This is a genomic window from Marinobacter halophilus (genome assembly GCF_003007685.1).
Taxonomy (GTDB): domain Bacteria; phylum Pseudomonadota; class Gammaproteobacteria; order Pseudomonadales; family Oleiphilaceae; genus Marinobacter; species Marinobacter halophilus.
On the sequence record NZ_PXNN01000016.1, the window covers coordinates 227403 to 275057 of the forward strand.

Annotated in this window: 48 protein-coding genes (1 of these 48 cut by a window edge); 29 read left to right on the forward strand and 19 right to left on the reverse strand. The window is 57.1% G+C overall.

What is annotated here, in order from left to right; all coding sequences use genetic code 11:
• From acs to C7H08_RS18425, 4 genes are all read left to right on the forward strand, one after another.
• Nucleotides 1–309, forward strand: partial view of an acetate--CoA ligase gene (acs, locus tag C7H08_RS13475; RefSeq protein WP_106672761.1) — the 3' end only. Its footprint begins 1641 nt before the window's first position; 309 of the gene's 1950 nt are visible here — the last part of the coding sequence; its start codon lies off the left edge, out of view; it ends in the stop codon at nt 307–309.
• 42 nt (nt 310–351) lie between these two features.
• Nucleotides 352–1017, forward strand: coding sequence for a response regulator (locus C7H08_RS13480; RefSeq protein ID WP_044386982.1), 666 nt, complete (start codon nt 352–354; stop codon nt 1015–1017).
• Nucleotides 1018–1445: 428 nt separating this feature from the next.
• Nucleotides 1446–2051 carry a fatty acid desaturase gene (locus C7H08_RS13485; protein ID WP_227663404.1) on the forward strand — a complete coding sequence of 202 codons (606 nt, stop codon included), beginning with the start codon at nt 1446–1448 and terminating at the stop codon, nt 2049–2051.
• Entirely contained in the window at nt 2048–2341 is a 294-nt protein-coding gene (locus C7H08_RS18425; protein WP_243411436.1) for a fatty acid desaturase, read from the forward strand. The genes C7H08_RS13485 and C7H08_RS18425 overlap by 4 nt, the downstream gene beginning before the upstream one ends.
• A 60-nt stretch (nt 2342–2401) precedes the next feature.
• Here C7H08_RS18425 and C7H08_RS13490 read toward each other — a convergent pair whose 3' ends face one another.
• Nucleotides 2402–3382 (reverse strand): D-2-hydroxyacid dehydrogenase, encoded by a 981-nt coding sequence (locus C7H08_RS13490; protein ID WP_106672762.1) that lies wholly within the window; start codon nt 3380–3382, stop codon nt 2402–2404.
• Between the two features lie 202 nt (nt 3383–3584).
• On the opposite strand from C7H08_RS13490, the gene C7H08_RS13495 reads away from it, so the two are divergent.
• The 3 genes from C7H08_RS13495 (at nt 3585) to C7H08_RS13505 (ending at nt 5668) form a co-directional block, all read left to right on the forward strand.
• On the forward strand, nt 3585–4811 hold the full coding sequence (locus tag C7H08_RS13495) for a pyridoxal phosphate-dependent aminotransferase (protein ID WP_106672763.1): 1227 nt from the start codon (nt 3585–3587) through the stop codon (nt 4809–4811).
• A gap of 7 nt (nt 4812–4818) precedes the next feature.
• Nucleotides 4819–5010 (forward strand): CPXCG motif-containing cysteine-rich protein, encoded by a 192-nt coding sequence (locus C7H08_RS13500; RefSeq protein ID WP_106672764.1) that lies wholly within the window; start codon nt 4819–4821, stop codon nt 5008–5010.
• An 85-nt stretch (nt 5011–5095) separates the two neighbouring features.
• Entirely contained in the window at nt 5096–5668 is a 573-nt protein-coding gene (locus C7H08_RS13505) for a YceB family lipoprotein (protein WP_106672845.1), read from the forward strand.
• A gap of 73 nt (nt 5669–5741) precedes the next feature.
• Here the strand turns inward: C7H08_RS13505 and C7H08_RS13510 are convergent, their stop codons facing one another.
• Nucleotides 5742–6896 carry an isocitrate/isopropylmalate dehydrogenase family protein gene (locus C7H08_RS13510; RefSeq protein ID WP_106672765.1) on the reverse strand — a complete coding sequence of 385 codons (1155 nt, stop codon included), beginning with the start codon at nt 6894–6896 and terminating at the stop codon, nt 5742–5744.
• A gap of 199 nt (nt 6897–7095) precedes the next feature.
• Here C7H08_RS13510 and C7H08_RS13515 point away from each other — a divergent pair, with 199 nt between their 5' ends.
• Nucleotides 7096–7860 carry an EAL domain-containing protein gene (locus tag C7H08_RS13515; RefSeq protein WP_188445301.1) on the forward strand — a complete coding sequence of 255 codons (765 nt, stop codon included), beginning with the start codon at nt 7096–7098 and terminating at the stop codon, nt 7858–7860.
• 25 nt (nt 7861–7885) lie between these two features.
• Nucleotides 7886–8242 carry a hypothetical protein gene (locus C7H08_RS13520; RefSeq protein ID WP_106672766.1) on the forward strand — a complete coding sequence of 119 codons (357 nt, stop codon included), beginning with the start codon at nt 7886–7888 and terminating at the stop codon, nt 8240–8242.
• Here C7H08_RS13520 and C7H08_RS13525 read toward each other — a convergent pair.
• Nucleotides 8236–9144 carry a LysR family transcriptional regulator gene (locus C7H08_RS13525; protein ID WP_106672767.1) on the reverse strand — a complete coding sequence of 303 codons (909 nt, stop codon included), beginning with the start codon at nt 9142–9144 and terminating at the stop codon, nt 8236–8238. The genes C7H08_RS13520 and C7H08_RS13525 overlap by 7 nt on opposite strands.
• Before the next feature lie 149 nt (nt 9145–9293).
• On the opposite strand from C7H08_RS13525, the gene C7H08_RS13530 reads away from it, so the two are divergent.
• From C7H08_RS13530 to C7H08_RS13550, 5 genes are all read left to right on the forward strand, one after another.
• Nucleotides 9294–10505 carry an acyl-CoA dehydrogenase family protein gene (locus C7H08_RS13530; RefSeq protein ID WP_106672768.1) on the forward strand — a complete coding sequence of 404 codons (1212 nt, stop codon included), beginning with the start codon at nt 9294–9296 and terminating at the stop codon, nt 10503–10505.
• A gap of 462 nt (nt 10506–10967) precedes the next feature.
• Nucleotides 10968–11789, forward strand: a complete 822-nt coding sequence (locus C7H08_RS13535) for an SDR family oxidoreductase (RefSeq protein WP_106672847.1) — start codon at nt 10968–10970, stop codon at nt 11787–11789.
• A 38-nt stretch (nt 11790–11827) separates the two neighbouring features.
• Nucleotides 11828–12892, forward strand: coding sequence for a phosphotransferase family protein (locus C7H08_RS13540; protein WP_106672769.1), 1065 nt, complete (start codon nt 11828–11830; stop codon nt 12890–12892).
• Nucleotides 12892–13581 (forward strand): histidine phosphatase family protein, encoded by a 690-nt coding sequence (locus C7H08_RS13545; RefSeq protein ID WP_106672848.1) that lies wholly within the window; start codon nt 12892–12894, stop codon nt 13579–13581. Before C7H08_RS13540 ends, C7H08_RS13545 begins: the two co-directional genes overlap by 1 nt.
• A gap of 30 nt (nt 13582–13611) precedes the next feature.
• Nucleotides 13612–14382 carry an SDR family oxidoreductase gene (locus C7H08_RS13550; protein ID WP_106672770.1) on the forward strand — a complete coding sequence of 257 codons (771 nt, stop codon included), beginning with the start codon at nt 13612–13614 and terminating at the stop codon, nt 14380–14382.
• A 71-nt stretch (nt 14383–14453) separates the two neighbouring features.
• On the opposite strand, the gene C7H08_RS13555 is transcribed toward C7H08_RS13550, so the two are convergent.
• Complete coding sequence (locus C7H08_RS13555) at nt 14454–15320, reverse strand: DUF6279 family lipoprotein (protein ID WP_106672771.1); 867 nt, start codon at nt 15318–15320, stop codon at nt 14454–14456.
• Nucleotides 15321–15878: 558 nt separating this feature from the next.
• Between C7H08_RS13555 and C7H08_RS13565 the strand changes: the two genes are divergently transcribed.
• The 6 genes from C7H08_RS13565 to C7H08_RS13590 are packed head-to-tail and all read left to right on the forward strand — an operon-like array spanning nt 15879 to nt 20443.
• Nucleotides 15879–16055, forward strand: coding sequence for a periplasmic nitrate reductase, NapE protein (locus tag C7H08_RS13565; protein WP_106672773.1), 177 nt, complete (start codon nt 15879–15881; stop codon nt 16053–16055).
• Between the two features lie 6 nt (nt 16056–16061).
• Entirely contained in the window at nt 16062–16559 is a 498-nt protein-coding gene (gene napF / locus C7H08_RS13570; protein ID WP_106672774.1) for a ferredoxin-type protein NapF, read from the forward strand.
• Nucleotides 16552–16875, forward strand: coding sequence for a chaperone NapD (locus C7H08_RS13575; RefSeq protein ID WP_165793966.1), 324 nt, complete (start codon nt 16552–16554; stop codon nt 16873–16875). Before napF ends, C7H08_RS13575 begins: the two co-directional genes overlap by 8 nt.
• Nucleotides 16872–19376 (forward strand): nitrate reductase catalytic subunit NapA, encoded by a 2505-nt coding sequence (gene napA / locus C7H08_RS13580; protein ID WP_106672776.1) that lies wholly within the window; start codon nt 16872–16874, stop codon nt 19374–19376. The genes C7H08_RS13575 and napA overlap by 4 nt, the downstream gene beginning before the upstream one ends.
• A 12-nt stretch (nt 19377–19388) precedes the next feature.
• A complete protein-coding gene (locus C7H08_RS13585; RefSeq protein ID WP_106672777.1) occupies nt 19389–19862 on the forward strand; it encodes a nitrate reductase cytochrome c-type subunit in 474 nt (157 codons plus the stop codon).
• Nucleotides 19859–20443, forward strand: coding sequence for a NapC/NirT family cytochrome c (locus C7H08_RS13590; RefSeq protein WP_106672778.1), 585 nt, complete (start codon nt 19859–19861; stop codon nt 20441–20443). The genes C7H08_RS13585 and C7H08_RS13590 overlap by 4 nt, the downstream gene beginning before the upstream one ends.
• Nucleotides 20444–20465: 22 nt before the next feature.
• On the opposite strand, the gene dacB is transcribed toward C7H08_RS13590, so the two are convergent.
• Nucleotides 20466–22040, reverse strand: coding sequence for a D-alanyl-D-alanine carboxypeptidase/D-alanyl-D-alanine endopeptidase (dacB, locus tag C7H08_RS13595; protein ID WP_106672849.1), 1575 nt, complete (start codon nt 22038–22040; stop codon nt 20466–20468).
• A 266-nt stretch (nt 22041–22306) separates the two neighbouring features.
• On the opposite strand from dacB, the gene C7H08_RS13600 reads away from it, so the two are divergent.
• Together C7H08_RS13600 and C7H08_RS13605 are read left to right on the forward strand one after the other, a co-directional pair.
• Nucleotides 22307–23077, forward strand: a complete 771-nt coding sequence (locus C7H08_RS13600) for a glutathione S-transferase N-terminal domain-containing protein (protein ID WP_106672779.1) — start codon at nt 22307–22309, stop codon at nt 23075–23077.
• A gap of 95 nt (nt 23078–23172) precedes the next feature.
• A complete protein-coding gene (locus C7H08_RS13605) occupies nt 23173–23586 on the forward strand; it encodes a GFA family protein (protein ID WP_106672780.1) in 414 nt (137 codons plus the stop codon).
• 4 nt (nt 23587–23590) lie between these two features.
• Here the strand turns inward: C7H08_RS13605 and C7H08_RS13610 are convergent, their stop codons facing one another.
• The 8 genes from C7H08_RS13610 to C7H08_RS13645 form a co-directional block, all read right to left on the reverse strand.
• Nucleotides 23591–24712 (reverse strand): PQQ-dependent sugar dehydrogenase, encoded by a 1122-nt coding sequence (locus C7H08_RS13610; protein ID WP_106672781.1) that lies wholly within the window; start codon nt 24710–24712, stop codon nt 23591–23593.
• Nucleotides 24713–24843: 131 nt separating this feature from the next.
• Nucleotides 24844–26979, reverse strand: coding sequence for a TonB-dependent siderophore receptor (locus C7H08_RS13615; RefSeq protein ID WP_106672782.1), 2136 nt, complete (start codon nt 26977–26979; stop codon nt 24844–24846).
• A 195-nt stretch (nt 26980–27174) separates the two neighbouring features.
• Complete coding sequence (locus C7H08_RS13620; RefSeq protein WP_106672783.1) at nt 27175–27978, reverse strand: (2Fe-2S)-binding protein; 804 nt, start codon at nt 27976–27978, stop codon at nt 27175–27177.
• Nucleotides 27965–29995: a Fe(3+)-hydroxamate ABC transporter permease FhuB gene (gene fhuB, locus C7H08_RS13625; protein ID WP_106672784.1), complete on the reverse strand. Its 2031-nt coding sequence runs from the start codon at nt 29993–29995 to the stop codon at nt 27965–27967. The genes C7H08_RS13620 and fhuB overlap by 14 nt, the downstream gene beginning before the upstream one ends.
• On the reverse strand, nt 29985–30923 hold the full coding sequence (locus C7H08_RS13630) for an ABC transporter substrate-binding protein (RefSeq protein ID WP_106672785.1): 939 nt from the start codon (nt 30921–30923) through the stop codon (nt 29985–29987). Before C7H08_RS13630 ends, fhuB begins: the two co-directional genes overlap by 11 nt.
• Nucleotides 30913–31686, reverse strand: coding sequence for an ABC transporter ATP-binding protein (locus tag C7H08_RS13635; protein WP_106672786.1), 774 nt, complete (start codon nt 31684–31686; stop codon nt 30913–30915). The genes C7H08_RS13630 and C7H08_RS13635 overlap by 11 nt, the downstream gene beginning before the upstream one ends.
• 69 nt (nt 31687–31755) lie before the next feature.
• Nucleotides 31756–33546, reverse strand: coding sequence for an ABC transporter ATP-binding protein (locus C7H08_RS13640; RefSeq protein ID WP_106672787.1), 1791 nt, complete (start codon nt 33544–33546; stop codon nt 31756–31758).
• Between the two features lie 82 nt (nt 33547–33628).
• Entirely contained in the window at nt 33629–34081 is a 453-nt protein-coding gene (locus C7H08_RS13645) for a YaiI/YqxD family protein (RefSeq protein WP_106672788.1), read from the reverse strand.
• Between the two features lie 278 nt (nt 34082–34359).
• On the opposite strand from C7H08_RS13645, the gene C7H08_RS13650 reads away from it, so the two are divergent.
• The 6 genes from C7H08_RS13650 (at nt 34360) to C7H08_RS13675 (ending at nt 39403) form a co-directional block, all read left to right on the forward strand.
• On the forward strand, nt 34360–34926 hold the full coding sequence (locus C7H08_RS13650; protein WP_106672789.1) for a histidine phosphatase family protein: 567 nt from the start codon (nt 34360–34362) through the stop codon (nt 34924–34926).
• 40 nt (nt 34927–34966) lie between these two features.
• Nucleotides 34967–35305: a zinc ribbon domain-containing protein YjdM gene (locus C7H08_RS13655; protein WP_106672790.1), complete on the forward strand. Its 339-nt coding sequence runs from the start codon at nt 34967–34969 to the stop codon at nt 35303–35305.
• Between the two features lie 194 nt (nt 35306–35499).
• Nucleotides 35500–36579, forward strand: coding sequence for a pyruvate dehydrogenase (acetyl-transferring) E1 component subunit alpha (gene pdhA, locus C7H08_RS13660; protein WP_106672791.1), 1080 nt, complete (start codon nt 35500–35502; stop codon nt 36577–36579).
• Entirely contained in the window at nt 36576–37580 is a 1005-nt protein-coding gene (locus tag C7H08_RS13665; RefSeq protein WP_106672792.1) for an alpha-ketoacid dehydrogenase subunit beta, read from the forward strand. Before pdhA ends, C7H08_RS13665 begins: the two co-directional genes overlap by 4 nt.
• Before the next feature lie 72 nt (nt 37581–37652).
• Entirely contained in the window at nt 37653–38771 is a 1119-nt protein-coding gene (locus tag C7H08_RS13670; protein WP_106672793.1) for a dihydrolipoamide acetyltransferase family protein, read from the forward strand.
• A gap of 110 nt (nt 38772–38881) precedes the next feature.
• A complete protein-coding gene (locus C7H08_RS13675) occupies nt 38882–39403 on the forward strand; it encodes a copper chaperone PCu(A)C (RefSeq protein ID WP_227663401.1) in 522 nt (173 codons plus the stop codon).
• 33 nt (nt 39404–39436) lie between these two features.
• On the opposite strand, the gene C7H08_RS13680 is transcribed toward C7H08_RS13675, so the two are convergent.
• From C7H08_RS13680 to C7H08_RS13705, 6 genes are all read right to left on the reverse strand, one after another.
• Nucleotides 39437–40180: a class I SAM-dependent DNA methyltransferase gene (locus C7H08_RS13680; RefSeq protein WP_106672794.1), complete on the reverse strand. Its 744-nt coding sequence runs from the start codon at nt 40178–40180 to the stop codon at nt 39437–39439.
• A gap of 339 nt (nt 40181–40519) precedes the next feature.
• Entirely contained in the window at nt 40520–40852 is a 333-nt protein-coding gene (locus tag C7H08_RS13685) for a hypothetical protein (RefSeq protein WP_106672795.1), read from the reverse strand.
• A gap of 8 nt (nt 40853–40860) precedes the next feature.
• Nucleotides 40861–41460, reverse strand: coding sequence for a helix-turn-helix transcriptional regulator (locus C7H08_RS13690; RefSeq protein ID WP_106672796.1), 600 nt, complete (start codon nt 41458–41460; stop codon nt 40861–40863).
• Between the two features lie 10 nt (nt 41461–41470).
• Entirely contained in the window at nt 41471–42904 is a 1434-nt protein-coding gene (locus C7H08_RS13695) for an HlyD family type I secretion periplasmic adaptor subunit (protein WP_106672797.1), read from the reverse strand.
• Nucleotides 42901–45003: a type I secretion system permease/ATPase gene (locus C7H08_RS13700; protein ID WP_106672798.1), complete on the reverse strand. Its 2103-nt coding sequence runs from the start codon at nt 45001–45003 to the stop codon at nt 42901–42903. The genes C7H08_RS13695 and C7H08_RS13700 overlap by 4 nt, the downstream gene beginning before the upstream one ends.
• A gap of 105 nt (nt 45004–45108) precedes the next feature.
• Nucleotides 45109–46938, reverse strand: a complete 1830-nt coding sequence (locus C7H08_RS13705; RefSeq protein WP_106672799.1) for a TolC family outer membrane protein — start codon at nt 46936–46938, stop codon at nt 45109–45111.
• Between the two features lie 147 nt (nt 46939–47085).
• Here C7H08_RS13705 and C7H08_RS18200 point away from each other — a divergent pair.
• On the forward strand, nt 47086–47655 hold a 570-nt coding region (locus C7H08_RS18200), incomplete at its 3' end, for a retention module-containing protein (protein ID WP_165793967.1).

The following is a 47655-nucleotide window of genomic DNA, read 5'->3' on the forward strand; positions in this document are numbered from 1 at the left end:
GTGGTGGGTTACCCGCATGAGATCAAAGGGCAGGGTATTTATGTCTACGTGACCCTGGTGCAAGGTGAAGAGCCCAGCGACGAGCTGAAGAAAGAGCTGGTGCAGTGGGTACGCAAGGAAATTGGTCCGATTGCCTCTCCGGATGTGATCCAATGGGCGCCTGGGCTGCCGAAAACGCGTTCGGGCAAGATTATGCGCCGGATTTTGCGTAAGATTGCCGCTAATGAGCACGATCAGCTTGGAGACACATCCACCTTGGCTGATCCGGGCGTAGTGGATGACCTGATCGACAGCCGCGAGTTCAAGTAACTGCGGCCGTTGACAGTCCTTAACCTGTGAGGAATCTGTTGAATGACACAAACAATTATCGTCGCTGATGATCACCCGCTGTTTCGGGCAGCATTGAAACAGGCGGTCAATCAGGCGGTGCCGGATGCCAAGACGGTTGAAGTTGACAGCATCAAGGCCCTGCAGGCGGCGGTAGAAGCCAACCCGGACGCTGACCTGATCCTGCTGGATCTGAACATGCCGGGTGCCCACGGTTATTCCGGACTGGTGTTTATGCGTGGCCAGTACCCGGGCTTGCCGGTGGTGGTTGTGTCTGGCTCTGAGGATATGCCGGTGATGCGTCGTTCGATCGACTATGGCGCGTCTGGCTTTATCCCCAAATCGGCACCTTTGCCGACCATTACCGAGGCCATTCAGGCGGTACTGGAAGGCGATGTGTGGCTGCCGGCAGGCGTCGCTGACAAGATCGAGCGGATGCAGTCCGAGCCTACGGATTTCTCGGAGCGCTTGGCGTCACTGACGCCGCAGCAATTCCGGGTGCTGGGTATGTTGGCCGAGGGTCTTCTGAACAAGCAGATCGCTTACGATCTGGATGTGTCGGAGGCAACCATCAAGGCCCACATCACGGCGGTGTTCCGCAAGCTCGGGGTTCGTAACCGGACGCAGGCGGTGATTGCCATTCAGCAGATGGAGTTGGACCCTTCGGAGCAGTCGTTGTCCGGGGGCTGATGGTCTGCTTTTACAGGTTGTATCAAAAATGGGAGCCCAAGGGCTCCCGTTTTTTTTGTTTGGGCGCAAGGTGGGAGTCGGGACGGACTTCTGAAACACGCTGTGAATACATCCCTGTACGCTCCGCTCCGCCCCTCAGTGCTTATTGCTCCTGCGTCGCACTGAGGGTCCTGGGCTGGCCATCCATGGCCAGCCCGTGAAGCGCTTCGCGCTTCACCCATGGCTCCGCAGGGTTTCAGAAGTCCGTCCCGACTCCCACCCCAAACTCTGAGTGGTTTTCGGCGAACATATGTATATAGGTTGGTTATATTCCTTCATTTTTTAACTGCACGGCCATTGTCTACTTGCATTTGTTGTTGTAGGTTCAGCGCACACTTGTACGCCGTAAAATTAATTTCTATGACAACGCAACCAACCAAAGGTGAAAAATGAACGCAGCAGTGAAACCGGAGTCGGCGGAGGCCGTCGTGTTTGGTAAGCCGGATGAGCGGGAGCTCCGCGACCGGATGAAGAAGGAACTTCCCACTGATACGTTCAAGACACAGACCTGGCGGGTGATCTGGTTTTTGCCGTTGCAGGCGATGATCTGGGGTGGGCTGGCGGCCATTCTGATGGCGGGGCTGCCGTGGTACGCCAATCTGGGGCTGGGTTTGGTGGTGGGCCACACTATTGGCTGCCAGGCGTTGCTGGCCCACGAGGTGCTGCACGGGGCGCTGGGCATGAGCCGGCGCTGGCAGAATGTGTTTGGCTGGCTGGGGTTTGGTCCGTTGCTGGTGCCACCGGAGTTCTGGCGCAAGTGGCATAACGTGGTGCACCACGGTAACACCAACGCCGGTGACACTGACCCAGACAGCTTTGGCACATTACGCCATTACGAAAAAGACCCGAAGCAGAAGCAATTCACCAAACTGGCCCCGGGGTCCGGTACCTGGTACAGCTATCTGTTCCTGACCTATTCGTTCAGCTTCCACGCCCAGCTGGTGTTGTGGCTGCAAGCCAAGCGCCGACCAACAATCCGTTGGATAACTCCGTGAGCCTGCGCAGTCATCCGGTTCTGGATCGTCTGCACTTCCGCTTCAGCCATCACATCGAGCACCACTTCTTCCCGAAGATGTCTCATAGCATGGCGCCGAGGGTTCGGCAGTGGCTGGAGCAAAACGAGCCAGACCGTTACATGGCCATGCCCCACAGCAAGGCCCTGAAGATGCTCTACACCACGCCACGGGTATACAAGTCGTCCACCGAACTGGTAGACCCAAATGACGAAACCCGGGTGTTCGATTTATTGCCGCTGCAGCGGCAGTTTTCAGCAGCTACCCGTTAGCCGCTCCGGACTCAGGCCAGAAGAAAGAAGCCCAAGCACCAGAGCGGCGAATTCTAAAACCTAACTGCCGGCGTAGCCGAGTTCCTTGTTAACGAGATTGAACAGCTCGCCACCCTTATGCCAGCGGTCGAAGTTCTCCAGGAACTGATCCGTCAACGCCCGTTTCCAGCCGATGAAGTCACCGGCCATGTGCGCCGTCATGATCACATTGTCCCGCTGCCACAGCGGATGATCCGCCGGTAACGGCTCCTCCTCGAACACATCCAGAGCGGCGCCGGCAATCTCGCCTTCGTCCAGCGCCTTGATCAGATCGTCGGTCTTCACAATTGGCCCGCGGCCAATGTTGATCAAGCGGGCGGAATTCTTCATGGCGGTAAACGCCTTCGTATCGAACAGGCCCTCCGTTTGCGGCGTCAACGGTGCCGCGATCACCACATAATCGGCGTGGGACAGCTGATCATAGATCTGCTCATTGCCGTGCACCGCGACAAAATCCGGATCATCGCGCCGGGGCGTTCGGGCAATGCCGTGGGGTTGCATGCCAGCGGCCTTCACCAACTTGCCGATTTGCCGCCCGATGGAGCCAGCACCCACCACCAGCACCTGCTTGCCCTCGGCCCGCTCGGTATCCCGGTGCTTCCACTCGCGCTTCAGTTGTAACCGGATGGATTGCGGAAAATCCTTGGCGAACATCAGGATCGAACACAGCACATATTCGGCAATGGTCCGGTCAAAGATGCCCCGGGCGTTGGTCACCACCACTTCGCCTTTGGTCAGGGCCGGGAACATCAGGGCATCCACGCCTGCACTGGTGGCGTGGATCCATCGCAACCGGTCTGCGGCAGGCCAGGCGGCTTCCAGGGCTTCGGTCCGGAAGTCGGTCACCATCATTACATCGGTGCCGGGCAGGGTATCTCTCAGGGTTGGCTCGTCGCAGGCAAAGCGAACTTCCGCCCGGGCCTGAATGGCTTCAATGCCTGGGGGAGGGGACTCTCCCGGCGCTGTGAGAACGGTGACAACCGGCTTGTTGGACTCTGTCATTTGACCTCCGCAGGGATAACAACGATTTGTTCAGTGCAATGCCTCAGTTTGGTAGCCGAGTGGGCAACGGTCAACCTGGCCCGGCACAATCGGCTTCCAGGTGGATTTGTCGATTCTTTAGTCCCAGTGTGCTTGTACGGCAGATTTTTACTGGCTAACCTGCAGGGGTAGGTTCTATTTACCCTGTTGTCAGGAGGTGTGTATGCCCGAGTCCGCGAACAAGGATACCGGCGAAACCAAACCGCGTAACGTGAAGTACCGGAAAGCAAAGGCTAGCTGGAACCCGGCCATGCAGGCCATTCCTGTTTCGGGGATTCGTCGCCTGGTAAATATGGCGTCCACTATGAAAGATGTGATTCATCTTTCGATCGGACAGCCGGATTTGCCGACGCCGAAACACATCATTGATGCCTATATCGACGCACTGAACGCCGGGCAAACCGGGTACACCATGGACGCCGGTTTGCCGGAATTGCTGGTGGCGCTGCGGGATTATTACGGCAAACGCTACAACCGCAAGCTGACCAGAGACAACATTCTGGTCACCAGTGGTGCTACCGAGGCCATGTACCTGGCTATTTCGGCAACCTCGGCCCCCGGCCGCCAGTTTATCGTGACTGACCCTTCGTTCCTGCTGTATGCGCCGTTGATCCGCATGACCGGTGGCGAGGTGAAGTACGTGCCAACCTATGCTGAAAACAACCATCAGCTGGACCCGGACGACGTAATTCGGGCCATGGGGCCGCGCACGTTTGCATTGATCCTGAACAACCCGAATAATCCCACCGGAGCGGTGTATCCGCGCAGTACCGTGGAGACCATTCTGGAAGAGTGTGCCTATCGTGGCATTCAGGTGTATGCCGATGAGGTGTACGACCATCTGATTTTTGATGATGATGACTTTGCCAGTGTTCTGAGCTGCTCCACGGATCTGGACAACATCATGTGTATCAGCAGTTTTTCCAAAACTTACAGCATGGCGGGACTGCGGGTTGGCTGGGTGATTGCCAGCCAGGCGGCAATCAAATCCCTGCGCCGGTACCATATGTTTACTACCTCGGTTGCCAATACGCCTTCCCAGTTTGCCGGCGTTGCGGCCCTGACCGGTGATCAGCAGTGTGTGCGGGATATGCTCGGCATTTACCGGGAGCGCCGGGACAAGATCGTCGAGTTGATTGACAAGACGCCCTACCTGACCGGCTACAAGCCGGGCGGCGCGTTCTTTGCGTTTCCCGATTTGCCGCGCCACGTCGACGGCTCGGATCTTGCGCTCAGGATGCTCAAGGAAACCGGGGTGTGCGTGGTACCGGGTGACGCCTTCGGCGAACAGTGCACCAACGCGCTTAGGTTCAGTTTCTCGACCACCTGTGAGCGGATGGAAGAGGCCTTTGACCGGATCATCCCCTGGATGGCCAAACAGCAACTCTGAGGCGCCGATGTCAGCCCTGGATTATGTGTCGATACAATGCCCTTATTGCTGGGAGACGCTGGAAGTCAGCGTCGACCCATCGGTGCCGGAGCAGGAATATGTGGAAGATTGTCAGGTATGCTGCCAGCCGATCCTGCTGACGGTGCACTTTGACGAGAGTCTGGTCCCCACGGTGGAGGCCAGGGCGGAGAACGACTGAATGACTAACCAAGACGTAATGCATGGGTATTGCGCTGTTCGTGCGACACCCCCACGATAAAGCCCGGTTTTCAGAGGAAGAAAGAATGAAGAGATTCAAGCAGGCCCGGGCCTGGTTTCCGGTGCTGGTTCTCGCGTTACTGGCAAGCGGCTGTGCCAGCATGTCGCCGTATTCCATTTCCGAAGGCGAGATTGAGCGGCATCTTAAGAAAGCAGTTGCAGATTATGACCGGCAGCAGCTGCAAAGCGGCTCTCCGTTGAGCCTCAGTTTGAGCGATGCCAATATTACTCTGGGCCCGGATGGCCGGGACGTGGCGGTGATTGATCTGAGAGGTCAGGTTGCGCTGAAGGCCTTGATCGCCAAATTGCCAGTGGATCTGGCGCTGAAAGTGGAAGGCGCGCCGGTGTACGACAGTCAGGAGAGGGCGGTGTACCTTCGTCGGCTGAAGTTGCTGGAGAGTTCGATTGATTCACCTTTCTTCAAAGGAGATCTGGCGCCAGTCACCAGCAGTGTGATGAGGGTCGTCGCGCAGATGCTGGAGACCATGCCGGTGTACCGACTGGACGACAGCAACCTGACCCAGCGCATGTTTGGTCTGGTACCCGTGGACATTCGGGTAGCGCCGGGGAGACTGGAATTTGTGATGGCGGACAAGTAAGAGCCCGGCGGAAGTCATACAAAAAAGCCAGATGACACTCATCATCTGGCTCTTTCCGTTTTACCAGTCGCGTTTACGCCTGCAGGCGTTCACGAATGGCTTCCCCGATCTGCCGGGTGGCCCGTTGTTCGCCGCCATTCGCCGCCAGGTCGGCGGCCACGGCATCGAACAGCTCTTTGCCGGCTTTGGCCAGCACCGGGTCTTTCCGGCCCAGCCAGTCCAGCATGCGTGCTGTAGTGAACAGCATGGCGGTCGGGTCTGCGATGCCCTGGCCGGCAATATCCGGGGCGCTGCCATGGGTGGGTTCAAACATGGAGGGCATGTCCGGATTGGTCGGGTTGAGGTTACAGGAGGGCGCAACGCCCATACCGCCCGACAGCACCGCCGCCAGATCGGTCAATATGTCACCCTGAAGGTTGCTGGCGACCACCACATCAAAGGCCCAGGGAGATTGCACGAACTTCATGCAGGCGGCATCCACCAGCTCGTGATGAGTGGCCACGTCTGGAAATTCCTGGCTGATTTCCTCGAACACTTCCGTGTACATATCGCCCCAATAGCGCAGGGCGTTGCGTTTGGTGATCACGCACACCTGGCTTTCGCAGCTGCGGCCATCAAGCGTTCTGAACGAGCGCGTGCGGCCTTCCTGAATGCGCTCACCGGCGCGCTGCCGGGCCTGTTCGAAGCCATACCGGATAATGCGTTCGGTGGCCCGCCGGGTAAAGACCTCCATCTGGGTAGCTACTTCGTCCGGTTTGCCCGGCCGCAGCCGTCCGCCCTGGCCAACATACTCGCCCTCGCTGTTCTCGCGAATCACCAACATGTCGATGTCTTTGGCTCGATCATCTTTCAGGTATTGCCGGGCGCCAGGCAGCAGGCGCGCCGGACGTTCACACACCCACTGGTCAAAGCCTTTACGCATATCCAGCAGTGGCGCCAGCGAAACACTGTCAGAGAGCAGGTAGCGGCTGTTGTCATCAATTGGGCCGGGATCACCCAAGGCGCCCAGCAGGATGGCGTCGTACTGTTGCAGTTGCTCCAGCGCATCTTCAGGCCAGGATACGCCATGGTCTTCATGCCAGGCATGAGAAGGCCAGGGAAACCGGGTCCATTCCAGAGCAAGCTCGTGCTTGGTGCGCAGCGTTTCCAGGCAGCGGACGGCTTCTGCCACCACTTCCGGGCCAATGCCGTCTCCGGGTGTCACTGCAATGCGGGTGGTCTGGGCCATTCCCGAACCTCCTTGGGGCCATGTGTGTGCGGGTTTCATTCAACACGTCCAGTGTAGTCCCGGGGAGCGCAGATGCCAGCGCCTATGGTGTTAATAAATACACGATGTTTTACCCCATTGCGGTTGATAGCTATAGTGGAAATCAATTGATTCTTTTAAGCTTCTAACTGAATCTCTTTCTCTATTCGCCGGAGTTCGTGTGGATAAACCTGAATTATTATTTGATGAGTCGCACTGTGAGCAGTGCGCTTGTGGGAACGGGCTGGATTTCTCGTTCACTTTTGCCTTTCAACCGATTGTGGATGCCGAGACCAAAACGGTCTTTGCCTATGAAGCCCTGGTGCGTGGCACCGAGGGTGAGGGCGCGATGAGCGTTCTGGCTAACGTCAACGAGACTAACCGTTATTCCTTTGACCAGATTTGCCGGGTCAAGGCCGTTAAACTGGCGGCCAGGCTGGACATGCAGCCGATGCTAAGCATCAACTTTATGCCGAACGCGGTGTACAAGGCGGAATACTGCATTCGCACCACTCTTGCGGCAGCAAAAACCTATAATTTTGATACCAGAAAAATCATTTTCGAAATGATCGAGAATGAAGATCTCAGCTCGGTTGAGCATCTGTCCTCGATTATCGAAGCCTACCAGTCGATGGGATTCAGCACCGCCATTGACGATTTCGGCGCCGGATTTTCCCGCTTCAACATCATGATCCTGAGTCCGCCAGACCTACTGAAAATAGATATGGGTCTGATACGGAACATTCATGCGGAACCAAACAAGCAAGCTGTGGTCGCAGGTATTATTACCATGATGCGCCAGCTCGGCGGCCGGATCATCGCGGAAGGCGTAGAGACCGAAGACGAGTATTACTGGCTGCGCGCCCAGGGTATTACGCTCTACCAAGGCTATCTGTTCGCCAAGCCGGGCTTTGAGTGCCTGCCAGAGCCGGTATTCCCGGACTGATCTTCAACCGAGAAGGGACTATTCTGTGTTGTACCGGATTGTAACGCTTGTGGGTGGCCTGGTGTTTGTGGCTGCCCTGTTTGCCCTGTTGTGGTTCTTCTGCAAGAAGTTTCTGGAGCATCATGGTGTGAAGGAGCAAAGTTCCGAGCGGGCTACGGAGCTGGCCACCTGGACTTTTGCCGGTATTGCGATTGGCCTGGTGTTTGCGGTGCTGGGCTCGTTCGTTCTTGGCCCTTGGGCGTTTTACCGCACCTTGCGAGGGCACGACGTACCCGTTTCAGATGCTGCCGCCATCTGGTGGGGCTTCGGGATCGTTTTGGTCGCTCTTGGCATTACCGCTGCCGGCTTCTTCGGTTTTCTGGCGCTGGTCGGCGCCTACTGATCACCGGGGAGGCAGCGGAGCTGGTCCCGGAACCACACCAGAGCCGGTTCCTTCTCATAGGCTTTATGCCAGTAGAGGTGCACGTCAATGGATGGCATCTGTGCTGGTGGGCTTACCACCTCGATGTCCGCGCGTTCGGCAATAATTCGAGCATAGGTTTCCGGCATCGTCAGCAGTAGATCAGAGCTTTCCACCACACGGCAGGCGGCATAATAGTGCTGACAACGCAGCCGAATGTCGCGTTGTACCCCATGGCGCGATAACTCGAAATCCTCAATACCCGGGCCCTCTGCGCGGGACGACACCAGCACATGCCTCGCCTCGAGATAGGCTGGCATATCCAGAATCAGACCCTTCTGAAGTGCCGGGTGATTTTTTCGCGCCAATACCACCAACCGGTCCTGCCGCAGCAGTTCGTGACTGGTCTGGTTGCTCACGGGCAGCAACACATCAATGGCAAAGTCCAGCTTGCCCGCCGCCAACCGGGTTTCCATATCCCGCCGTGGTACCCGCTGGCTGATAATCTCCATTTCCGGGTAGGGGGCCAGCTTGCTCATCAACTGCGGCAAAAACGTCGACTCCAGCACATCCCGCAATCCCAATGCGTAGGTCTTGCGCTGACTGGCGGGGTCAAAGGCGTGGAACTGATTGACCGCACTCTGCACCTGGGTCAGGCCCGGGCGCATCGATTCCAGAAATCGCCGGGCCAGGGGCGTGGGCACCATCTGGTTACCCTGGCGAGTGAACAGGGGATCGCTAAAGTGATCTCGCAGCCTGGCCAGGGAATGGCTCACCGCTGGCTGGGTCAGGTGCAGCGCCTTGGCGGCCCGAGTAAGGCTACCTTCCCGATAAATGGTGTCGAACACGTGCAGCAGGTTCAGGTCAAGGCGATTCAGGGCCATAATGAAAATCCGTTGTCTGTATAAGTACAGCTAATGATAAATGATAAGAACAATTCAGTCGCGTAATACGGAGTTGGCTCCTAGACTGATGGGCATCTAATCGAAAGTGCGCCCCTTATTGGGGGCAGGTAAGCGCGAGGAGCTGCACCATGGATTTCAATATTTCCGAGAAAGGCCAGGATTACCTCAAGCGTGTGAAAGAATTCATGCGTGAAGAGATCGCCCCCATTGAAGAGCAGTACCACAAAGAACTGGCGGCGCAGGACAACCGCTGGGTGGTTATGCCGATCATCAAAGAGCTGAAAGCAAAGGCCAAAGCCCAGGGCCTGTGGAACATGTTCTTCCCGGATGAAAAACACGGGTGCGGCCTGCTCAACTCCGACTACGCGTTGATTGCGGAAGAAACCGGTCGCAGCTTCATCGCCCCGGAAATCTTCAACTGCAACGCGCCAGATACCGGCAACATGGAAGTACTGATCCACTACGGCTCGGAAGAGCAGCAAGCCGAGTGGCTGCCCCGGATCATGAGTGGCGAAGTCCGCTCTGCTTTTTGTATGACCGAGCCAGCGGTGGCCTCGTCCGACGCCACGAACATGGAAGCGACCGCGGTGGTGGAAGGGGACGAAGTGGTCCTTAACGGCCGCAAATGGTGGAGCACCGGTGTTGGCCACCCGGACTGCAAAGTCGCCATCTTCATGGGCGTCACTGACCCGGACGCCCAGAAACACCGCCGCCACTCCATGGTACTGGTGCCGCTGGACAGCCCGGGCATCACCGTCGAGCGCATGATGCCGGTGTTCGGCGCATACGATGAGCCCTACGGTCACGGCCAGGTCTTGTTCGACAACGTGCGCCTGCCCAAGAGCGCCATCATCGCCGGCCCGGGCCGCGGTTTCGAGATCGCCCAAGGCCGTTTGGGGCCAGGTCGCGTGCACCACTGCATGCGCGCCATCGGTGCCGCCGAGCGCACCCTGGAACTTCTGGTCAAGCGTTCAATGTCTCGTGAGGCCTTTGGTCGCCCGCTGGCGAAACTGGGAGGCAATCCGGATGTCATTGCCAATGCCCGCATGAACATCGAGCAGGCTCGTTTGTTGACGCTTAAGTGTGCCTGGGCGCTGGATACCAAGGGTATTGCGGGGGCGCTGCAGGAGGTTTCGATGATCAAGGCGGTGGTGCCGGCGATGCTGCAGCAGATTGTCGATGATGCGATTCAGATGCACGGTGGGGCTGGTGTCAGCGACGATGATTTCCCGCTGACAGCATTGTTCGGTTACGCTCGGGTATTGCGGCTGGCGGATGGTCCGGATGAAGTGCATAGGGCGATGGTGGCCCGGTTGGAGCTTCGGAAGTACAAGTCCTGAATTCGGGCCTGGGTGCTTTGGCTCTCCGGGCCTCTTGGTTGGGAGTAAGATGTTCGCCTTGGCCGCCAGTATTGTGATGGGAGCGGGTGGGTTGGGGGTTCTGAAAACCGCTCCTTGCGGCACATCCCTGTGGCGCTTCTGCTCCGCCATCCATGGCTCCGCAAATTTTCAGAACCCCCAACCCACCCGCTCCTTCAGACTGCGGAGAGGGGTGGCCAGAAAAAAAACACTTTATGCCGCGAGGTATTGGGAATGTGCCAGCTAGGTTTGGTTTTTTGAACAGCTGACTGAAGAGTATGGGAGTTGGTGCTGGAAGGGCCTATCCAAAAATTTCGGAGGCCATGGATCGCCGGAGAGAAGCGCACATGGATGTGCTTGTAGCGGTTTTTGGATAGGCCCTTCCAGCACCAACTCTTACTCAACAAGAACATGAATTCAAACGTAAGAACGGTGAGCATGAACATGACACAGAGAGTATTCATTACCGGCGGGGCCAGTGGCCTGGGCCGGGCGATTGCATTGCGGTACGCCAAAGAAGGCGCGAAAGTCTGCATCGGGGACATTAACCCGGAGCAGGGCATCGCGGTTGAGAAGGAAATAAACAGCGCCGGTGGCGAAGGTTACTTTGTGGAGTGCGATGTGCGCCGCCTGGCGGACTTTGAAAAAGTCCGGGACGATCTGGTGCAGAAGTGGGGCGGGGTCGACGTGGTCGTCAACAATGCCGGCGTCGCCTCCGCAGGGTCTATTGAAGACACCACCATTGGTGACTGGGAGTGGATTCTCGACATCAACGTGCTGGGCGTGGTTCGTGGCTGCAAGGTGTTTACGCCCATGTTCAAACAGCAGGGTTCCGGTACCTTTGTTAATGTTGCCTCCATGGCCGGGCTGATGCTGGCGCCGTTGATGGACAGCTACAATGTGTCCAAGGCCGGGGTGATTGCCCTGTCGGAAACCCTCAGTCAGGAGCTGCGGGATGCCGGCATTCATGTCAGCTGCGTGTGCCCGGCGTTTTTCCAGACCAATCTGACCAGCACCATGCGGTCTGACATTCCCGGCATCCAGCAGAACGTCAACAAGCTGATGAAGCGCTCCAGCATTACCGCGGAAGATGTAGCTGAGGATGTTTTCCGTAGCGTGAAAGACAAAGACTTCTGGGTGCTGCCCCACGCCAAAGAGCGTCGCATGTGGATGCTCAAGCGCCACGCACCCTGGGCGTTTGACTGGCTGATGCACCAGGAAACCAAACGCTGGATGAGTAAGATGGGTGGTAAAGGCAACGCCTGAGCGGCCAGCCCCGTCCACAGGATCACAGGAGAGAATGAATGACACAGATCGACCAGGCCGTAGACATCCGTGAAGGCGAAGAGCTGGATATCGAGGTTGTTGACCAGTTCATGAAGCAGGCCATTCCCGGCCTGGAAGGGCAGCCGACCATCAAGCAGTATCCCGGCGGTGCTTCCAACCTGACCTATCAGGTGGACTACGGCGATCAGTCCTACGTGCTGCGCCGCCCGCCACTGGGCAAGATTGCCAAGTCCGCCCACGACATGCTGCGTGAGGCGCGGGTGATGGAAGCGCTGAAGCCGGTCTATCCCTATGTGCCCAACATCATCGCCATCTGCGAGGATCACAGCGTACTGGGCTGCGACTTCTACGTGATGGAACGGCTCAAGGGCATCATTCTGCGTCAGGATTTCCCCAAGGATCTTGAGTTGAGTGAAGCGGATACCCGCAAGCTGTGCCTGAACGTGATCGACAAACTGGTCGACCTGCACACCGTCGACGCACAGGCCGCCGGCCTGGACACGCTGGGCAAGGGTGCCGGTTACGTGCAGCGTCAGATTGGTGGCTGGAGCGATCGTTTCCGCAAGGCCCGCACCGACGATGTCGGTGATTTCGAAGACGTAATGGCCTGGCTGAATGACAAGATGCCAGACGACATCGCCCAGGTGGTCATCCACAACGACTTCCGCTTTGATAACGTGGTGCTCAATCCGGATAACCCGTTTGAAGTGATCGGCGTGCTGGACTGGGAAATGGCCACCATCGGCGATCCGCTGATGGATCTGGGCAACAGCCTGGCCTACTGGATCGAAGCCGACGACGAAGGTCCATTCCAGATCTTGCGCCGTCAGCCCACCCATCGCCCCGGTATGCTGACCCGCAAGCAAGTGGTGGACTACTACCTGGAGAAATCGGGCTTCCGGGCCGACAACTTCGATTTCTATGAAATCTACGGTCTGTTCCGGTTGGCGGTGATCATCCAGCAGATCTACTACCGCTTCTACCACGGCCAGACCAAAGATAAGCGCTTTGCCGCCTTCGGCCATGCCGCTAATTATCTGGAGAAGCGTTGCCAGCGGTTGATCAGCGCGAGCAGCCTGTAATGGCGACGATTTATCTGGTGCGGCACGGCCAGGCCAGTTTCGGCAAAGCGAATTATGATCAGCTTTCTCAAAGAGGCTGGGAGCAGGGCAAGATTCTCGGTCGCTGGCTGGCGGACAAGGTGCAGCCGGGCGCCATTTTCGGTGGCAACCTGCAGCGTCATCGGGAAACCGTGGAAGCGATCGCCACCGGTTATGGCTCAACTCTGCCCGACATGCAGGTGCTGGCAGGGCTGAACGAGTTTGATCATGTTCAGGTGGTAGAGCGTTTTCGGCCCGAGTGGGCCGACAAGCAGGTGATGGCCCGGGATCTCGGCAGCGTGCCGAAGCCGGCCCAAGCGTTTCAGCAAGCTTTCGAGCAAGCCGTAACCCGCTGGGTCAGTGGCGAGTACGACCACGAATACGCGGAATCCTGGCAGGGCTTCCGGCAGCGGGTGAGCCATGCTCTGGATCAGTTGATCGAGATGGCGGATGGCGCAGACATTATTGTCTCTACCTCCGGTGGTCCCATCGCGGTCATTGCTCAGAGCTTGCTGGAATTGTCAGACCGCAAGGCGCTGGAGATGAACAACGTGATTGCCAACACCAGCGTTTCCCGAATTCTGTATTCCGGCCCCCGGCGCAGCCTGGCCGTGTTTAATAACTATAGCCACCTGGAAGCGGAAAACCCCGCCCTGGTGACATTCCGATAATTCTCTACCCGAAAATCAAGAGGCAACTCCATGAGCAACCTGAATCTGTTTGATCTTACTGGCAAGGTAGCCCTGGTCACCGGCGCCAGCCGCGGTATCGGCGAAAGCATCGCTCGCACCCTGGCCCATTACGGCGCCCACGTGATTGTCAGCAGCCGCAAGATTGATGGCTGTGAAGCTGTCGCCAGCAGTATCCGTGAAGACGGCGGCAGTGCCGAAGCCTTTGCCTGCCATATTGGTGAAATGGACCAGATTGAAGCCGCGTGGGAACATATTGCCAACACCCATGGCAAACTGGATATCCTGGTCAACAACGCCGCCGCCAACCCGTACTTTGGCCCGGTTGAAGACACCGATCTGAATGCCTTCCAGAAAACGGTGGATGTGAACATTCGCGGCTATTTCTTCATGTGCGCCCGGGGTGCCCAATTGATGAAGAAGAACGGTGGTGGCGCCATCGTCAACGTCGCCTCGGTTAACGGCGTAAACCCCGGCCACTTTCAGGGTATCTACTCCGTCACCAAAGCCGCGGTGATCTCCATGACCAAATCCTTCGCCATGGAGTTGGGCCAGCAGAACGTGCGGGTTAATGCACTGCTGCCGGGTCTGACCGACACCAAGTTTGCCAGTGCCCTGACCAGCAATGAAGCTATCAAGAAACAGGCTATGGCGCACATTCCGATGAAACGAGTGGCCGATCCGGACGAAATGGCTGGCACCGTGCTGTACCTGGTGTCGAACGCCTCGAGCTACACCACCGGCGCCTGCATCAACGCCGACGGTGGTTATCTGACCATCTGATCGTTGGCGGATAAAAAAAAGGCCGGGTGATGTCACGTCACCCGGCCTTTTTGCGCTCTGCCCCAACTGGCTCAGGAGCAGGTCAGAGCGATAAAGTCACGGTTAAGCTTGTTGGCCCGGGCCTGAAGCTGCTCCTGGTGTTTGCTGTCGCCGGCCTGAAGCAAATCGTGCATCAGCGAGCTCAGGGCTTGCTGGCTTTCTTCCATCATCGCCTGGTATTCCGGGCCCCGCGCTTGTTCCGAGTTCACCACCAGTTCTCTGATTGAATCCGCAAAGCCTGGTTGGTCGCGATTTTTCAGCGCCTCCAGCAGAGCCTGTTGCCATTTCTTGCGGCCCTGCAACCAGATTTCGGTTTGCTGGCCGCGGTTGGCGGACCAGTGCTGCACCAGCGTTTGTTGACGGGTGTTCAGGTCGCCCAGCCAGCGCTCTACTCGTTCGGAGGTGCGTTCGGCTCGGGCCCTGGCCATATCATCGGCATTACCGGACAGCATCTCCTGTTCGAGTTCTGCCTGGTCTTTGGCCATGTTCCGGGCGAGTTCTGCTACTTGCTCATCGGAAAGACTTTGCAGCAGGTTGACGGCAATGGGCACGGCCTCCGTCAGTAAGCCGGGCACGAAATCCATCAGTTGCTGTTGATGGTAGTAAAGGGTGTCGATATCGGGTGGGCCACTGGCAACGTCGTCTTCGAATTCGTCCAGCCAGGCGCTGTAGCGGGGCAGTTCCGCTGCGCAATGCCACTGGCGCAGCGCATCCAGATCCTGATTCAGTTGCTGTTTCTGGTCCCGGTCGAGGCTGACGTAATCCTCTACCCACCAGACCACGCCCCAGTCGGCATAGCGGTAAGCCAGCCGAGTTGAACTGCATCCAGCCAGGACAAGCGAGGCAACAAGCATCAGGGCCACTATCTTGAGAGATTTTGAGCGAAGCCGCTGGGCCATTACTGCAGTCCCTCGGTAAAAGGCCGCATGGCAAAACATTGTATGCTTATTATCATGTTGCGGTCCCTTCACACAGAGATGGCGTTACAGATTGTAATTACGAACTGACCAGTCAATCAGATGTCAGTGCCGCCAGCGTCAGCCACGGAGTCCCAATGTCACAGTATAAGATTACACGTGTTCGCTGATTTGTATTTTCGCTCTACATGTCCGGCAGACCGGAACATCGAAAAATTCTCGGATGCTGATGACAACCGCTGTATTGCCACCTAGGCCAGGCTCCGGGTCATCCATGGCGCGGTAGAAGCTCAGGTTGTCGATGTCTTCCTGGTCCCGACTGCTGAAGCCGGCGCCACCCAAGGTAATGCCTCACCTGCGCTGGATGATTTCTTGGCAGTTCCCGCCACGTAAAGTGTTTGTGTTTATGCCTGATAAACAGCCCCGGCAAGCCGGGGCTGTTTCATTTTTGTACACCTACTTTTTAACTTCTAAACTTTGCTTTGCTAAAGCCCCCATTTTTTACTAGGGTATTGGTTACACATATAAAGAAGGTAGTTTATGAATGACCTGCAGGAGTTGGCGCCGGAACAGCGAAAGCGTCATGAGTTTAGGCTGTTCATTTTCATCATTGTGTTTCTTTTCCCCATTCTCGCGGTCGCTGTTGTCGGCAGTTATGGATTTCTGATCTGGATGTCGCAAGTCATAATGGGGCCCCCGGGGGCGCCTGGAGGTTAGGGGCTGATGTCTGTGTCCCAAAATCGCCGGTCGTTTCTGAGAGGTGGCCGGCCCACGGCTTCACAATGGCGCCCGCCCTGGACCACAACGACGATCACCGATGTCTGCACCCGCTGCGACCGTTGCCTTGAAGCCTGTCCGGAAAATATTCTTTTCCGTGGTGATGGCGGCTTTCCGCAAATCCGGTTTACCGGCGATGGCTGCACTCTGTGTGGCGAGTGTGCCGGAGCCTGTCCCGAACCAGTATTTGACTTGGCCCGTGAGCCTTTCCCTTGGCGCGCGGTGGTGCTCGACGGTTGCCTCGCCAAAGCCAATATTCACTGTTCGACCTGCCGGGACGCCTGTGAAACCTCGGCCATCCGTTTTACGCCTAAACTTGGGCATGTGGCAATACCTGAAGTGAAACTTGAGGACTGCACCGGTTGCGGTGCCTGCGTCGCCGTGTGTCCGGAAGATGCGATTAATCTGGAAGCCCTGCAAACAGAGAGCCCACATTATGCATGAGCAAGAACGAGATGAACTGCATGTGGCCAGTTTTCTGGTGCATGTACGCCCCGAACAACTTACCGCAGTCATAAGCTTGCTGGCCATCACTTCGGGGCTGGAAGAAGGAACCACAGACCCATCGGGCAAACTGGTGGTGCTGGCGGAGGGTGCCTGTCATCAGGATTTGTTGGCGGCCATGGAGTTGATTGAAAGCGTGCCCGGCGTGCTCGATTGCATTCTGGTATACCACGAAGTGATGTCGGTCGAAGAAGCCAAACAGCAGTTGATTCCCACAGGACAAGTGCAAACAGAACAACAGGAAGTATTGTCATGAACCTCACAAGACGAGATTTTGCCAAAGCCAACGCGCTGGCCATGGCTGCGTCAGCCGCTGGCCTTTCCATTCCGGCCGCAGCCAGCAACCTGATCACCAACGCCGATCTGACCGAGCTGAAATGGAGCAAGGCTCCTTGCCGATTCTGCGGCACTGGTTGCAGCGTGATGGTGGCCACCAAGGGCAACCACATTGTGGCGACTCACGGTGACACCCAGTCGGAAGTGAACCGTGGCCTCAACTGCGTGAAGGGCTACTTTCTCTCGAAGATTCTTTATGGCCGCGACCGGCTCACCAAACCTCTGCTGCGCAAGCGCGATGGTAAGTTTCACAAAGAGGGGGAGTTCGAGGAAATCAGCTGGGATGAAGCCCTGGATGTGATGGCGGAAAAATTCACCACCGCCATCAAAGAGCACGGCCCGGACAGTGTGGGCATGTTCGGCTCTGGGCAGTGGACCATCTGGGAAGGCTATGCAGCAAGCAAGCTGTTCAAGGCCGGTTTCCGTACCAACAACATTGACCCCAACGCCCGCCATTGTATGGCTTCGGCCGTTGCCGGATTTATGCGCACCTTCGGTGCCGACGAACCGATGGGCGTGTATGACGACATCGAAAGCGCTGACGCCTTCGTACTCTGGGGCGCCAACATGGCGGAGATGCACCCGATTCTCTGGACCCGGGTAACCGATCGCCGGCTGTCGAGCCCGAATACCGAAGTGGCGGTGCTCTCTACGTTCGAGCACCGCTGCTATGATCTGGCCGATCTGCCCATGATCATGCACCCCCATGCCGATGTGGCGATTCTCAACTACATCGCCAATTACATCATTCAGAACAATGCGGTAAACCAAGACTTTGTTGATAAACATACCCGGTTTGTTCGTGGTGTCGACGACATTGGTTACGGTTTGCGACCGGAAGATCCCAGAGAGCAGCGGGCAAAGAATGCGAACAACGCCAACAGCTGGGATGACATGTCGTTCGAAGACTTTGCCCGACATGTCAGTGAATACGATGTCAAAAAAGCCGCTGAAATCTCAGGGGTATCCGAAGATCGACTGGAGCGGCTGGCCAAACTGTACGCCGATCCGGACAAGCGGGTAACCACCTTCTGGACCATGGGCGTTAACCAGCACACCCGGGGGGTGTGGGTAAACAACCTGATCTACAACATCCACCTGCTGACAGGCAAAATTGCCACTCCGGGTAACAGTCCGTTCTCGCTGACCGGCCAACCTTCCGCGTGCGGCACCGCTCGAGAAGTGGGCACCTTCGCCCACCGCCTGCCCGCCGACATGGTGGTAACCAACCCTGAACACCGGGCCAAGGCGGAGAAAATCTGGAAGTTGCCAGAGGGCACCATTCCCGCCAAGCCTGGCTACCATGCTGTCCTGCAGAGCCGCATGCTCAAAGACAGCAAGCTGCGGGTGTACTGGACCCAGGTAACCAACAACATTCAGGCCGGCCCCAACACCATGCAGGAAACCCTGCCGGGCTGGCGCAATCCGGACACTTTCATCATCGTGTCGGACATCTACCCGACGGTGTCGGCCCAGGCGGCGGATCTGATCCTGCCGGCAGCCGGTTGGGTCGAGAAGGAGGGGGCCTTCGGTAACGCCGAGCGCCGGACCCAGTTCTGGCACCAGCTGGTAAATGCACCCGGTGAGGCGCGCTCAGATCTCTGGCAGACGGTCGCCCTGTCGCAGCGGATCAAGGTGGCCGATATCTGGCCGGAAGAGCAGCTGGCCAAGGCGCCGGAGCTTCGGGACAAAACTCTGTTCGATGTGTTGTTCCGTAATGGCAATGTCGACCGCTACCCGGTGGAAGAAGTGCATGCGGATTACGAAAACCAGGAGTCCAGGGATTTCGGTTTCTACATCCAGAAAGGCATATTTGAAGAATACCGCCAGTTCGGCGCTGGCAAAGGTAAAGACCTGGCCGATTTCGACACCTACCACGAGACCCGTGGTCTGAGGTGGCCGGTGGTCGACGGTAAAGAAACTCTTTGGCGTTATCGCGAAGGCTCTGACCCCTACGTTACCGAGGGCAGTGGTTTCCAGTTTTACGGTAATCCGGACAATCGGGCCCGTATCTTCGCCGTGCCCCATGAGCCGCCTGCAGAGTCTCCGGACGATGAATATCCGTTCTGGTTGAGCACCGGTCGTGTGCTGGAACACTGGCATACCGGTTCCATGACCCGCCGTGTCAGTGAGCTACACAAAGCGGTACCCGATGCGCTGCTGTACATGAACGCAGACGACGCCAAGGCGCAAGGCTGGCGCCGGGGCAGCGAGGTCAAAGTGATCAGTCGCCGCGGCGAAGTCCGGATGCGGGTGGAAACCCGAGGGCGAGTCAGTATGCCCAAAGGCATGGTTTACGTGCCGTTTTTTGATGCTGGCAAACTGATCAATAAAGTCACTCTGGACGCCACCGATCCGATTTCCAAGCAGACGGATTTCAAGAAGTGCGCGGTACGTCTGGAACTGGTTAACCTGGCCTGAGGAGAAGTCACCATGAGATTACTGATTCTATTGCTGACAAGCTCCCTGGCTCTGGCGGCGTTTGCACAGAGTGGTGAGCTTTCACCTTCGGCCCCGGACGGGCTGCGCAAAGGTGCAACCCTTGGTCAGGACCTTCCTGCCCCGCCGATCGCCGGTGACTCGCGCGACGTCAAAAGGGAAGTGCGCAACTACCCGGAGCAGCCGCCGGTTATTCCGCACGTTATCCGGGATTACCAGGTAGACAAGAACTTCAACCGTTGTCTGGACTGCCACAGCCGGGAATCCGCGGTGCAGGCGGGAGCTCCGATGGTCAGCGTTACCCATTTTATGGATCGTCACTTTCAGGTTCGCGCTGAGGTGACGCCTGGCCGTTACTTCTGCACCCAGTGCCATGTTCCTCAGACCGATGCCGAGCCATTGGTTGAATCCGACTTCAAGGCAGTGGATGAAGTGATCCGGGATTCCGCCAAAGGGGGCAGAGAATGATGAAGCGGCTGAAGCTCTACTGGAACCTTCTGCGCAAGCCCAGTGTTCACTACAGCATCGGATTTCTGACGCTGAGTGGGTTCATCGCAGGGATTATCTTCTGGGGTGGCTTCAACACCGCATTGGAGGTAACCAATACAGAGCAGTTCTGTATTGGTTGCCACGAAATGCAAAGCAATCCCTATGAGGAGCTCAAGAACACAGTTCACTACACTAACCGTTCCGGGGTGCGGGCCGAATGTTCGGACTGCCACGTACCTCACGGCTGGACTCACAAGGTCGCCCGAAAGATGGAAGCCTCCAAAGAGGTGTGGGGCTGGGTGTTTGGTTCGATTAACACTCCTGAGAAGTTCGAGGCAAAGCGGCGGGAGCTTGCTGAGCGGGAATGGGCGCGGCTAAAAGCCAACGACTCTCTGGAGTGCCGGAACTGCCACGAGTTTGACTCCATGGACTTCACCATGCAGGATCCGCGTGCAGCCCAGGCGCATTCCACCGCACTGGCGAACTCGGAACAAACCTGTATCGATTGCCACAAGGGCATTGCTCACAAACTGCCCGATATGAGCGGCGTACACCGCTGACGGTGAGTCAGCGATTGAAGCTCTACTGAATGGTCGTGCTGCTGCCGGCTCCGGCAGACTGGGACAAGGATGTCCCGACCGGTGGCCGGAAGTGCAGTGAGTAAATCACGCGGTCCAGCACAGCCTGGCCATTCCACGCCGGATTGTTATTCACCATGCCGACGATGGCCCAGGTGGTGTTCTTGTCATCTTTGGTAAAGCCGGCAATGGAGCGAACGTGCTCAAGATAGCCGGTTTTGATCCGGCCCTGACCGTCCAGACCGGTGTTTTTCAGGCGCCGTGCCATGGTGCCGTCCATCGCAATAATCGGCATGGACGCCATCAGGTCTGAAGAATACGGGCTATTCCAGGCATGTTGCAGAATCTGGGCACCCTGGCGGGCGGTAAAGCGGCCATGCCGTGTCAGCCCCGCGCCGTTGTCGATCACCATACCGGCGGTGTTGATGCCGATGCCTTCCAGCCAGTCATAAATAACCCGTATACCCGCTACCCGGTCATCCTGCTCATCGTCCTGTCGAAATTGCGCGCCGATGGTCATCAGCATCTGCCGGGCCATCACGTTGCTGCTCCATTTGTTGATGTCCCTTACCATGGTCACCAGGTCGGGTGAGGTGGTTCGCATCACCAGGCGGGCATCGTCCGGCGCGGTGTCGAAGCGATCACCACCACTGATGATGACGCCCATTTCGGACAGCACCGAACGGATCAGTGAGGCAGAGTAGCGTTCGTGGGGCAGCAACGACAGGTAGGTAGTGGTGCGACAGCCCTGAGGCAACTCGCCCGTTACCTGCACGGTGACCCGATGATCGTTATGGAATACCGGTTTCCAGTCGAACCGGTTGCGGGCAGGGCAGGGGCCCTCCGGCAAAACGGTCACCCGGTTATCAATGGTGACCTCACCGAGGTTTGGTGTGGTCCAGGCCTGAGTGCCACGCTCATCAGCGCGAACTTGGAAGTGCAGAAGGTTGAGGTTGCTCAGGTATCCGGAAGGTTCCACCAGGAACGGGGCATGGGGGTTGTTACCGTTATCGTCAAATACCGGGAAACCACCATCCACTCTGAAATAACTGCCATCCAGAACCAGGTCGCCCTCGATCCGGTTGATGCCCATGCTGCGCAGTTCTCGCAGTGTGCCCCACAGCCGTTCCAGGGTAAGCTTGGGGTCACCGCCAAAACGCACGAACAGGTTGCCTTTGAGGGTATCCCCAACCATGGTGCCATCGGTCAGAAAATCGGTGTTCCAGTGATGGGTGGGGCCCAGCAATTCAAGCGCCGCGTAGGTGGTGACCAGCTTGGTAATGGAGCCCGGGCTCATCAGTTCGTCAGCGTTTACATACTGTTCGATGCCCGGCCCGTTTAGGGGAATGGCGGCAACGCTGAGCGCTTGCTCGTTGTTCAGAGATTTGTTGGCGTAGTCTTTGATCTGTGTGGCCCACAGCCGGGATTCCGCGAACGCGTTGGCGGCAGCGGCGGCATCCTGGGCTGCCGTGGGGGCGGATGACACGGCGCAGGCGGCCGCGATGGTCAGCACGAGCCGTTTGGGTGTAGTTGTGCACCGTGAAGAGCAACCTCTTGCTCGCAAACCCTGAATCAGCATCATCGCAGCCCGTTGTTGTATTCTCTTTCTACAATAGCTCATCCCATGGCTTTGTACTATGCAGAAAAGCTATACATGACGTTAAAAAATAGCTTTAGAGTCGTTGTTTCTATTAGATTTTTGTGAAGAATCGTAAGTGCCTTTCAGAATCAGTGAGTTACCTTTGGCCCGATTGAACTGACCGGTGAGTCAATGCCAAGGGTCCGGTTTGTGAGACAATCCCGGGCAGAGTTCATGAACAGAATAAATCGACCAAAGGGAATACCATGCTCACAGCACTCAGACATCAGGTTAACGTACTGGAATCCGTCGCCACGTCGTCATTCGCTGCCTGGCGGGGCTGCCTGGTGATCAAACCGGTTCCGCAACCGGAGAAGCCCCTGATTCTGTATGACATCGAAGCCTGCCCCTATTGCCGTCGCGTTCGGGAAGTGTTGACCGCACTGCATCTGGACGTGGAAATTCGGCCGTGTCCCAAAGGCGGCCGTTTGTTTCGGGCAGAAGCCGAAGCTGTTGGCGGCAAACAGCAATTCCCGCTGTTGGTGGACCAGAATACCGACAAGGTCATCTACGAATCCGACGATATTATTGAGTACCTGTTCAGCCAGTACGTTGGCCGGCCAGTGCCACGCTATTTCCAGTCCAGGGTGTGGCAGCCGGTGCTGGGTTCACTGGGGTCTGCGGCCAGTGAGCTGCGGGGATTGCGTGCCGTTTCGGGCCTTCGCCCGGAGCAGGGTTTGCACCTGTGGAGTTTTGAAGGCAGCCCGTTTTCGCGACTGGTGCGGGAAAGACTGTGTGAGCTTGAGATTCCCTACACGCTGCACAACCTTGGCAAAGAGCACTGGACCGAGATCGGGCCCGCGAAACAGCGCCTGAAACCGGGTGCTTACACGCCCCGGCCCGGCGGCAAGCGCGATGCCTTCTTCCAGCAGCACGGACGGGTTCAGGTGCCGTACCTGGAAGACCCCAATACCGGAACCCAGTTGTTTGAGTCCGGACGAATAATGCGGTATCTGAAGAATCAATACGGCGGCTGATGGCGTTGGCTTCAGGCGGGCTCTGGGCTGGTATTCCGGAGCTGAGCCGGTATCATCTGCGCCCTTAGCCTGTCAGCGATAATCGGGAGAATTTGATGTATACCGGCCAATGCCTCTGTGGCGATGTTCAGTTTGAATACGAGGGCTCTCTGGGGCCGATCGCGCTTTGCCATTGTACCCAGTGCCGACGGGCTCACGGCAGTGCGTTTTCCGCCAGTGCGCCGGTGCAGAAAGTACGCTTCCGGTTTGTTGCCGGAGCAGACGGCATCACCGAATTTGAATCCCGCCCCGGAAAGTTCCGGGCATTCTGCAGCAAGTGTGGCAGCCAGCTGTATAGCCGGCTGGACGCTATCCCGGGCATCCTGCGCCTGCGTATGGGCGTGATCAATGAACCGCTGGGCAAGAAAGCCACGAGGCACGTTTATGTCGGCTCAAAATCCGACTGGTTTGATATCACCGACGATCTGCCCCAGTACGACAAAACCGAGCGTACTAACGATCCCAACTGATGGTTCAGTCGGCCGGCACCATCCGGTAAACCTTGCCTTGGCGGGAATCGGTCAGTAACCACAGGGCGCCATCTGGGCCCATCCGGACATCCCGGATGCGCTCGCCCAGGCTGGTCAGCAAATCTTCTTCCTCAACCACCTTTTCATCCCGAATGGTCAGGCGCACCAGCTTTTGAGAGCGCAATGCGCCGACAAAAAGGTCGCCCTGCCAGTCCGGGAACAGATTGTCGGTATAGAATGCCATCCCCGAGGGGGCAATGGATGGATCCCAGTAATGTAGCGGGTCGGTCACGCCGTCCATGGTGGTTTTACTGGTAATGGGGATGCCTGAATAGTCGATGCCGTAGGTCACTTTTGGCCAGCCGTAATCGTGACCGGCCCGGATGATGTTGATTTCATCCCCACCCCGGGGGCCGTGTTCATGGCTCCAGACTTCACCGGTGTCCGGGTGCAGAGTCATGCCCTGGATATTGCGGTTGCCGTAGCTGTAAAAAGTGTCGTTGACGCTTGGGTTGCCGACGAACGGATTGTCCGGTACCGGTTGTCCGTCAAGCATTATCCGATGTACACCACCGGCATCGTCCGCCGTGTCTTGGGCGCGTTCCATGTCGCCGCGGTCGCCCACAGATACGTAAAGGTGTCCGCTGCCATCAAACACCATCCTCCCCGCAAAGTGCCTGCCATTGTTAGAGCGGGGCAGGGCTTCGAAGATCACTTCAACATTTTCAAGTGACTTGCCAGTGTAGGTGGCACTGGCAACACGGGTCGTCATGCCGTCGCCGTCACGGTGCGCATAGCTTATGAACAGAGTCTGGTTGTTCGCAAACTCCGGATGCAATACCACATCCAGCAGCCCGCCCTGGCCAGAGGCAACCAGTTCCGGTAGCCCGGTTATCGGCTCACGCACAAGATTGCCGTTCTTAATCCGGCGCAGCCGACCCTCACGTTCGGTGACCAGCATGGCGCCGTCGGGCAGGAAGACCAGGCTCCAGGGATGCTGAAGGCCTTGAACCACGGTTTCTATTCGAAAATCGGTTTTGTCGGATGAGAACGTCTGGTCAGACCACGCCGGGGAAGCTGCCAATACCGATAAGCCCACGGCGATGGCGATTGTCGAGCGGTTCATGAGGTCCCCTCCAAGCTAAGGATTGTCTGCTGCGTCCAAAGGGACGTCTAAGTTAGTATTTAAACAATAGCAGAGTGTACGACACAAAAAAGCCACCGGCTTGCGGTGGCCTTTTGCTTGTCAGGAGGACATCAGAAACGGTAGCTCAGGGTACCCGTCACCGTGCGTTTGGTGCCAATGAAGCAATCGCCTCGAGCCAGGCAGGTAGTGAAATAAGTCTCATTGGTCAGGTTGTTGACGTTCAGGGCCAGCTCCCAGCTGTCCCGACCGTAGGCAATCATGGCGTCCAGCAGGGTCTCTGCCGGGGTCTTGAGTTGGTCGGTGCCGTCCCAGCTTGATCCGACATAGCGGACACCGGCGCCGGCGCGAAGCCCTGGAATACCGAGGGCGCGCAGCTCATGCTGGCTCCAGAGTGATGCTGTGTGTTCTGGTATGCTGGCCAGTCGAGCGCCTTGGTTGTTGCCCTCCTTAACCTCGGTATCGGTGTAGGCATAGTTGGCGATCAGGTCCCAATGGGCGTTGACGTCCACTTTCGCTTCCAGCTCGATGCCCCTGGCACTGGTCTCCCCGTTCTGAATCTGATTGTTCGGGTTCATCGGGTCTGGAGCCTGGCGGTTCTTTTCGCGCAGATCATACACCGTAGCGGTATACAGGCTCGCGGAGTCAGCCGGCTGATACTTTACGCCGACTTCAACCTGCTCACCTTTTAACGGCTCGAACGGATTGTTGAAAACATCAAGGCCGGTTACCGGTTTGAACGACTCAGAGTAGCTGACGAATGGCGTGACACCGTTGCTGAACTTGTACATCAAACCAGCCCTGCCGGTGACTTCCTCGTCGGTGAAGGCCGTGCCGCCTTCGGTCTTGTTGCGGGCGCTATCATGGCGAAGGCCCAGCACGGCAATCCAGCGATCATTGATGGTCATCTGATTCTGGGCGTAGAACCCGCTCTGGATGACCGTGTTTTCCGGTGTCTCGCTGAAATCACTTTCGGTCAGCCGGTCATAGTTTCCGTAGACCGGGTTAAACACGTTCAAGTCTCCGATGTCTGCCTTGTAAGCACGGCGGCTGTTACTGACCGCATGCTGGTAATCCCATCCTAGCAGCACGGTGTGATCGACGTTGCCCGTTGAGAATAGAGCCTCCGCCTGGTGATCTGCCGTTACGGTATCCAGGTTAGGCTTGTTGGCGTACGCGACCCGGGCGATATCGCCATTTGGTTTCAGGGCAGGCGTAAACAGGGGGTAGATGCTCTGGTAATCCACCTCGGTTTCTGAGTATCGGAGATTTTGCCGCACTGTCCAGATGTTGTTCAGCTGGTGGCTGAGCAGGGAGGTCACCGCCTTTTCCCTGGTGTTGTAGCGGTCGAAATCCGGCTCGCTGATGAACAGATCATAGGGGATCTGCGGCAGGCCAAACGGTGACGGTTTCAGGGTGCCTTCAATCGGCAGGAACTGCGAGGTAGTTCCCGACCGGTCTTCCTGATGCAGCGCCATAAGGGTCCATTCGGTCTGATCCGTCGGGCGCCAGGTGATCGACGGCGCGATAACCACACGGTTGTCTTCGACCTTGTTGACCTGGGTATCGCTGTCGCGGCCAAGGGCGATAAAACGGTACAACAGGGTGCCATCCTCGTTCAGGGCCCCGGTTGAATCGATTGCGGCCTGCTTGCGGGAGTGATTTCCTACCTGAAGTTTCAGTTCGGTAGATTGTTCTGCCTGGGGGCGTTTGGTGGCGAGATTTACCAGGCCCCCCACATTGCCCTGGCCGTACAGCACGGAGGAAGGCCCGCGAATGACTTCAATGCGTTCCAGCAGGTAGGGCTCGGTGCGCGGGCTCTGATAGAAACCAAACGTCTTCTGCATGCCATCGAGGTAGATTACCGGATCGCCGCCGCGCACGGACTGCCAGTCGCCCCGGCTATCAAGACCAAACTGCTCGGCCCCTACGCCCACGGTGTAGCGCAAGGCTTCCTGAACACTGGCAACGCCCTGGTCTTGTATCTGATCTGCCGTCACCACGGAAATGGACTGTGGGATCTCGGTGATCGGCGTGGTGGTTTTGGTGCCCGCCCGGCTGGAAGTGGCAATATAGCCATCCACCGGGGCCGATGGGTCTTCAAGGCGCTCGCCGCTGACGTTGATCGGGGTTAGCGTTTCCTGGGCCAGCGCCGGGGTGGTTGCCATGGCCAGCGCCAGCAGTCCGGTGGTCCACGTGCCGCGGAACGGATGCTTTGCTTGCTGTTTGGTGAGGGGGAGCAACTGCATGCCTGGGTATTCCTCTGATCGATTGGGAGGTAGATTTAGATTTTGTAACACGGATTGTAATGATAAAGATTATCGTTTACAAATAGTAGTTTGTTTTATCCGTAGAGTGTTTGTTTGGTCAAGAAACAGGAGTATGTTTGACGATGGAACGTGAAGTGCAGGAAGGGCTGAAAATTGCTGTGGTTGCCATCAGTGTCATGTCGCTGGCTTTGGTGTGTCTGATGTTGACTCTCTGACGCTGTCGATGCGGTCGCGACGGTAAATCCCGCAAGTCCCGCAGTATCCCCCACCAGGTAAAAGATACTTCAGGCAGCAACCTCGCCGTTGAGGGAGTGCGCAACGCTGTTGACTGAACTCGGCCGGTATCCAGTCGATGTATCGGTTTGCATCACACTCAAATCGTGCCAGCCAGCTGGTGGCCAGGGCACACAGTGCGTCTGGGTCCACCTGATTCCAAACCGCGGAGAACGGGGCACCCAATGCCAGGCCAACGCTGCTCCAGTAGGCGCCGGGGCTGACCCCGAAATGTTGCCGGAAGACCGGGTACCAGGCCCGTACCTGATCAGCGGTCGTGTCAATGAATGCCTCCGGCGCCAGCGGCGCCCGATCGTCAGACAAGTGACGCCAGCGGGAGGTGGCGTCAGAGCTTTCCAGTGAGCACAGGTGAATCCGGTCCGGGTTCAGGGGCGCGCTGACGCCATCCCGGAACAGCTCGATTACCCGAGGGGCGATGACCTGCAAGGCCAGGCTCTGGTGCAGCACCGATATCCGGGCCTTGTGGAGTCTGGGCTGTTCCGCATCGGGGTAATCTCTCAACACCTGTTCTTTCAGCAGCGCTGGTTTTGCCAGAATTTGCGTCAATGAGAACAACTCACCAGGTTGGTCGCTGCTTTGTGCCAGTGCGCCGTTCAAGGTGTTGTGTCGTTTCAGCTCGTGCTGGGCCAGCAGGTGGTGATAGCTGGCCAGCCAGAGATCGCCAGAAATCTCAGTGACGGCCATGGCGGCTCAGTCCCCAGAGGAAGTAAACACCACCCACCAGAGCCGCCAACAGTCCGGATGGCAACTGGTTGGGGAACACGACCACCCGCGCCAGATAGTCGGCGATGGCCAACAGCAGTCCACCTGCCAGAGCTGCAACCAAAAGCTGGCGCCCCACCGTTTGCTGGCCCAGCACTCTGGCAAGGTGGGGGGCGATCAACCCGACGAAACTCAGGGGGCCGATCACCACGGTGGCGGCAGCGGTCAGTACCGAAGCCAGAAGTAGAAGCAGCAGTCGGGCCCGTGCAACCGGTAGCCCGAGAGATGACGCGGCCGCGTCGCCCAGGGGGAGCAGGGTTAGCGGGCGAAGGACCAGCAAAAGGAGTGCCCCCAGGGTTAGCACGAGTGCCATCAAGCCAATGGCTTCCTGTTCAGACACCAGCCAGGTTGAACCGTACATCCAGTTCAGCAGGCGCGACGCAACCGTTCCGCCGGAGGCCATCACCAGCCTCAAGCCGGCATCCATGAAGACGTAAAGTGCGAGTCCGCCCAGCAGAAGCTGATTGCCGGCAAAACGATGGCGGCGGGCCAGTAGAATCAACAGGCCCAGCGCTGCAGCGGCCCCGGCAGTGGCAGCAATCAGTTGGCCGCCACGGCCGATGTCGACGCCTGTCAGCACCAGCACCACCATCACCAGGGCCGCACCACCGCTGATGCCCAGCAATTCCGGGCTGCCCATAGGGTTGCCGGTCATACGTTGTATCAGGGTGCCGGCCATGCCCAGAGCCATGCCGGCAAGAATGGCCGCCAACAGCCGTGGACCACGCCACACCCAGGCATCGCCCCAGTTAGACACCGGTGTCCAGTGCCAGGAACTCAGGCCGGGCGACCAGGCCATGGACACAGCGATGGTCAGCACCAGCAGGGCCGTCAGAATGCCGGCAATCAGAAGGGTTGGCTTGCGGGTGGGCAGGAACCCCGCCGGGCTCGAGTCCGCGCCGGGCATATGGTGAGTGTTTCGAATGCCCTGCAAGGCCATCAGGATAACGGGGCCGCCGATCAAGGCGGTGGTGGTGCCGGTGGGCACAATGGAGCCGTTACCCAGGGTGGTTGCCCAGTGCGCCAGGGTATCTGCCAGCAGCAAAAGCCCGCCGCCGGTGATCGTGCTCCAGAACAATCTCTCACCGAGCGAACGGGCACCTAGCAGTTTGGCCAGCACCGGGGCGGCCAGCCCCACGAACGCCACCACACCGACCCGACTGACCACCACGGAGCTCATCAGGACTACCAGAAGCAGCGCGCCGCCACGCACCAACGCCACTTTGGCGCCGAGTGCCGAAGCCGAAGCCTGCCCCAATTGCAGCAGTGCCAGTGGCCGCATCAACATCAGCATGGCAATCGCGAGTATCAGCACCCGTGGCAACAGTTGCAGGAAGGGCTCCCAGTTATTCTGAACCAGAGAGCCTGCTCCCCAGATAAACAGGTTGCCCAGCCATTCGCCCTTGAGCAGCAAAAAGGCCATGTTCATGGCGCCGAGAAAGAAGGTGATCACTAGCCCGGCCAGAATAACGGTGACCGGTGAGAAGCCCAGGCGCCAGGTCAGCGCAATCACCAGGCCAATGGCCAGCAGGCCTCCGGCTACGGCCGCCAGATCCGGGCTGAAGGCCAGCAAACCGGGCACAAAAAGGGTGGCCATGGTCACTCCGAACTGCCCGCCGGCTTCCACACCCAGTGTGCTGGGTGAGGCCAGGGGGTTACCAAGGATCTGCTGGGTAACGGCACCCGCCAGGCCCAGTCCGCACCCGATCAGGATGGCTATTGAAACCCTGGGCGCCCAGCTGTAATGGGCGAGTACCGATGGGTAATACTCTTGGTTATAACTCCAGAACGCCGCCACCAGTTCGCCCGGCGCCAACTGATCCAGCCAGGGAATGGTGCTGGCTGCCAGAGCGATAAGCCAGAGCAGGGTAATGGTAACCGGGAGCCGTGTGGGTAGGATGGGGCCGTTTGCAGGAGCGCGTGCCGAGTCAGCGAACATTGTTATGGCCTCCCTCCATCAGGGCATCCGCCAGCAAGATTGCGAGTCGTTTGACGGGGTACACGCCTCCAAATGGCCAAACCGGGTTAATCTGATACACCTGATTGCGCTTGACGGGCGGCAGGTAAGTCCAGAATGGGCTGGCTGCCAGCAGATCCGACAGCCCGGTCAGGGTGGGCGAGATCACCACGATACGGCTGTTTTGGTAGGGCGCAATGGCCTCGAGGCCAACCACCGAAAAGCCCCAGTGATTAGCTTTATCAGGCCATGCGTTGCTCAGCCCCAGGGCGTTGAGTGTGGTTTGATAGAGGCCGTTGGGCGCATAGACACGAACATGTCGGTCGTCCAGAAAGTTAACCAGAGCCACTGGTTGCTGATCCATGCCGGCCCTTGCCAGCCTGACGCGCTGCTGCTCGAGTGTTTGGTCGATGTCGGTGAGCACGGCATCGGCCTGGTTCTCACGGCCCAGCATCTGGCCAAGAGTGATCAGCATTTCCCTGGCTTTGGCGAAGGGGGCTGAGCCCTCTTTGTAAACGCTGATGACGTAGGTGGGGGCAATGCGTTCCAGTAACCCGGCCGCAGGAGCCAGGTCGGCGCTGCTGACAATCAAGTCTGGCTTGAGTTCGGCAATCGCCTCCAGACTCGGTGCAACCCGGGTGCCGACATTGGCAACGCCATCGGGTAATTCCGGGGCTTGCACCCAGGCGCTGTAGCCGTCCCTATCTGCCACGCCTACCGGGGTGATGCCCAGTAGCAACAGCGCTTCTGTGGCTGCCCAGTTCAGGGCAACAATACGCTCGGGCGGCCGGGGCAGGGTGAGCGTGCCCGTCTCATGGCCCCAGGTGCCTGCGTGCGCAGGCGGGCTGATAAGGAATGCAAGGAAACAGAGATACACCAGTGGGCGGAATGTGCGCTGTTCAGTGAACATAAGACACCCATTGTCCGGGTGCTCGTTCCATCACGCCCATGGCGACACCGTAGATCGACTCCAGTACGCCGCTGTCCATAATCACGGCGGGTGCTCCATCCGCCACGACCTGACCGGCTTTCAGGGCGACCAGGCGATCGCAGAATCTGGCCGCAAGATCGACATCGTGTAATACCGCAATGACCGTCAGTTCCCGCTCCGCGGCAAGGCCGTGGACCAGGCGTAGGGTTTCCACCTGATGCTTCACATCCAGTGCGGAAATGGGTTCATCCAGCAGCAGACATCGGGTTTGCTGGGCCAGCAACATGGCGATCCAGGCCCGTTGGCGTTCACCACCAGAGAGGGTGTCCACCGCACGGTCAGCGAACCGTGTCAGGCCAGTATCTTGGATGGCCCGGTCGATCAGGCCCTGGTCTTCAGCCGTGTATCGGCCAAGTGGTCCGCGCCAGGGATAGCGCCCCAGCGCGACCAGCTCCCGTACCGTGAGACCGTCGGTTGCCGGGGGGTGCTGGGGCAGGTAGCCCACGGTTCTCGCGAAGGCCCGGGAGCCGGTAGCCTTGAAAGGGTGACCGTTGAGCAAGGTGACTCCCTGGGTCGGCGCGATCTGCCGAGCCAGGATTTTTAACAATGTCGATTTGCCGGAGCCATTGTGGCCGAGGAGTGCTGTTACCTCACCCTCCCGAAACGCGAGGCTGACATTGTGCAATACGGCGGTTTCGCCCAGACGAACCGCCAGTTGGGCGACTTCAAAAAACGCAGGCATTCAGGCTCTCCCATAGGCAGGAGGGCAGAGTAATCTAAATGCGAATTACTATCAATATTAAATGGTAGTTTACTGGACTTGCCCGGTTTGAACACGCCATTGCGCCGCATAGGCGCCATTGAGCTCCAGTAGAGTCTGATGATCACCCTGTTCGATTACTTGGCCGTTGTCGATGACCGCAATGGTGTCGGCATCAACGATCGTCGACAACCGGTGCGCGATCATGATCACGGTCCGGTTATGGCCTATCCGCCGGAGCGAGCGTTGAATCGCCGCTTCGGTTTCGTTGTCGACGGCGCTGGTAGCTTCGTCCAGCACCAGAACAGGTGGGTCTTTAAGCAGCGCCCGGGCCAGAGACAGCCTTTGGCGCTGCCCACCGGACAGTCGTACCCCGCGTTCGCCAACCGCCGTATCCAGACCCTCGGGTAACTGGCTGATGAACGACCAGGCTTCGGCTGTTCGGGCTGCTTCAGTTATCTCCTCATCGGTGGCATCGGGCTTGCCGTAGGCCAGATTGTCACGAATGCTGCCTTCAAACAGGTAGACATCCTGGCTGACCAGGCCGATGGCATCCCGCAGAGATTTCAGGCTTACATCGCGAATGGGCTGGCCATCCAGGCGGATCTCACCCTGGGTCGGGTCATAGAACCGCAGCAGCAGCTTGATCAGGGTTGATTTACCAGAGCCAGTCGCGCCCACGAGGGCCAGGGTGTTGCCGGCAGGTACCTCCAGGCTGATGCCGTTAACACCGGCGCCGCTGCTGGCATAATGAAAGCCCACCTGGTCAAACGCCACCTTGCCCTGAACCGGCTGTGCCAGGTTTTGCCCTGCCTGGTCTCTTACGTTTACCGGTTCCGCCAACAGGTCCAGAATCCGGCGGGTGCTGGCCATGGCACGCTCGAACAGATCGATGACTTCGGCAAGGCCGGTCAGGGGCCAGAGCAGGCGCTGGGTCAGGAACACCAATACACCGTAGGCGCCCACGTTGAGGTCACCACTCAGGGCCATCATGCCGCCCACCGTAAAGGTAGCCAGAAAACCGGCGAGAATGGCCATGCGGATGACGGGGATGAACGCAGAGCTGATGCGAATGGCCCGGCGGTTTGCGTCGACATAGGCTTCACTGGCCTGTTCCAGTCGGCGGGCTTCACGCAGTTCTGCGGTAAAGCTTTTAATGGTGGCAATGCCCCCCAGGTTATTGGCAAGGCGGCTGGACAGATCGCCAACTTTCTCACGCACGTCGGCATACAGCGGCCCGGCTTTACGTTGGAAATAGAAGGCTCCCCAGATGATGAGGGGGATCGGTGTAAACGCCAGCAGGGCAATCAGTGGGGACAAGACAAAGAACACGGCACCTACCGCGACCACGGTGACCGCCACCTGAATCATGGCGTTGGCACCGCCATCCAGAAATCGCTCCAGCTGGTTGACGTCGTCGTTCATGGTCGCAACCAGTTGCCCGGAACTGCGGGCCTCAAAGAAACTCATGTCCAGGCGCTGGGCGTGCTCGTAGGCATCTTGTCGCAGATCTGATTGAAGGCGCTGGGCCAGATTGCGCCAGAGAATCTGATACAGGTATTCGAACAGGGATTCGCCTGCCCAGATGAAAAAGGTCAGTACCGCCAGGATCGTGATCTGTTGCTGGGCGGTTTCGAAACCCAGGCCCGCCACAAAGCTTTCTTCTTTGTTAACCACGACGTCGATGGCAACACCGATCAGAATTTCCGGCGCAATATCGAACAGCTTGTTGATCACGGAGCAACTGGCTGCAGCGATAATCCGGCGGCGGTAACCCCGAGCGTATCGCATCAAGCGGCCAAGGGCCGCGAAGCTGGTAGTTTGGTGGGTATTTGGCTGCATGTTCGCGTCCTTCTGGCTGGAGCTGGGCATCCGAAGGCAGGAAGGGTAGCGGATCCTATTATTTTTTAAAAGATAATCATTATCACTTGAGGGTGTTCTGTTGCAGCCACCGGTCCAGTTTGTCGGCAAATTCTTTGCGGTCGGCCTGGCCGAAGGGGGCGGGGCCACCGGTCACCTGTCCGGCGTTGCGCATCTCTTCCATAAAGTTTCGCATCGCCAGGCGCTGGCGGATGTTTTCTCTGGTGAACGCTTGTCCTCTCGGGTTGAAGACGTCGGCGCCTTTTTCGATGGCCTCCGCCGCCAGGGGGATATCCTGGGTGATCACCAGATCGCCTTGGGTCATCTGGTCCATGATTTCGTTGTCGGCGACGTCGAAGCCCTGGGGTACCTGACGGCGGCTGATGTACGGGCTCGGCGGCAGGGTGATGACGTGGTTGGCGATGAAGGTGGTCTGGACGTGCCAGCGGGTGGCGGCGCGGCAGAGGATTTCCCGGATGGGAACGGGGCAGGCGTCGGCGTCGACCCAGATTGGCATGTTGATTTTCCTTCGTTGGTTTGGCGGTGCGATATTTTAACCTTTGATGGGGTGAGCTTGTTAGTTTTGGGCCGCGTAGATGTCTATGGGGCGTCGCTTTTGGGTGCAGGTGTCATTGAGGGCCGCCTTCCAAAAACCGCTACAAGCACTTCCCTGTGCGCTTCTCTCCGGCCATCCTTGGCCTTCGACATTTTTGGAAGGCGGCCCCCAATGACACCGATCTGACAGCTCGGGTACCTCCGCGGTTTGGTAATTCAATCGAGAGATGAGGGAGCGCGATGAACGTTCTGGTTATGGGATTGTTAATGCTCTTGTCGTTGTTGTCTCTGCAATCGGAGGCAGCCGAGAACGAAGCTTGGACCGCCCTCCGCGAAGGGCGTGCCGTGTTGATGATGCGTCATGCTTTGGCGCCAGGCACCGGCGATCCCGGTGGGTTTGATGTGGATGATTGCGGCACTCAGCGTAATCTGAATTCGGTCGGGCGGGGGCAGGCCCGTTCGTGGGGGCCGTTTCTGGAGTCAAGGGGTATCAAGGAGGCTCGTGTGTTTTCCAGTCAATGGTGCCGCTGTATGGATACTGCGCGTGAAATGGGTATGGGGGAGGTCACGGAGTGGCCCGCGTTGAATTCGTTTTTTCGGAATCGGGGTGATGGCGATACCCAAACGCGGCAAACGATTGCGTTGGTGAATGAGCTGGAGCCGGGGGCGGCGGTGATTCTGGTGTCGCATCAGGTTAATGTCACGGCATTAACCGGGGTGTTTCCAGCGTCCAATGAGGGCGTGATTCTGGCATTGCCCTTGTTGGAGAACCCGACGGTTCTGGCGAGGGTGTCGCCGGGGCGGTAATGGTATAATCCTCCGCTCATTCGATTAACAGGAAATGATAATGTTTCAGTTGCCCCCTTGCCCACAGTGCAATTCTGAATACACCTACGAAGATGGCGTTCAGTTGGTCTGCCCGGAATGTGGCCATGAATGGACGGCCGCTGAGCAAGCTGCTGCTGAGGTTGGTGCGGTGATTCGGGATTCCAACGGTAATGAGCTGCAGGACGGTGATACGGTAACGGTCATCAAGGACCTCAAGGTAAAGGGATCGAGTCTGATTGTTAAGGTAGGCACGAAGGTGAAAAATATTCGCCTGGTGGACGGCGATCACGACATCGATTGCAAGGTGGACGGTATCGGTCCCATGAAGCTCAAGTCGGAGTTTGTCAAAAAAGCCTGAGTGCCTGCCATTTGCTCTATCTCATCCGGTCGTCTACATATTAAACAGAGTGCCTGCGGGTGCTCTGTGATATCCCGCTGCGTGTAACCCACGCTGACAACAAGACGCACCACCCCAACGCTGCCGCTGCTTGCCACAAGCTGGCTTTTGCGCAGTCAGGCCTCTATCGCAAGGCCGGGGGACAGGAGGATGGGATGAGGCAAATCCATGAATTTCATGTGGATAGCACCCGCTATCTGGATGATCACGGCAAGCCGCTGGGTGAGCTGCCGCCCCAGGCCGAGAACACCGAACGGGTTCTGGCCGCCTACCGCAACATGGTGCTGACCCGCACCTTCGATGCCAAAGCCATTGCTCTGCAACGCACCGGCAAGTGCGGTACCTACCCCTCTGTACTGGGGCACGAGGTGGTGGGCACGGCCATTGGCCAGAGCATGACCAACACCGATGTGTTCGTACCTTATTACCGGGACCAGGCCACGCATATACTGCGAGGCGTGAGCCTGAAAGAGTTGCTGCTGTATTGGGGCGGCGACGAGCGGGGCAGTGCCTGGGAGCATTGCCCGCAAGACCTGCCGATTGCGGTACCGATTGCCACCCAGTGTTGCCATGCCGTGGGTGTGGCGTCGGCGTTTCGGATCCGGGGCGAAGCCCGGGCCGTGGTGTGCTGCATTGGTGATGGCGGCACCTCCAAGGGCGACTTCCTGGAAAGCATTAACCTGGCCGGCGCCTGGCACCTGCCGGTGGTGTTTGTGGTGATCAACAATCAATGGGCCATTTCCACTCCCCGTAGCCTTCAAACCGGCGCGGAGACCATGGCCCAGAAAGCCATCAGCGCTGGCTTGCCCGGGCACATCGTCGACGGCAATGACTACTTCGCCACCGCCGAGGCCGTGGATACTGCCCTGGAGCGAGCCTACGGCGGCAAAGGCGCCACCGTGATCGAGGCCGTCACCTACCGGCTGGGCGACCACACCACCGCCGACGATGCCACCCGCTACCGCAGTGCCGAAGATCTGAAGCGAGCCTGGGAAAAAGATGGCATTAAACGTCTGCAGAACTGGTTGCACGGCAGCGGCTTGTGGAGTCCGGACAAGGAAAAAACCTTGCAGGCCGAGTGCAAGCAAACCGTGGACAAGGCCGTGGCAGACTACCTGGCCACCGAGGCCGAGCCACCCACGACCATGCTCGATTACCTGTTTGAATCCCTCCCCATCGCACTCAAGGGCCAGCGCGAGCAGATCGCCGACAAGTATCGGGGAGGTGCAGCATGAGCAAGGCCGAGCATGGTGAAGAGACCCGTGATGTGACCCTGGTAGAAGCAGTCAACATGGCCCTGCACTGGGAAATGGCCCGGGACGAGAACGTGGTGGTGTTGGGTGAAGACATCGCCACCAACGGCGGTGTGTTCCGGACGACGGTAGGTCTGAAAGAGGCGTTCGGCTTCAAGCGGGTGATGGATACGCCGCTGGCGGAGAACCTGATTGCCGGCACTGCGATAGGCATGGCCACTCAGGGCCTCAAGCCCGTTGCGGAATTCCAGTTCATGGGTTTTATTTACGCCGGCGTGGAGCAGATCATCAGCCACGCCGCCCGCATGCGCAATCGCACCCGGGGCCGGCTGCATTGCCCGATTGTGTTCCGGGCGCCGTTTGGTGGCGGCATTCACGCCCCGGAGCACCACTCCGAGAGCACCGAGGCTCTGTTCGCTCATATTCCGGGGCTGCGGGTGGTCATTCCCAGCTCACCGCAGCGGGCCTACGGATTGCTGCTGGCCGCCATTCGCAATCCGGACCCGGTGATCTTTCTGGAGCCCAAGCGCATCTACCGGGCGGTCACCCAAACTGTGGCAAACAACGGCGAGGCCCTGCCGCTGGATACCTGCTTCACCCTGCGTGAAGGCGACGACGTCACCCTCATCACCTGGGGCGCCTGCGTGCTGGAAACTCTGCAGGCGGCCGACCAACTGGCCGAGCAGGGCGTGAGCTGCGAGGTGATCGATGTTGCCACCGTCAGCCCCCTGGACCGGGACACCCTGCTCTGTTCAGTAGCCAAAACCGGCCGGGCCGTGATCATCCACGAAGCCTGCCGCAACGGCGGTGTCGGCGCAGAAGTCGCCGCCTCCATCGCCGAAGGCGCGTTTCTGGATTTACAGGCCCCGGTGGTGCGGGTAACCGGCTACGACACCGTGATGCCCTACTACCGCAACGAGCAGTATTACCTGCCCCAGGTGGAAGACATCACTCGCGCCGTCGAGCAGGTGATTGCTTTGTGAGCAAAGGGGTCTGACCCCACCTTGGCGACCAATCTCAAAACTAACCGCCAGATGCTAACCCGGAGCAAAACAATGAAAAACTTCAAACTCCCTGACCTCGGCGAAGGCCTCCCGGAAGCCGAAATCGTCGAATGGCACATCAAGGTCGGCGATACCGTGGAAGTGGACGAGTTACTGGTCAGCGTAGAAACCGCCAAAGCCATCGTCGAAGTTCCCTCGCCACAAGCCGGCACCATTGCCAAGCTGTACGGTGCGCCCGGCGACATCATTCACACCGGCGAGCCGCTCTTAGCCTTTGAGGGCGAGGGCGACGACACCGGTACCGTCGTCGGCGAACTGAAAACCGCCGGCGATGACAAAGGTGCTCATCAGGACCAGTTCATCATCGGCGCCGCGCCCTCCAGCAAACGGGCCAGAGCCAATCGCGCCACCCCGGGCGTACGGGCACAGGCAGAACGCCTCGGTGTGAGCCTGGAAACCATCAAAGGCAGCGGCCCCGGCGGCCTGGTCACCACTGACGATGTACACAAACAAGCCAGTCAGCAAAAGCAGGTGGGCGATGCCGAATCCCTGCGTGGCACCCGCCGTACCATGGCCAAAGCCATGGCTCTATCCCACGCCCAGGTAGTGCCGGTGTCGATTTTTGAAGATGCGGACATCGGCGACTGGAACAAAGACACCGACACCACCATGCGCCTGGTGCAGGCCATCGGCAAAGCCTGTGAGGAAGTGCCGGCGCTCAACTGCTGGTTTGATGGCGATAATCTTGGCCGTCAGTTACTGGATGACGTGCACGTGGGTATTGCCGTAGACACCCCGGACGGCCTGTTCGTACCGGTGCTGCGAGACATCACCCATCGCAGCCTGAAAGACCTGCGCCAGGGTCTGGAAAACCTCCGCGACGCCGTCGTCACCCGCAAAATTCCGCCCAGGGAAATGCAGGGTGCCACCATCACCTTGTCCAACTTCGGCACCATGACCGGCCAATACGCCAACCCCATCGTGATTCCACCGCAGGTAGCCATCGTCGGGGCAGGGCGCATACGGGACAAAGTGGTGCCCCATAACGGCACTGCGACCATTCGTCGCATCCTGCCGCTGTCACTCACCTTCGATCACCGGGCCGCCACCGGCGGTGAGGTCTCGCGGTTTCTGGGGGCGCTGATCAACGCGTTGCAAAAAACGGGTTAGAACATCGGCCGATATTGGCAGGCCAATAGCTTCCAGGGCTTGCCAATGGCCCGGGCAGGGTCAACACTTGGAGCCTGCGAGTACACCAAACAATTATTGTGCGAGATACCATGAACCGACTCAATATCTGGGCCACAGCCGCGCTGTTGTCCTCTGCGACGTTTTGTATTCCCGTCATGGCGGCAAGCCATGGCCATCAGGATCACCAGGGCCCCAGTGATAAGCAAAGCGCCATTCAGATTGACCAGCCCTGGAGCCGCCCGACTCCGCCCGGCACCCCCATGGGTGTAGGCTACATGGTGATCACCAACAGTGGTGATCAGGACATTACCCTGGTGGCCGCTGAAAGCCCCAGAGCTGGCCGCGTGTCCATCCACGAATCCCTGATGCACGAAGGCATGATGCGCATGCAACCCTTGAAGGATGGCCTGACCATCCCCGCGGGCGGGGCGGTAGAGCTAAAGCCCCACAGCTATCACCTGATGCTGGAGCAGCTGTCACAGGCATTGGTTGAGGGCGAGAAAATCCCGGTCAGACTGGACTTTGACGGCGCCGAGGCCATGAACATTGAATTGATGGTGCGCCCGCTGGACGGCGGCATGACCATGGACCATTCCGGGATGAAACACTGAGGGCACTCGGGTTTTGACCAGCTCCGGAAACGCTCAGCGCTTGATGCAGACAAAAAGCGCGTTGCCGGAGCTGCCGTCCCAGGGAACAATCCGTTCGTAATCGTGCTCGAGGATATGCACCTCGAACAAAGGCGACAGCAGGGCTTCGAACTCGGCAAAACTCAGTGCCACCATGGCGTGCTCGTCGTGCCAGGACTCGCTGACGCCACCGGTGGTTTTGTCGATGCTAAGCCTTAGAGATTGCCTCTCACCTTCGCCGCGGTAGTGCCAGCCCGAGCGGAAGGTAAACTCGCTGCCCTCATGCCGGTTGGTGTGGCTCACCAACAGGTTGTTGTTGATCCGGGTTTTGTCGACGGCGTTAAAACACAGCAGGCCGTTTTCGGCCAGTGCTTCGCGAGCCCTGCGAATGCAACTGGTCAGCTTGTCGAGGCCATCGCTGTAGTGGATCGAATACAAAAAGCAGGTGATCAGATCAAAGGGTTCCTCGAACCGGAAATCACCCATATCCTGCAAACTGAAGGTGGCCTCCGGGCAGCGTTGCTCTGCCACATCGAGCATCGGCTGGTTAATGTCCAGCCCCTGGCATTGATAGCCATAATCGAGGAAATGCCGGATGTGCGGCCCGGTTCCACAGGCCAGGTCAAGATGGCGGGTGCCGCCGTTGCCGAACAGCTGGTGGAGCCTCCAGACACCCTGGCTCTGCGCCGGATAATCGATGTCGGCACACATCAGGTCGTAGTAGCCTGACAGGTTGGTATACAAGACGTTGGCAGACATGGCAGGTCTCTGTGTGAGTTGTTGAAACACCTCAGGCAATCCGCAGCTGATGGGCGTTTTGAGAGTGGCAGCCATCATAGCAAGCAATTGCCACTGAACCAGCCAGGCTGGCCACCAAAGATCATGTGGTCAGGCCACCCCGGTTAGTCATAGGACCCTCGCAGGAAAGATGATTGGGCCAGGTCAGGTGGCAGGCGAATGGCGTTGGCAATCTCATCGGTGGGATTATCGGAACATAAAACCGACGATAGTGATTGTTGAGCAATATTAATTAAGTGTTGATGTTGCTTGAAAATTTCGAGCGCTGGAATGGTCAAATCTGAAGTTTAATACACCTTTCTATGGCCAAGGCAGATCGTCTTCGTTTGTGCCTAGTAAATCGAGACTGTTCCGCTCCCTGCGCAGGATTTTTCTGGAATTCAATTTGTTACGCACTTCAGGGGGCAGCTCGGTATACTGAAATACGCCCTTCGCCGTCAGTATGTCGACTAAGTCTTCGATAACGCGTACCAACTCAGCGTCAGACTGCCTGAATAGTTCTGACTTGCCGCCGTTGCTGGCATAAAACTCTATAAGCTCATCACTATTATCGGGGACGTGTTCCGAGAATCCTGCCTGTGCAATGCTGCTGACCGCAATAATTCCATTTTCCTGATTTCTCTGGACGAACATCGTCACACCTACCTAAAGTGGTTGCCATTCATTAGAAGCATCAATTGCATCCGGTCTTTGACATTAAGCTTTGCGAAGGATCTGGATAGATGTTCCTTAACTGTGCGCTCAGTAATGCCAAGGTTTTTTGCAACCCGTTTATTGGGGTGGCCATGAGCGACCTCCCTGCAAACTTCAAGTTCCCGGTGGGTCAGGCATGCCAGTTTACTATCGTTGACCTGTTTGGCGGGCAGGACATCATTGAATTGCCCAACCATTCGCAGCAGCATATCTTGGGGTAGCCAATAACCGCCTGCTGCGATGGTTGTGCTCACATTCTGGAGGAGCTCGGCCGAGGCTGCGGCATGCAAGTAAGCCCGCACCCCCAGTCCGAATGCCACTTTTGCTTCCTCTGAAGATGGTGAAAGGGTCAGGATCACGACTACTTTGTTACTCTCCATCAAGCTGCTGGCCAGCTGCTTCCATCCCCTGATCGCTGTGGAAATCCAGATCGATTCTACTTCTGGTTTCAGGCAATCGCGTGGAACCTCGTCTACGGAGATTGTCTCGTCGAAGAATTCCCGCCAGTGCGGGGCGTTGAAGCTTTTGCTGGTGATTGCTACGCGCATGATGGGTCTCTTATCGCTCCCTCATCGCTTCGCTGGTCGCTCTGAGCACCGGTTTTAACAAGTAGTTCAAGATGGTTTTTTCCCCAGTGATAATGTCGACTTCGGCAGTCATGCCGGGAATGATTGGGAGGCTATTACTGATTTCGTTTTCCAGCGTTCTCAATCGCACTAGATAGAACGTGTTGTCCTGGTCGTCAGTGATGGTATCTGCACTGATGTGCTCCAGCTCGGCTTGAAGGCCACCAAAAATATTAAAGTCGTAGGCGGTTAGCTTGACGGTTGCTGGCAGGCCTGGTCTCAGAAAAGCGATGTCTACCGGCGACACTCTTGCTTCCACAATGAGCTGATCGTCAACTGGGACGATTTCCAGAAGTTCTTTGCCCGGAAGAACAACACCGCCGACAGTTGTGCTGAAAATTCTTTGTACAATACCAAGAACCGGCGAGCGAATATCGGTTTGTTGAACCCTGTCTGCAAGACCTGACTCTTCCTGCAGGAGTGCGTTTAATCGCACTTGGGCATCGGCCAATTCTGAACGCCAGCGGTTTTGAAAGGTAAGCTTTGCTTCAGACAGACGGCTTGAGCTCTCCCTAATGCCGGCCTCCGCACGAAGTGTTGATGCTTGAGCGCGTTCCAGATCACCGTTTGCCCTCGCTATTTCCCGCTCGAGTTGCAATATATCGACGTCTGAAACGGCACCTGAACGAAGAAGAGGCCGTTTTTTGTCCAACTCCTGCTGCGCAAGCGATTTAACCTCTCGGGCCTGCCTGGAAGCCGCCAGGGCTTCTTCGAGGTCCTGTTGGCGCTGAATACGCTGCTCCTCAAGACCGGATTGCTGTTCCTTCAATTCTTCCAGGCTACTGAGGTAGAGTGAGGTTTGATCGTCGATCAATTGCGGAGATTTTTCAGCCAACGCGGGATCAAATATTGGGAGCTCCGCGGCTATCTGTGCACGTAAACGCGAGGTCTCGGCTTCCAGGTTGAGTATCCTGGCTTGACGCTCCCGAATGTCAGACAGCGATCGCGTTTTATCAAGCCGCATGAGTATTTGGCCTTTTTCTACACGCTGGCCTTCGGTGACTTCAATGGTCTTTACTATCCCACCATCCAGAGATTGAACGATCTGAAGCTGCGAGGAAGGGATGATCTTGCCCTCACCACGAGTAACTTCCTCAAGAGGGGCGAAGTAAGCCCAGATAATTAAAGCTAAAATAACTAAAGCCCCTACATACAACATCGATCTTGCTCTAAGGGGGGACTGCTGTATCTGTGCCCAAGAACTCTCCGCTCGCCAATCAGACAAGTCTGGTTGAGAGGACCATCGTTTCAGGAACCTTTCCAGAGCGGGAGCGCCTCTATTAAGGCTTTCAGAAACTTTTGCTGTGGCCTCGAACCTTTTTTGCTCCTGCGTTTTCGGGCTGTCTGCTCCGGAGGGCTTCGTCATGCTTTGCCCCCAGAGATTCGGCCGCTTCTCAGGGCTTCAATAACTTCTTGCTTCGGACCATCAGCGACGATCTGCCCGTTGTCGATGACAATAATTCTTGATGCAAGCTCAAGCAACAGTGAACGATGAGTGATCATGACCATGGTTCGGTCTTTGCCAACAGTTTTTAAGCTTTTGCACAAGCTTGCTTCAGCTGAGTGATCCAAAGATTCTGTTGGTTCATCAAGAACCATTATCGGTGGGTCATTGACAAGAGCCCTTGCGATAGCAACGGTTTGTCTTTGACCACCTGAGAGGCCTTGTCCGTTTTCGCCAATGATAAAGTCATAGCCGGCGGGGTGTTTGCTAGCGAGTGTGTCCAAACCGCTCAGGTCAGCGGCTTTTAACAAACGCTCATCACCGGCCGTCGGATCTCCCAAGAGAACGTTATGTTTGAGGGAACCATGCATCAAATGAACGTCTTGCGGTACATAACCAATTTGTTTGCGAAGGAATCCGGGGTCAAGCTGCCGGCTCTCAACACCATCAAAAAGAATTGAGCCTGTCTCTGGCTGATATAGCCCGAGCATGAGCCTTTGAAGGGTTGTTTTGCCGGATCCATTTTTACCCAACACCACAATATGTTCACCGGGCTCAATCGTGAAGCTGGCGTTATGCAGGGCGTAACGCTCATCATTTGGGTATCGGAAGCTCACGTTGCGAAATTCAATTTTGCCGTTTAAGCTTGGCCGAGTGATCCATTCTTTGCCTTCAGGGCGCTCTTGAGGTAGCTCCATCACGGTGTCGAGAGTTTCTAAAGCTGTCGCTGCATTGTGATATTGCGCTAAAAGTCCCGCAGTCTGACTGATCGGGGCCATAACCCTTGATGACAGAAGATAGGCAGCAATTAAGCCGCCTTGGCTAAGTTGCCCATCGATTAAAAGATAAACACCGATAACCACGATGGACACGGCAACAGTATGTTGTGCAAGTGCGGCCCCCTGGGTCACAGTTCCTGACAGCAAGCGCATGGCGGCGTTTTGTCGAGATACTTGCAGGGAGCTGCCTTCGAAATCGCCCTGTATATGACCCTCACCGTTAAAGCTTTTGACGGTCTCCAGATTATTGATCGCCTCAACAATGATAGCGTTTCTGTGGGAACTGGCCTTCATTGTAGAATCAGACATGGCCCGAAGCTGTTTCTGTACGCTCGCTGCGTAGATCAGCAGCAGTAAAGCACCAATAATGATTGGTAGTATCAGTGGCCAGCCAATCCAGGCAATGATTGCTATAAAAAGAAGGCTGAAAGGCAGGTCTACGAGGGCCAGTACGGTGAGTGATGAGGTGAATGCGCGCACACTCTCGAAGCTCTGTATGCTGTTAGCAAAGGCTCCCGTTGAAGCAGGTTTACTTGCGAGGTTGAGACCGAGTACCCGGCTCATAATCCGGGATGAAACTTCGACATCCGTACGTAGTGCGGCCAGATCGACAAACCATGTTCGCATCATTTTAAGGCTGAAATCGGCGAGCAAAACAACCGTCATGCCGACTGCAAGAACCCAGAGTGTGCTGGTTGAGTGATTGGGCACAACCCGGTCATAAACGTTCATGATGAATAAGGGCATGCCCAAAGCGAGAATGTTAATCAGCAAGGATGCAACGATCACATCCCGATACAGTGCCCGACATTTAGACCAGGTGCCCCAGAACCAATGACCGTCGTTTGACTTGCTGGCTATGCTTGCTCGCCGGTTGGGATTATAAGTTGGTTTGCAATACGCCAGATGGCCCGAATATTGAGCGTTCAGGGTGTCTAAATTGACAGTTGTGGCGGAGTCCGGGAGCTCTGGGTAGATCACCTGAGCTGAATTTTCGGAATCAACCCCGGTGAGCACACATGCCTTTTCACCTTTTAATAGAAGTATGACCGGGAAAAGTGCGGAATTCAGTGTTGACAGGCTGGACCGAGTTTGCCTGCAGCTCATGCCCATTCTCGACGCGGCACGTGCCAGTGTGGCAGGTGATAACTGCCCATTGCTGAGAGGTAGGCCGCTTGTGATGTGCTCAGGACTATTCGTCAGATTATGGTGGCCGCCGACGATCCTCAAACATTCGAGCAATGGGTCAAGATGGCTGTCGATAAAAACATCCTTATGGGCGCAGGTAGCAAGACCGCGCCCTACTACTATTAATGACCATCATCTTCTGTTTTGGTGACCAAAACGTCAATTCTCAATGTCTGTTTGATTGGGAAATATGCGAATTTCGATACGCTGGTTTGCCTCATGAGCTGCCTTGGTGTCACCTTCAATTTTGGGGCGATCAAAACCGTAACCGACGACATCCAGCCTTTGGCGTGGAACACCAAACTGAGACGTAAGAAGCCTGGCCGCGGCCTCGGCTCTCAACTCTGATAAACTCTGATTGAATGAGGCGGAGCCGACCCTGGATGCATGTCCCTCAATAACAACCTTGGCATCTCTGTTGGAGAGGATGAAGTCTGCAATCTCAGTAAGGTCTGGCTCGTAAGTGCTCGCAATTTGAGCAGATCCGATAGAAAACCCGATATCTGCTTCAAATGTTCGCTCGGGCTCTTCGTCGCGCTTACAGCCTCTTGCATCTACGATTGCTCCCCTGGGCGTTCCAGGGCAAAAGTCGAGGTTGTCCGGAACACCATCACCATCACTATCAATCACGTAGTCTGCCATTGAAGGGCAGGCGGTTGCGCCATCAATCGGCAGCGGTGACGCGCCCAAATCCGTCAGCGTGGGAAGACCATCGCGAACGACGCCCACCGTGGCGAGCCAGTCGCCCGTTGCCGTCAGTGCGCGAGCCAAAGCTATGCTCTTGTCATACTGAGCGTTCGCGTAGGCGCTTTTAGCTTGGAAGGCCTCATTTTCTGCATCGAGAACATCCAGTAAGGTTCGTTCGCCGATGCTGAACTGATCTCGGTATGCAACCACAACACGTTCGGATGAGAGGCGGTGTTGGTTCAAAGACGGTAGCTGGCGTTTAATTGCATGTATGTTGTGGTGAGCAATCTGCACGTTCTGACGTAAATTGATGCATTCCTGGTCACGAAGGTCTTTGGCAACATTGGTTTGCTGATAGGCTTCTTTTATTGCTGCTCGATCACGTCCACCGCGATACAAGTTGTACCGTAATTCAATACCGACGCGCGCATCAGAGCGGCCGCTGTTTGCTCCGAAATCATCGTAGGTTTGCGTGCCGTAATTTGCCGTTAAATTGAGGCGGGGCTGCATTGCAGATTTCCGGACATCAACCGTCGAATCCGCAGCATGAATGTTCCGAATAGCGGCATGAAAAGCTGGATTATTCTCATAAGCCCGGTGAAGTAGGGCTTCGAGGCCTTTAGGCAAAGCATTGCTATCGGGTGTATATGGCTCCGCATCCAGGCTCGGAACCGTGCCGATTATTCTGAGAAAGCGGGCTGTAACGTCATGCAGGTTGGACTGCTCGGTTACGACATTGGATTCTGCCAGAGCGACTCTGCCGCTGACCTGCTCGAGGTCAGCTGTTCGAACCACGCCGGCCGCCACGCCATCAACGATCTGCTGGAAAACTTCCTGATGGCGTTCAAGATTTTGCCGCGCGAACTCAAGGAGCTTTCGTCTTCTTAAGACATCTGTGTAGGCTTGAAACGCTTCAAAGGCAGTTTGTTCTACTGTATTGAGGAGTTCATGATAACGAACCAACTGCAGTGAAGACAGCCGGCGTACGTCGCTGCGAGTTTCAAAACCGTCGTAAAGCATCTGGGTCAATGTTATTTGGGCATCCGCCCCAGCAAAATCGTCTCTGGGTCCATAATCTCGCCACTCGTGACCGTACCGGGCACCAACATCGACGCTAGGCCTATAGCCTGAATATGCTCCTTCGACTGCCTTATCTGAGGCCAGAAACTGGTGCCAGCGCTCTTGTACAACAGGGTTTTTTTCTATTGCATTTCTGATCAGGGATTCGAGCTTGTCCTGTGCAACGGCAGGCGTGCTAAAAGTGGCTGCTATCAAAAGCGCCATACAAGACTGTTTTAGCATCGATTATCCCTACTAATTCATCAATTAGGTGTTGGCTTCCCAGCGTAAACGGATCTAGAGCATACCGTACGTCAGTCCAATTACGACGAACGCACTATACCGATAAAATCAGAGTGTAAAAAACTGTAACTGTAAAATGGTGTAAAAATGGCGTCTGCAAATATTGAAGTCCTTGCTTTAACTGGAAATCTTTCCGTCGTCTCAGGCGATGACCTTCAATATCTTGCACAGGGGCAAGTGCTAGAACTTGCAACTGAAGACGCTGTTTTGCTCGCCGGCGAAGGCAGTACCGCTGTCGTCTTGCTCAACGGTGTAATCGTTGAACTCGGAGAGAATGCGTCATTGGACTTGGCGTCTGCCGCCGAGCTAGACGATGAGAGTGACATGAGTGAGCAGGTGTTGGCCGAAGACTCCATCGCTGCGGTATTGGAAGCGTTAGAAGGTGATCAAGATCTTTTTGAGGTTGTTGAAGAGCCCGCAGCGGGAACGGAAGGAGGTGACGGCGGTGATGGTCACAGTTTCGTTCGCCTGCTGAGAATTTCGGAATCTATAGACTCTGGCGAATTTGTGCCAGCCGAGCTCGTACCGGTTGCGGATGAGTTTGCCCTCGCAGCTCCCGATGTTGCAGTTAGCGAACTGGCCAGCGAAGTTGGTACCGAGCTGGATGCGGTTGCGGCAAATCTGAGCGTGGATGCGACCGTGGATGACGCGGCGCAA

What these genes read in the sequence shown, in the direction of transcription:
- C7H08_RS13670 (WP_106672793.1), top strand. Translation starts at nt 37,653, where the DNA reads ATGAAAAACTTCAAACTCCCTGACCTCGGCGAAGGCCTCCCGGAAGCC.
- C7H08_RS13605 (WP_106672780.1), top strand. Translation starts at nt 23,173, where the DNA reads ATGTATACCGGCCAATGCCTCTGTGGCGATGTTCAGTTTGAATACGAG.
- C7H08_RS13620 (WP_106672783.1), bottom strand. Translation starts at nt 27,978, where the DNA reads ATGGCCGTCACTGAGATTTCTGGCGATCTCTGGCTGGCCAGCTATCAC.
- C7H08_RS13635 (WP_106672786.1), bottom strand. Translation starts at nt 31,686, where the DNA reads ATGCCTGCGTTTTTTGAAGTCGCCCAACTGGCGGTTCGTCTGGGCGAA.
- C7H08_RS13705 (WP_106672799.1), bottom strand. Translation starts at nt 46,938, where the DNA reads ATGCTAAAACAGTCTTGTATGGCGCTTTTGATAGCAGCCACTTTTAGC.
- C7H08_RS13600 (WP_106672779.1), top strand. Translation starts at nt 22,307, where the DNA reads ATGCTCACAGCACTCAGACATCAGGTTAACGTACTGGAATCCGTCGCC.
- C7H08_RS13495 (WP_106672763.1), top strand. Translation starts at nt 3,585, where the DNA reads ATGCCCGAGTCCGCGAACAAGGATACCGGCGAAACCAAACCGCGTAAC.
- C7H08_RS13645 (WP_106672788.1), bottom strand. Translation starts at nt 34,081, where the DNA reads ATGCCAATCTGGGTCGACGCCGACGCCTGCCCCGTTCCCATCCGGGAA.
- C7H08_RS13665 (WP_106672792.1), top strand. Translation starts at nt 36,576, where the DNA reads ATGAGCAAGGCCGAGCATGGTGAAGAGACCCGTGATGTGACCCTGGTA.
- C7H08_RS13590 (WP_106672778.1), top strand. Translation starts at nt 19,859, where the DNA reads ATGATGAAGCGGCTGAAGCTCTACTGGAACCTTCTGCGCAAGCCCAGT.
- fhuB (WP_106672784.1), bottom strand. Translation starts at nt 29,995, where the DNA reads ATGTTCGCTGACTCGGCACGCGCTCCTGCAAACGGCCCCATCCTACCC.
- C7H08_RS13525 (WP_106672767.1), bottom strand. Translation starts at nt 9,144, where the DNA reads ATGGCCCTGAATCGCCTTGACCTGAACCTGCTGCACGTGTTCGACACC.
- C7H08_RS13685 (WP_106672795.1), bottom strand. Translation starts at nt 40,852, where the DNA reads ATGTTCGTCCAGAGAAATCAGGAAAATGGAATTATTGCGGTCAGCAGC.
- C7H08_RS13690 (WP_106672796.1), bottom strand. Translation starts at nt 41,460, where the DNA reads ATGCGCGTAGCAATCACCAGCAAAAGCTTCAACGCCCCGCACTGGCGG.
- C7H08_RS13510 (WP_106672765.1), bottom strand. Translation starts at nt 6,896, where the DNA reads ATGGCCCAGACCACCCGCATTGCAGTGACACCCGGAGACGGCATTGGC.
- C7H08_RS13485 (WP_227663404.1), top strand. Translation starts at nt 1,446, where the DNA reads ATGAACGCAGCAGTGAAACCGGAGTCGGCGGAGGCCGTCGTGTTTGGT.
- C7H08_RS13650 (WP_106672789.1), top strand. Translation starts at nt 34,360, where the DNA reads ATGAACGTTCTGGTTATGGGATTGTTAATGCTCTTGTCGTTGTTGTCT.
- C7H08_RS13615 (WP_106672782.1), bottom strand. Translation starts at nt 26,979, where the DNA reads ATGCAGTTGCTCCCCCTCACCAAACAGCAAGCAAAGCATCCGTTCCGC.
- C7H08_RS13535 (WP_106672847.1), top strand. Translation starts at nt 10,968, where the DNA reads ATGACACAGAGAGTATTCATTACCGGCGGGGCCAGTGGCCTGGGCCGG.
- C7H08_RS13680 (WP_106672794.1), bottom strand. Translation starts at nt 40,180, where the DNA reads ATGTCTGCCAACGTCTTGTATACCAACCTGTCAGGCTACTACGACCTG.
- C7H08_RS13480 (WP_044386982.1), top strand. Translation starts at nt 352, where the DNA reads ATGACACAAACAATTATCGTCGCTGATGATCACCCGCTGTTTCGGGCA.
- C7H08_RS13500 (WP_106672764.1), top strand. Translation starts at nt 4,819, where the DNA reads ATGTCAGCCCTGGATTATGTGTCGATACAATGCCCTTATTGCTGGGAG.
- dacB (WP_106672849.1), bottom strand. Translation starts at nt 22,040, where the DNA reads ATGCTGATTCAGGGTTTGCGAGCAAGAGGTTGCTCTTCACGGTGCACA.
- C7H08_RS13630 (WP_106672785.1), bottom strand. Translation starts at nt 30,923, where the DNA reads ATGTTCACTGAACAGCGCACATTCCGCCCACTGGTGTATCTCTGTTTC.
- C7H08_RS13545 (WP_106672848.1), top strand. Translation starts at nt 12,892, where the DNA reads ATGGCGACGATTTATCTGGTGCGGCACGGCCAGGCCAGTTTCGGCAAA.
- C7H08_RS13575 (WP_165793966.1), top strand. Translation starts at nt 16,552, where the DNA reads ATGCATGAGCAAGAACGAGATGAACTGCATGTGGCCAGTTTTCTGGTG.
- C7H08_RS13550 (WP_106672770.1), top strand. Translation starts at nt 13,612, where the DNA reads ATGAGCAACCTGAATCTGTTTGATCTTACTGGCAAGGTAGCCCTGGTC.
- C7H08_RS13610 (WP_106672781.1), bottom strand. Translation starts at nt 24,712, where the DNA reads ATGAACCGCTCGACAATCGCCATCGCCGTGGGCTTATCGGTATTGGCA.
- C7H08_RS13675 (WP_227663401.1), top strand. Translation starts at nt 38,882, where the DNA reads ATGAACCGACTCAATATCTGGGCCACAGCCGCGCTGTTGTCCTCTGCG.
- C7H08_RS13695 (WP_106672797.1), bottom strand. Translation starts at nt 42,904, where the DNA reads ATGACGAAGCCCTCCGGAGCAGACAGCCCGAAAACGCAGGAGCAAAAA.
- C7H08_RS13505 (WP_106672845.1), top strand. Translation starts at nt 5,096, where the DNA reads ATGAAGAGATTCAAGCAGGCCCGGGCCTGGTTTCCGGTGCTGGTTCTC.
- C7H08_RS13655 (WP_106672790.1), top strand. Translation starts at nt 34,967, where the DNA reads ATGTTTCAGTTGCCCCCTTGCCCACAGTGCAATTCTGAATACACCTAC.
- pdhA (WP_106672791.1), top strand. Translation starts at nt 35,500, where the DNA reads ATGAGGCAAATCCATGAATTTCATGTGGATAGCACCCGCTATCTGGAT.
- C7H08_RS13565 (WP_106672773.1), top strand. Translation starts at nt 15,879, where the DNA reads ATGAATGACCTGCAGGAGTTGGCGCCGGAACAGCGAAAGCGTCATGAG.
- C7H08_RS13640 (WP_106672787.1), bottom strand. Translation starts at nt 33,546, where the DNA reads ATGCAGCCAAATACCCACCAAACTACCAGCTTCGCGGCCCTTGGCCGC.
- napA (WP_106672776.1), top strand. Translation starts at nt 16,872, where the DNA reads ATGAACCTCACAAGACGAGATTTTGCCAAAGCCAACGCGCTGGCCATG.
- C7H08_RS13530 (WP_106672768.1), top strand. Translation starts at nt 9,294, where the DNA reads ATGGATTTCAATATTTCCGAGAAAGGCCAGGATTACCTCAAGCGTGTG.
- C7H08_RS13585 (WP_106672777.1), top strand. Translation starts at nt 19,389, where the DNA reads ATGAGATTACTGATTCTATTGCTGACAAGCTCCCTGGCTCTGGCGGCG.
- C7H08_RS13555 (WP_106672771.1), bottom strand. Translation starts at nt 15,320, where the DNA reads ATGGCCCAGCGGCTTCGCTCAAAATCTCTCAAGATAGTGGCCCTGATG.
- C7H08_RS13540 (WP_106672769.1), top strand. Translation starts at nt 11,828, where the DNA reads ATGACACAGATCGACCAGGCCGTAGACATCCGTGAAGGCGAAGAGCTG.
- C7H08_RS13490 (WP_106672762.1), bottom strand. Translation starts at nt 3,382, where the DNA reads ATGACAGAGTCCAACAAGCCGGTTGTCACCGTTCTCACAGCGCCGGGA.
- napF (WP_106672774.1), top strand. Translation starts at nt 16,062, where the DNA reads ATGTCTGTGTCCCAAAATCGCCGGTCGTTTCTGAGAGGTGGCCGGCCC.